General features: G+C 42.6%; 58 protein-coding genes and 1 riboswitch (1 of these 59 running past the window's edge). Of the genes, 21 read left to right on the top strand and 37 right to left on the bottom strand.

Annotated elements, in window-relative coordinates; genetic code table 11:
• Both AKG37_RS16725 and AKG37_RS16720 read left to right on the top strand, forming a co-directional pair.
• Positions 1-753, top strand: the 3' portion of a protein-coding gene (locus AKG37_RS16725) for a glutaminase (RefSeq protein ID WP_060699848.1). Its footprint begins 228 nt before the window's first position; only the last 753 of its 981 coding nucleotides appear in the window; its start codon lies off the left edge, out of view; the stop codon is at positions 751-753.
• Positions 754-786: 33 nt separating this feature from the next.
• Positions 787-2,214 (top strand): alanine/glycine:cation symporter family protein, encoded by a 1,428-nt coding sequence (locus AKG37_RS16720; protein WP_060699847.1) that lies wholly within the window; start codon positions 787-789, stop codon positions 2,212-2,214.
• A 40-nt stretch (positions 2,215-2,254) separates the two neighbouring features.
• Here AKG37_RS16720 and AKG37_RS16715 read toward each other — a convergent pair whose 3' ends face one another.
• From AKG37_RS16715 to AKG37_RS16700, 4 genes are all read right to left on the bottom strand, one after another.
• Positions 2,255-3,115: an alpha/beta fold hydrolase gene (locus AKG37_RS16715; protein WP_060699846.1), complete on the bottom strand. Its 861-nt coding sequence runs from the start codon at positions 3,113-3,115 to the stop codon at positions 2,255-2,257.
• Between the two features lie 173 nt (positions 3,116-3,288).
• Complete coding sequence (locus AKG37_RS16710; protein ID WP_060699845.1) at positions 3,289-3,654, bottom strand: VOC family protein; 366 nt, start codon at positions 3,652-3,654, stop codon at positions 3,289-3,291.
• Between the two features lie 100 nt (positions 3,655-3,754).
• Complete coding sequence (locus AKG37_RS16705; RefSeq protein WP_060699844.1) at positions 3,755-5,137, bottom strand: amino acid permease; 1,383 nt, start codon at positions 5,135-5,137, stop codon at positions 3,755-3,757.
• 67 nt (positions 5,138-5,204) lie between these two features.
• The gene (locus AKG37_RS16700) at positions 5,205-6,713 is read right to left on the bottom strand and encodes a class I adenylate-forming enzyme family protein (protein WP_060699843.1); all 1,509 of its coding nucleotides are present in this window, start codon (positions 6,711-6,713) and stop codon (positions 5,205-5,207) included.
• Between the two features lie 261 nt (positions 6,714-6,974).
• On the opposite strand from AKG37_RS16700, the gene AKG37_RS16695 reads away from it, so the two are divergent.
• The gene (locus AKG37_RS16695) at positions 6,975-7,412 is read left to right on the top strand and encodes a MarR family winged helix-turn-helix transcriptional regulator (RefSeq protein ID WP_060699842.1); all 438 of its coding nucleotides are present in this window, start codon (positions 6,975-6,977) and stop codon (positions 7,410-7,412) included.
• 21 nt (positions 7,413-7,433) lie between these two features.
• On the opposite strand, the gene AKG37_RS16690 is transcribed toward AKG37_RS16695, so the two are convergent.
• The 4 genes from AKG37_RS16690 to AKG37_RS16675 all read right to left on the bottom strand — a co-directional run bounded on the left by AKG37_RS16690 (position 7,434) and on the right by AKG37_RS16675 (position 11,919).
• Complete coding sequence (locus tag AKG37_RS16690) at positions 7,434-8,567, bottom strand: zinc-dependent alcohol dehydrogenase (protein WP_060699841.1); 1,134 nt, start codon at positions 8,565-8,567, stop codon at positions 7,434-7,436.
• Between the two features lie 157 nt (positions 8,568-8,724).
• Positions 8,725-9,747 (bottom strand): quercetin 2,3-dioxygenase, encoded by a 1,023-nt coding sequence (locus AKG37_RS16685; protein ID WP_060699840.1) that lies wholly within the window; start codon positions 9,745-9,747, stop codon positions 8,725-8,727.
• Positions 9,748-9,827: 80 nt separating this feature from the next.
• A complete protein-coding gene (locus tag AKG37_RS16680) occupies positions 9,828-10,391 on the bottom strand; it encodes a TetR/AcrR family transcriptional regulator (protein ID WP_060699924.1) in 564 nt (187 codons plus the stop codon).
• A 46-nt stretch (positions 10,392-10,437) separates the two neighbouring features.
• Positions 10,438-11,919, bottom strand: a complete 1,482-nt coding sequence (locus AKG37_RS16675; RefSeq protein WP_060699923.1) for an amidase — start codon at positions 11,917-11,919, stop codon at positions 10,438-10,440.
• A 186-nt stretch (positions 11,920-12,105) separates the two neighbouring features.
• Here AKG37_RS16675 and AKG37_RS16670 point away from each other — a divergent pair, with 186 nt between their 5' ends.
• Positions 12,106-13,719, top strand: coding sequence for a S8 family peptidase (locus tag AKG37_RS16670; RefSeq protein ID WP_149865103.1), 1,614 nt, complete (start codon positions 12,106-12,108; stop codon positions 13,717-13,719).
• Between the two features lie 38 nt (positions 13,720-13,757).
• On the opposite strand, the gene AKG37_RS16665 is transcribed toward AKG37_RS16670, so the two are convergent.
• Positions 13,758-14,294: a ribonuclease FAU-1 family protein gene (locus AKG37_RS16665; RefSeq protein ID WP_060699922.1), complete on the bottom strand. Its 537-nt coding sequence runs from the start codon at positions 14,292-14,294 to the stop codon at positions 13,758-13,760.
• 115 nt (positions 14,295-14,409) lie between these two features.
• Here AKG37_RS16665 and AKG37_RS16660 point away from each other — a divergent pair, with 115 nt between their 5' ends.
• Positions 14,410-14,613 carry a hypothetical protein gene (locus AKG37_RS16660; RefSeq protein WP_060699838.1) on the top strand — a complete coding sequence of 68 codons (204 nt, stop codon included), beginning with the start codon at positions 14,410-14,412 and terminating at the stop codon, positions 14,611-14,613.
• A 47-nt stretch (positions 14,614-14,660) separates the two neighbouring features.
• Here the strand turns inward: AKG37_RS16660 and AKG37_RS16655 are convergent, their stop codons facing one another.
• On the bottom strand, positions 14,661-15,209 hold the full coding sequence (locus tag AKG37_RS16655; protein ID WP_060699837.1) for a GNAT family N-acetyltransferase: 549 nt from the start codon (positions 15,207-15,209) through the stop codon (positions 14,661-14,663).
• Positions 15,210-15,420: 211 nt separating this feature from the next.
• Between AKG37_RS16655 and AKG37_RS16650 the strand changes: the two genes are divergently transcribed.
• Entirely contained in the window at positions 15,421-16,638 is a 1,218-nt protein-coding gene (locus tag AKG37_RS16650; RefSeq protein WP_060699836.1) for a multidrug effflux MFS transporter, read from the top strand.
• Between the two features lie 212 nt (positions 16,639-16,850).
• On the opposite strand, the gene AKG37_RS18960 is transcribed toward AKG37_RS16650, so the two are convergent.
• The 4 genes from AKG37_RS18960 to AKG37_RS16635 form a co-directional block, all read right to left on the bottom strand.
• Complete coding sequence (locus tag AKG37_RS18960) at positions 16,851-17,015, bottom strand: hypothetical protein (protein WP_162490558.1); 165 nt, start codon at positions 17,013-17,015, stop codon at positions 16,851-16,853.
• 2 nt (positions 17,016-17,017) lie between these two features.
• Positions 17,018-17,605, bottom strand: coding sequence for a DUF1700 domain-containing protein (locus AKG37_RS16645; RefSeq protein WP_060699835.1), 588 nt, complete (start codon positions 17,603-17,605; stop codon positions 17,018-17,020).
• Positions 17,598-17,915, bottom strand: a complete 318-nt coding sequence (locus AKG37_RS16640) for a PadR family transcriptional regulator (protein ID WP_060699834.1) — start codon at positions 17,913-17,915, stop codon at positions 17,598-17,600. Before AKG37_RS16640 ends, AKG37_RS16645 begins: the two co-directional genes overlap by 8 nt.
• A gap of 97 nt (positions 17,916-18,012) precedes the next feature.
• Entirely contained in the window at positions 18,013-18,843 is an 831-nt protein-coding gene (locus AKG37_RS16635) for a YitT family protein (protein ID WP_060699921.1), read from the bottom strand.
• 335 nt (positions 18,844-19,178) lie between these two features.
• Here AKG37_RS16635 and mmuM point away from each other — a divergent pair, with 335 nt between their 5' ends.
• From mmuM to AKG37_RS16620, 3 genes are all read left to right on the top strand, one after another.
• Entirely contained in the window at positions 19,179-20,117 is a 939-nt protein-coding gene (gene mmuM / locus AKG37_RS16630; RefSeq protein ID WP_060699833.1) for a homocysteine S-methyltransferase, read from the top strand.
• Between the two features lie 47 nt (positions 20,118-20,164).
• Positions 20,165-21,568 (top strand): S-methylmethionine permease, encoded by a 1,404-nt coding sequence (mmuP, locus tag AKG37_RS16625; RefSeq protein ID WP_060699832.1) that lies wholly within the window; start codon positions 20,165-20,167, stop codon positions 21,566-21,568.
• A gap of 123 nt (positions 21,569-21,691) precedes the next feature.
• On the top strand, positions 21,692-22,312 hold the full coding sequence (locus AKG37_RS16620; protein ID WP_060699831.1) for a hypothetical protein: 621 nt from the start codon (positions 21,692-21,694) through the stop codon (positions 22,310-22,312).
• Positions 22,313-22,651: 339 nt separating this feature from the next.
• Here the strand turns inward: AKG37_RS16620 and AKG37_RS16615 are convergent, their stop codons facing one another.
• The gene (locus tag AKG37_RS16615) at positions 22,652-23,134 is read right to left on the bottom strand and encodes an Ig-like domain-containing protein (protein WP_060699830.1); all 483 of its coding nucleotides are present in this window, start codon (positions 23,132-23,134) and stop codon (positions 22,652-22,654) included.
• A gap of 108 nt (positions 23,135-23,242) precedes the next feature.
• Positions 23,243-25,909: a S8 family peptidase gene (locus AKG37_RS16610; protein ID WP_060699829.1), complete on the bottom strand. Its 2,667-nt coding sequence runs from the start codon at positions 25,907-25,909 to the stop codon at positions 23,243-23,245.
• Positions 25,910-26,151: 242 nt separating this feature from the next.
• Between AKG37_RS16610 and AKG37_RS16605 the strand changes: the two genes are divergently transcribed.
• The 6 genes from AKG37_RS16605 to AKG37_RS16580 are packed head-to-tail and all read left to right on the top strand — an operon-like array spanning position 26,152 to position 33,641.
• On the top strand, positions 26,152-26,610 hold the full coding sequence (locus AKG37_RS16605) for a PTS sugar transporter subunit IIA (RefSeq protein ID WP_060699828.1): 459 nt from the start codon (positions 26,152-26,154) through the stop codon (positions 26,608-26,610).
• Complete coding sequence (locus tag AKG37_RS16600; protein WP_060699827.1) at positions 26,607-26,933, top strand: PTS fructose transporter subunit IIB; 327 nt, start codon at positions 26,607-26,609, stop codon at positions 26,931-26,933. The genes AKG37_RS16605 and AKG37_RS16600 overlap by 4 nt, the downstream gene beginning before the upstream one ends.
• A gap of 39 nt (positions 26,934-26,972) precedes the next feature.
• On the top strand, positions 26,973-28,091 hold the full coding sequence (locus AKG37_RS16595) for a PTS fructose transporter subunit IIC (RefSeq protein ID WP_060699826.1): 1,119 nt from the start codon (positions 26,973-26,975) through the stop codon (positions 28,089-28,091).
• A gap of 28 nt (positions 28,092-28,119) precedes the next feature.
• A complete protein-coding gene (gene mngB, locus AKG37_RS16590) occupies positions 28,120-30,783 on the top strand; it encodes a mannosylglycerate hydrolase (protein WP_060699825.1) in 2,664 nt (887 codons plus the stop codon).
• A 57-nt stretch (positions 30,784-30,840) separates the two neighbouring features.
• Entirely contained in the window at positions 30,841-31,725 is an 885-nt protein-coding gene (locus AKG37_RS16585) for an ROK family protein (RefSeq protein ID WP_060699824.1), read from the top strand.
• On the top strand, positions 31,722-33,641 hold the full coding sequence (locus tag AKG37_RS16580; protein WP_060699823.1) for a BglG family transcription antiterminator: 1,920 nt from the start codon (positions 31,722-31,724) through the stop codon (positions 33,639-33,641). Before AKG37_RS16585 ends, AKG37_RS16580 begins: the two co-directional genes overlap by 4 nt.
• A gap of 59 nt (positions 33,642-33,700) precedes the next feature.
• Here AKG37_RS16580 and arr read toward each other — a convergent pair whose 3' ends face one another.
• Positions 33,701-34,117, bottom strand: a complete 417-nt coding sequence (gene arr / locus AKG37_RS16575; protein WP_060699822.1) for an NAD(+)--rifampin ADP-ribosyltransferase — start codon at positions 34,115-34,117, stop codon at positions 33,701-33,703.
• Positions 34,118-34,421: 304 nt separating this feature from the next.
• On the opposite strand from arr, the gene AKG37_RS16570 reads away from it, so the two are divergent.
• The gene (locus AKG37_RS16570) at positions 34,422-34,757 is read left to right on the top strand and encodes a hypothetical protein (RefSeq protein WP_041088841.1); all 336 of its coding nucleotides are present in this window, start codon (positions 34,422-34,424) and stop codon (positions 34,755-34,757) included.
• Between the two features lie 15 nt (positions 34,758-34,772).
• Here the strand turns inward: AKG37_RS16570 and AKG37_RS16565 are convergent, their stop codons facing one another.
• The 4 genes from AKG37_RS16565 to licT all read right to left on the bottom strand — a co-directional run bounded on the left by AKG37_RS16565 (position 34,773) and on the right by licT (position 40,578).
• Positions 34,773-35,510 carry a hypothetical protein gene (locus AKG37_RS16565; RefSeq protein WP_060699821.1) on the bottom strand — a complete coding sequence of 246 codons (738 nt, stop codon included), beginning with the start codon at positions 35,508-35,510 and terminating at the stop codon, positions 34,773-34,775.
• 695 nt (positions 35,511-36,205) lie between these two features.
• Positions 36,206-37,627: a glycoside hydrolase family 1 protein gene (locus tag AKG37_RS16560; protein ID WP_060699820.1), complete on the bottom strand. Its 1,422-nt coding sequence runs from the start codon at positions 37,625-37,627 to the stop codon at positions 36,206-36,208.
• A gap of 19 nt (positions 37,628-37,646) precedes the next feature.
• A complete protein-coding gene (locus tag AKG37_RS16555) occupies positions 37,647-39,506 on the bottom strand; it encodes a beta-glucoside-specific PTS transporter subunit IIABC (protein WP_060699819.1) in 1,860 nt (619 codons plus the stop codon).
• Positions 39,507-39,741: 235 nt separating this feature from the next.
• On the bottom strand, positions 39,742-40,578 hold the full coding sequence (gene licT / locus AKG37_RS16550) for a BglG family transcription antiterminator LicT (RefSeq protein ID WP_060699818.1): 837 nt from the start codon (positions 40,576-40,578) through the stop codon (positions 39,742-39,744).
• A gap of 186 nt (positions 40,579-40,764) precedes the next feature.
• On the opposite strand from licT, the gene AKG37_RS16545 reads away from it, so the two are divergent.
• On the top strand, positions 40,765-40,965 hold the full coding sequence (locus tag AKG37_RS16545) for a hypothetical protein (protein WP_060699817.1): 201 nt from the start codon (positions 40,765-40,767) through the stop codon (positions 40,963-40,965).
• A 35-nt stretch (positions 40,966-41,000) separates the two neighbouring features.
• On the opposite strand, the gene AKG37_RS16540 is transcribed toward AKG37_RS16545, so the two are convergent.
• Positions 41,001-42,620 (bottom strand): APC family permease, encoded by a 1,620-nt coding sequence (locus AKG37_RS16540; RefSeq protein ID WP_060699816.1) that lies wholly within the window; start codon positions 42,618-42,620, stop codon positions 41,001-41,003.
• Between the two features lie 342 nt (positions 42,621-42,962).
• Complete coding sequence (gene trhO / locus AKG37_RS16535; RefSeq protein ID WP_039176148.1) at positions 42,963-43,931, bottom strand: oxygen-dependent tRNA uridine(34) hydroxylase TrhO; 969 nt, start codon at positions 43,929-43,931, stop codon at positions 42,963-42,965.
• A 197-nt stretch (positions 43,932-44,128) separates the two neighbouring features.
• Between trhO and AKG37_RS16530 the strand changes: the two genes are divergently transcribed.
• Positions 44,129-45,196, top strand: coding sequence for an iron-containing alcohol dehydrogenase family protein (locus AKG37_RS16530; RefSeq protein ID WP_078061037.1), 1,068 nt, complete (start codon positions 44,129-44,131; stop codon positions 45,194-45,196).
• A 46-nt stretch (positions 45,197-45,242) separates the two neighbouring features.
• On the opposite strand, the gene AKG37_RS16525 is transcribed toward AKG37_RS16530, so the two are convergent.
• The 5 genes from AKG37_RS16525 to AKG37_RS16505 all read right to left on the bottom strand — a co-directional run bounded on the left by AKG37_RS16525 (position 45,243) and on the right by AKG37_RS16505 (position 47,871).
• Positions 45,243-46,070: an aldo/keto reductase gene (locus AKG37_RS16525; RefSeq protein ID WP_060699815.1), complete on the bottom strand. Its 828-nt coding sequence runs from the start codon at positions 46,068-46,070 to the stop codon at positions 45,243-45,245.
• A gap of 82 nt (positions 46,071-46,152) precedes the next feature.
• Positions 46,153-46,572 carry a DUF5301 domain-containing protein gene (locus AKG37_RS16520; RefSeq protein ID WP_060699814.1) on the bottom strand — a complete coding sequence of 140 codons (420 nt, stop codon included), beginning with the start codon at positions 46,570-46,572 and terminating at the stop codon, positions 46,153-46,155.
• Between the two features lie 31 nt (positions 46,573-46,603).
• Positions 46,604-47,062, bottom strand: a complete 459-nt coding sequence (locus AKG37_RS16515) for a 2-thiouracil desulfurase family protein (protein WP_060699813.1) — start codon at positions 47,060-47,062, stop codon at positions 46,604-46,606.
• On the bottom strand, positions 47,059-47,304 hold the full coding sequence (locus AKG37_RS16510; RefSeq protein WP_060699812.1) for a hypothetical protein: 246 nt from the start codon (positions 47,302-47,304) through the stop codon (positions 47,059-47,061). The genes AKG37_RS16515 and AKG37_RS16510 overlap by 4 nt, the downstream gene beginning before the upstream one ends.
• 108 nt (positions 47,305-47,412) lie before the next feature.
• Positions 47,413-47,871, bottom strand: coding sequence for a MarR family transcriptional regulator (locus tag AKG37_RS16505; RefSeq protein ID WP_060699811.1), 459 nt, complete (start codon positions 47,869-47,871; stop codon positions 47,413-47,415).
• A 197-nt stretch (positions 47,872-48,068) separates the two neighbouring features.
• On the opposite strand from AKG37_RS16505, the gene AKG37_RS16500 reads away from it, so the two are divergent.
• Positions 48,069-48,836 carry a GNAT family N-acetyltransferase gene (locus tag AKG37_RS16500; RefSeq protein WP_060699810.1) on the top strand — a complete coding sequence of 256 codons (768 nt, stop codon included), beginning with the start codon at positions 48,069-48,071 and terminating at the stop codon, positions 48,834-48,836.
• A 120-nt stretch (positions 48,837-48,956) separates the two neighbouring features.
• Here AKG37_RS16500 and AKG37_RS16495 read toward each other — a convergent pair whose 3' ends face one another.
• Positions 48,957-50,129, bottom strand: coding sequence for an MFS transporter (locus AKG37_RS16495; RefSeq protein ID WP_060699809.1), 1,173 nt, complete (start codon positions 50,127-50,129; stop codon positions 48,957-48,959).
• 77 nt (positions 50,130-50,206) lie between these two features.
• Positions 50,207-50,306: riboswitch (purine riboswitch) on the bottom strand.
• Positions 50,307-50,693: 387 nt separating this feature from the next.
• Between AKG37_RS16495 and proS the strand changes: the two genes are divergently transcribed.
• Both proS and AKG37_RS19060 read left to right on the top strand, forming a co-directional pair.
• Entirely contained in the window at positions 50,694-52,127 is a 1,434-nt protein-coding gene (gene proS / locus AKG37_RS16490) for a proline--tRNA ligase (RefSeq protein WP_060699808.1), read from the top strand.
• A 143-nt stretch (positions 52,128-52,270) separates the two neighbouring features.
• Positions 52,271-52,447, top strand: coding sequence for a hypothetical protein (locus AKG37_RS19060; protein ID WP_162838489.1), 177 nt, complete (start codon positions 52,271-52,273; stop codon positions 52,445-52,447).
• Positions 52,448-52,481: 34 nt separating this feature from the next.
• On the opposite strand, the gene AKG37_RS16485 is transcribed toward AKG37_RS19060, so the two are convergent.
• From AKG37_RS16485 to AKG37_RS16450, 8 genes are all read right to left on the bottom strand, one after another.
• Entirely contained in the window at positions 52,482-53,258 is a 777-nt protein-coding gene (locus AKG37_RS16485) for a sulfite exporter TauE/SafE family protein (protein ID WP_060699807.1), read from the bottom strand.
• 58 nt (positions 53,259-53,316) lie between these two features.
• A complete protein-coding gene (locus AKG37_RS16480; RefSeq protein WP_047204144.1) occupies positions 53,317-53,547 on the bottom strand; it encodes a sulfurtransferase TusA family protein in 231 nt (76 codons plus the stop codon).
• 33 nt (positions 53,548-53,580) lie between these two features.
• Entirely contained in the window at positions 53,581-54,708 is a 1,128-nt protein-coding gene (locus tag AKG37_RS16475) for an MBL fold metallo-hydrolase (RefSeq protein WP_060699806.1), read from the bottom strand.
• 14 nt (positions 54,709-54,722) lie between these two features.
• Positions 54,723-55,283 carry a sulfurtransferase TusA family protein gene (locus AKG37_RS16470; protein WP_060699805.1) on the bottom strand — a complete coding sequence of 187 codons (561 nt, stop codon included), beginning with the start codon at positions 55,281-55,283 and terminating at the stop codon, positions 54,723-54,725.
• 46 nt (positions 55,284-55,329) lie between these two features.
• Positions 55,330-55,683, bottom strand: coding sequence for a rhodanese-like domain-containing protein (locus AKG37_RS16465; protein WP_060699804.1), 354 nt, complete (start codon positions 55,681-55,683; stop codon positions 55,330-55,332).
• A 12-nt stretch (positions 55,684-55,695) separates the two neighbouring features.
• Positions 55,696-56,178 (bottom strand): DsrE/DsrF/DrsH-like family protein, encoded by a 483-nt coding sequence (locus AKG37_RS16460; protein ID WP_060699803.1) that lies wholly within the window; start codon positions 56,176-56,178, stop codon positions 55,696-55,698.
• Positions 56,179-56,300: 122 nt separating this feature from the next.
• A complete protein-coding gene (locus AKG37_RS16455; RefSeq protein ID WP_060699802.1) occupies positions 56,301-56,561 on the bottom strand; it encodes a metal-sensitive transcriptional regulator in 261 nt (86 codons plus the stop codon).
• Positions 56,562-56,764: 203 nt separating this feature from the next.
• Positions 56,765-57,598 (bottom strand): hypothetical protein, encoded by an 834-nt coding sequence (locus tag AKG37_RS16450; protein WP_060699801.1) that lies wholly within the window; start codon positions 57,596-57,598, stop codon positions 56,765-56,767.
• Between the last annotated feature and the right edge of the window lie 73 nt (positions 57,599-57,671).

Genomic DNA, 57,671 nt, shown 5'->3' with positions numbered 1-57,671 from the left:
GTGATCAGCTTTATAGCTGCCTGTTTAGGAAGAGGCGTACCTTACGTCTTGGACCGGGTAGATGTAGAGCCAACTGGTGATGCATTTAATTCCATCTACCGCCTTGAGATGCATAAACCAGGGAAGCCCTTTAATCCAATGATTAATGCTGGAGCTATTACCGTATCCTCCATCCTTCCCGGAAAGACTTCTACAGAAAAGCTAGCATATATTTTCGATTTAATCGAAAACTTAATAGGTAAGCGTCCTTCTGTTAATGAAGAGGTTTATCAATCGGAATGGGCAACTGCGCATCGGAATCGGGCACTTGCTTATTACTTAAAAGAAACCAATTACTTAGAATCAGATGTCGAGGACACGTTAGAAGTGTATTTAAAGCAATGTTCCATCGAGGTCACAACAGAGGACATCGCCTTGATTGGACTGATTATATCAAGTGATGGCTACCATCCTTTTAAGCAAGTCCAAGTCATCCCAAAGGATATCGCCAGACTAACAAAAGCATTGATGCTGACATGCGGCATGTATAATGCGTCTGGTAATTTTGCTGCTTTCGTAGGTGTTCCAGCCAAAAGTGGTGTGTCTGGAGGAATTATGGCTTGCGTTCCGCCAAGCGCAAGAAGAGAGTTCCCGTTTCAGACAGGCTGTGGAATTGGCATTTACGGTCCCGCCATTGACGATTGCGGAAATAGTATTACCGGTGTCATGATGCTGAAAAAGCTCGCCAAAGAGTGGGATCTCAGTATTTTTTAAAAAGAACAGTGATGAATTCGAAGAGGTGATGTTATGAACGAAAAAGCTTTGCTATCTTATTTAACACATACGAATGATTTTATTTGGACTTATATTGTGATTGCTCTGTTACTTGGAGTTGGACTCTACTTCACATATAGAACACGCTTCCTGCAAGTGAGAATGATTAAAGAAATGCTGCGTGTTCTGAAAGAAGGAAGAAAAGAAAAAGAGGGGATATCTCCGTTCCAAGCATTTGCCATCAGTATGGCGGCACGTGTAGGAACAGGGAATATCACAGGGATTGCCATCGCCATTGCCATTGGCGGTCCTGGTGCCATCTTTTGGATGTGGATCGTAGCGATTATCGGGTCTGCTTCAAGTTTTGTTGAAAGTACACTCGCTCAAGTGTATAAAGTAAAAGATAAAACAGGCTTCCGCGGAGGCCCTGCTTATTACATGGAAAAAGGGTTAAATAAGCGCTGGATGGGGATTTTATTTGCGATCCTGATTACGATTTCTTTTGGAATCGTCTTTAATGCGGTTCAATCAAATACGATCACCGTCGCTTTTAAAAGCTCTTTTGGTTTAGATCGTTTAACAGTCGGTATTGTGATGGCTGTCATTTTTGCAGCGATTATCTTCAAAGGAATCCAAGCAATTGCAAAGGCTTCTGAATACATTGTCGTTGTGCTTGCGGTAGCTTACATCGGAATTGCGTTCTTTGTCATTGTCACAAATATCACTGAACTTCCTGGTGTCCTCAGTACGATTGTGAAACACGCCTTCGGGTTTGAACAGTTCGCTGGCGGTACACTAGGCGGCGCATTATTACAAGGGATTAAACGCGGTCTTTTCTCGAATGAAGCTGGTATGGGTAGTGCACCTAACGCAGCAGCAACAGCTGTGACAAGCCACCCTGTGAAACAAGGGTTAATCCAAGCATTCGGCGTGTTAACAGATACGTTAATTATTTGTACGAGCACTGCCTTTCTTGTGCTATTCTCTGATGCATATAAAACAACAAATCTGCAAGGAATTGAATTAACGCAGGCTTCTCTCAGTCAGCACATTGGACCATGGGCCTCTGGGTTCCTTGCCGTCATGATTTTCCTATTCGCGTTTAGTACATTGATCGGTAACTATTACTATGGTGAAACGAACATTGAATTCCTTGGAGCGAATAAAATTTGGCTTAACATCTATCGAATTGCCGTTATTGGAATGGTTCTATTCGGTGCGGTTGCGACTGTTCCTCTCGTTTGGGGTCTAGCCGATCTCTTCATGGGACTCATGGTAATCGTCAACCTCATTGCCATTACCATGCTGTCTAAGGTTGCCTTTGCAGCACTGAAGGATTACATGAGACAGAAAAAAGAAGGCAAAGATCCTGTTTTCTATAAAAATGCCGTTCCAAACAATGAGAAAATTGAATGCTGGGACGACGAACCTGCTTCATTGAAAAAGAATCAAATCGGGTAAATCCAAAAAAGCTCTGATCAAAGGATCAGAGCTTTTTTTCTTATGTCAAAAATTCGAGTATGAGTTTGTTGACGACTTCTGGTTTTTCATGATTGATCCAATGAGAGGCATCGTCGACAAAGATCAGCTGGCCATTTGGACAGATCTTAATTGTTTCCTTCGCCAGCTTTCTGCTTAGAAACTTGTCCTCCATTCCCCAAATCATACGAACAGGAACGAGAATCCGTTTGGAAATTGGCTTTTCAAAGCCGCCTTTTTTAACGGCTCGGTACCAATTTAGCATTGAGGTCAAGGCGCCAGGCTGCGTCCAAGCGAGCTTGTAGCTTGAGACATCTTCCTCCGTGAACAAATGTGGTCTTGCAGTTAGCCCGATGGCTTCATCTAGTCTTTGAAAGTGATTTTCTTGAAGTGCTGCCTCTGGAGCATTCGGAAGCTGAAAGAAAGCGATATAGGAGCTTTTCTTCCACTGTGGCGGATAAAACGGAAGAACCTTCATCATCACCCGCGGATGCGGCATATTGACAATGATTAATTTTTCAACATATTGAGAACGGGTTGAAGCCAAATGCCAAGCAACTGCTCCGCCCCAGTCGTGTCCACCGACAATTGCCTTTTGATTCGGGCTCAGCGTCTTAATCAATCCTACGATATCATCTCTCAGTTGATCTAATACGTAGGATTTGACTCCTTCTGGCTTGTCACTTAGATGGTAGCCTCTTTGATCAGGAACGACAACACGATAGCCTGCCTCAGCCAAGGGGATGATTTGATTTTTCCAGCCGTACCAAAACTCAGGAAACCCATGGAGCAAGACAAGCAGCGGGCCATCCTCGGGGCCAGCCATTGCTGTATGAAGCCTAATGCCGTTTGTTTGGATATATTGAAACTCAATTTGTTCCATTCCTTTGCCACCCTTCTCCTTGTCCTTTTATTCTTCTAACATAGCATATTTTCCATTTTTCAGAAAATAAAAGCACTCCTAAAAAAACCTTCACTATGGTGAAGGTTTTTTGTCGTCTTTTCAGCGTGATAGAAAACCTTTGCAGTCTAAGGACAACGAATGCGAGGGTTTGTCTATTTCATATAATTCAGAACCCAGATGAGGCCATTTTTCCGGTCCTGTACTTGTCCGTGAAGTGCGCCAAAGAAGGTGTCCTGTAATTCGACTATAACATCTCCATCAGCTTCTAGCGCTTCATATACAGCCTTTAGTTCTTCTTCATTGTCAAATTGCATAATCAATCTGAGATTCTCTGGCTTTGGTGTGCGTCCAAACGTATCTGAAAAGTGAAGCAGTGATTCCCCAAGATGCAATTCAGCATGCAATACACGGTCTTGATGTTCATTTAAGATATGAATATCTCCACCGAAAATTCCTTGATAATATTGAAGAGATTCCTTCACGTCTTCTACAACAATATAAGGACTAACGCTAATCATATCCCTCATCCTCCTCTTGTTCCGTTCATCATCTCATTTATAGCTTATCCCAAATCGTATGAAAAAAGGCACAAATCGTCAACGGATTTGCACCTTTTTCTCATGAAGATTTCGCTAATTCACTGTGCTTGTTTGAATACGCTGCGTACATGACGACACCGATTAACAGCCAAACCCCAAAATAAAGCCATGTTCGGCCTGGTAAGTTGAGCATCAGAAACAAGCAGCACCCCATAGAAATAATCGGCAAGACCGGCACAAAGGGAACCTTGAATCCCCTCTCAAGCTGCTGATGTGTCTTTCTCAAAATAAGCACAGATAAACTGACCATGGCAAACGTTAATAACGCACCGATATTCGCTAAGTTGGACAAATCCTTTAAATCAATAAAACCTGAAATAACAGCTGTCATTCCACCAATCATCCATACGCTTGCAACAGGTGTATCGCTCTTGTTTGTTTTTGAAAACACTTTAGGCAAAAGTCCGTCTCGGCCCATCGCATAGGCAATTCGAGTTGCTGCATAATTATTGGCGAAAATCACAGCCATCAATCCAATGACCGCACCAACAGAAATAATACCAGCCACGCTATTTTGATGTACACTTTGCAGGACATAGGACATTGCCTCTGTGACATTCAGCTTTGTATAATGCACCATGCCTGTCATGACCAAACAAACGACAATGTAAATGATCGTACAAATGAGTAATGAACCTATAATCCCAATTGGCAGGTTTCGCTGCGGATTTTTCACCTCTTCTGCAGAAGCAGAAATCGCATCAAATCCTAAAAAGGCAAAAAATACTGCAGCAGCACCGGCAATGACGCCTTCTGCGCCAAACGGCATAAATGGCTGCCAATTGGCTGGCTGTACATAAAAGCCGCCTACTACAATGAAAAGAACAATAATACCAAGTTTCACAAACACCATGATATTATTAAATTTTTTACTTTCCTCCGTTCCTCTAGATAAGATCCACGCAATCAGTAAAGCAATGATAATTGCTGGCAGATTCATATATCCGCCTTGCTCTGGCCCCGCTAAGAATTGATGCGGAATCGAAATTCCAAATCCCTCAAGCAGGCTGTTGAAATAACTCGACCAGCCACTGGCGACAGCTGAAGCAGTCAGCATATAAACGGACAATAAGGTCCATCCCATTAAATGGCCTACAAGCTCGCCCATGGTTGTATATGAATAAATGTATGCACTGCCGAATACAGGCAGCGCTGAAGCCATTTCTGCATAACAAAGTGCTGCCAAACTGCACACAATCGCTGCAATCGCAAAAGAGAAAATGACAGCCGGTCCTGCATCCTTAGCCGCTGTAATTCCGGTTAGCACCATAACCCCTGTGCCAATCACTGCCCCTATACCAAGAAGCGTGAGGTCGAGCCCGCCCAGCGTCTTCTTTACCTTTTGCTGCTTGCTCTGTTCCAACAAATCGTGAACGTGTTTCTTACGAAGAATATGTCGCAAACCCTTTCCCTCCAAAACGTTAGAAAAACAAAAAAATCATTCAAATTTCATTATAGCAGAATAGGTACTAAGCATTCACAACCAATTCACGTAAATCTCTCTTCATGATTTTTCCAAGCTTATTCTTTGGCAGCTCCCGTGTGAAATGAATGGATGGCACTTTGTAATCTGCCAAACGTTTCTGGCAATAGTTCAACACATCTTCTTCGCAAAAATCGACGGATTCATCTTTTACGATATACGCACTTGGCACTTCACCATATAATTCGTCCGGCACCCCAATGACAGCTGATTCAATCACACCTGGAATCTGTTCAATGACTTCTTCTACTTGGTCAGGATAGATATTATCCCCGCCATATAAAATCACATCTTTATATCTGCCTGTGATATATAGAAAGCCATCTTCATCTAGATAGCCTGCATCTCCCATATGGAACCAGCCATCTTTGAGCACCTTCGCAGTAGCGTCGGGTTGATGATAATAACCTAAGAAATAAAATGGACTTCTCATGACAACTTCGCCAATTTCTCCAGCTGGCAGAGTTTCTTCTGTCTCAGGATGAACGATTTTCACTTCTACATCTCCATCCACTTTACCAGCAGAGCCCATTTTCTCATCACCCATCGCAGGATGCCACGCACTGACAACCCATGCTTCCGTACTACCGTAGCCGTGCATCATCTGAATGCCTGCTTCTTTATAGTCCTTAATCAAACGGACAGGCACCTTCGTACCGCCAGAAATCGCAATTTCAAAAGACGAGAGATCATACGAGCGGCGTTTCATTTCTTCTAGCATGTACGTATATGCTGATGGGAAAGCCATCATGAACGTAATTCTTTCTTTTTCAATTGTTTCTAAAATGCGCTTCGGTGTCGCATCATGCAAGAAGACAAGCGTATACCCTTCAATGGCGGCCGCGATCAGATGATTAATTGAACTCATATGATACAGCGGGTGACTTGCCAAATATCGTTTTCCTTTTAGATCAAATCCTCGATTCCCACGTCTTGTTAAAAATTCATAGATTCGCCCATGTCCAACCATACAGCCTTTTGGATTGCCTGTTGTCCCAGAGGTGAATAAAATCATCGCTAGATCCTCTTCTGAAACCTCCTCCGCAAGATCACGGCCATCATTTGAAGCTAACAGGTCTTCAAACAACTGCGTTGTTTTCGCATTTACACCAGACTCCACCATGAGGCAATTGTCTAAAGGCACATTCACCGCAGCAATGATGTCACGGAATTCCCGGTCAAAGAATAACGCCTTTGGCTCTGCTTTTTTTAAAATACCTTCCAGCTCAAAAGAAGTAAGCTGCCAGCTAAGCGGAACTGCTACTGCACCTGCTTTGATGGCTGCCAGCATAATCGTTGAAAAGTGATGATGGTTTTGACAAATAAAACAAACGCGGTCACCTTTTCGAATCCCTTTTTGATATAAATAATGGGCGAGCTGGTCAATGCGTTTTGCATATTCTTCAAATGTATAAGACACACCCCCGCCAGTTACCGCTTCAATTTGTGATGAGCGCTCCATTCTGTCGTTTAGTAATGCCTGTAAAGTATTCAATATCTTCATCTCCAAACGTTTGATTTCCAATAACCCATTTCCAGAGAATTGGGTTGGTAGATTTTATCTCATTCACATTCTAAAATAAAAACAGATGAAAGTAAAATCATTTCATTTTGGAATATTTCTTTATATTAATTGATAATATAGGTAATTTTATATCCGTCTTCCATTTTGGTTTAAATCATGATGATTATTATGATAAGATAGACCTAGTAATTGATCGGAAATGCGAATGCAATAGGAAAAGAGGTATGGAGAATGCAACATTTCGAGCTAGAGGCAAGTTTATTAGACCATGCACTGACAAAGTATTTAAAGGCGACGAAACAAATAGATGAAGAGAATATTCCGAAAAACGTCACGAATATCAAAGGGTTTATTTTACGTATCATCTACCGTCATCAATCATGTACTGTGAAAAATATTCTGCAGGAAGTTTCATTATCTCCCTCTGCAACAACAACCGCTCTCAATCACTTAGAAGACGAAGGGATGATTATCCGCTCTCGAAATAATAATGACCGCCGCACTGTGTGGATTGAACTCTCTGAATCGGGTGAACAAATTGCAAAACAAATGATCGATAATCGGCAATTGCTTGTGAATCAATTGTTCAACCACCTTTCAGAGGAGGATAAAAAGACATTCTTTGATTTAATCGAAAAAATGATGGACGAGCACACACTAAAGGCTTAGGAATACTCCTAAGCCTTCTTTTTATGGCTTTAAGACGACCTTTATACAGTCATCCTTTTTGTCGTTGAATATGTGGTACGCATGAGCAGCCTCATCTAATGGCAATTGATGTGTGATAATTGCTCTAGGGTCAATTTCACCGCTTGTCACTTTTTGATAGAGCTTTGGCATGTATCCTCTCGCCGGGGCCTGTCCCATTTTCAGCGTAACGTTTCTTGCGAAAAAGGCGCCTAATGGGAACATGTTGTACAGACCGCCGTATACCCCCGTCATCTGCACTGTTCCGCATTTCCGAACGGCCTTTGTAGCAATCTGTATCGGTCCGATCGTACCGCCTTGCAGCTTGAGCTTTTGCTCAATTTTTTCAAGCGGTGACTTCTTCCCGTCCATTCCCACACAATCAATCACAACATCGGCTCCGCCCTTAGTGAGCTCTTTTAACGTTTCTCCCATGTCGGGATCTTCTGTAAAATCAAAGACTTCCACACCGCTCATCCGTTTTGCATGACGCAGACGGTAATCAATGTGGTCAATGGCAATCACACGTTCCGCCCCTTTTTGCCAAGCAAATTGCTGTGCCATTAATCCAACAGGCCCGCAGCCTAACACGATGACTGTATCGCCTTTTTTCACACCTGCGTGCTCCACACTCCAATAGGCAGTTGGCAGGACATCTGATAAGAACAGCAATTGTTCATCCTCCAGCTCACAATCATCTGGGATCTTAAACGGGGTGTAGTTTCCAAAGGGTACGCGTAAATACTCTGCCTGCCCTCCGGGATAATTCCCATATTTCTCACTATAACCAAAAAGGCCGCCCGAATCGTAGTGCGGGTTTGAGTTGTCGCATTGGCTTTCTAAGTGATGATTACAGTATTGGCATTGACCACATGCAACTGTAAACGGAATGACGACACGATCTCCCTTTTTTACCGAGGTGACATCTGGTCCAACTTCCTCCACAATCCCCATCGGTTCATGACCAATCACATAACCGATTGGAAGCGGGAAATTCCCCTGATACAAATGTAAATCTGATCCACAAATTGAAGTTGATGTAATCCGTATAATCACATCTTCCCGATCTTGAATAGACGGTGCTTCTACTTTCTTCACTGCAATACTATTTTTCCCTTGATAAGTAACAGCTCTCACATGTATTTCCTCCTTTAACTCAAGTCATCTTTACCTAGCTTCACCTTGAACGAATGGTTCATTCATCAAATGAGCAATTTATTCGGAGGTGTCAAAAAACAAAAAAGCCCATCGATTGTTTCGACAGGCTCATGTTGTTGTGTAACGCGTTACACAGTTATTCTTTTTCGACAAAAAACAAATCATATTGCGATGAAGACTCTCGATCAATCGCCGAGTTCCCTTTTTGAATCAAATAAGGACATATACTCGGGCTTTGTGATTCTTCAAACTGCTCATATAACTGCTCAATCTTTCCAGGAAGCAGCAAAAGTAAAAATTTATTTGAATGGGACACCAATTCATAGGAATGAATCGTATCAGGCGGTATATAGGCAAAGTCACCCGGCATCAAGGAAATATCCTCTCCGTTCAAATGAAGGTTCATTTTCCCTTCAACACAATAAAGTGCTTCTGTATGAACTTTATGATAATGCGGCGGGAAATATTGCCCCTTCGTTGCTTCAACCACAAAATGACTGAACCCGCCTCCTGTTGTTTCTGCTGTTGCAATCAGCTCATGAAGCTGACCATCAATGATGTATTGTTTCCCTTCACCAGCCTCTAATACATAGGGCTTCACCTCGCAGGGGAGCTCACTATGAAATAAAACGGGGGGCTTAGTTGTATTGGATAATTCTCTGATTCCATGCATCAGGATGATATCGCTTTCTTTTTCCGCCTGCTGAAAGCTGGCAGCATCGAAAGCATGATGAGCCATTGACCATTCATTGTGCAAAAGTAACTTCCCAATTTGCTGATAGACATTTGTCATTTGTCCGCCCAATGTATATGAAATAAACCTTGTTTTATGACTATGCATTCTGTAGCCATGAATCGTTTTGGGCGGAATATGAACATAATCAAAGGCTGTTACCATATATTTTTTACCGTCCAGCATCACTTCAAGCTTTCCTTCCAGCACAAATATGGTTTCAAATAAGTGCTCATGGCAATGCAACGGGAAATAAGCTCCTTTCCCACCTGTGATTAAAGCAAGCTCAAACAGCTGATTCGTTTGATTTGCTTCTGCCAGCATATGAACAAGCTGATTCTCCAGTCCATACAGTTTTCCTGAACCAGATACGGTATAAAAAGAGGTACCTTCGGATTGCTTCATCGATTCCGGTTGCTCCGACATCCCATCACTCCTCATGACTAATTGACTATCTTTATTATATAGACCAATTGATATAATAGATAGACAATATGCGAGAGATTTTACTCTTCTCGCATAAATAAGTGTCTAAGGTAACATTTGACGTGTTCTAAAGGGGTCGTTTGCTTGAGTGCAGTGGTCATCGATAGTCCCCCTATCACCAATGAATGAAGGAGAGAAGCCAGTTCATCCGCTTTGTTTTCTTCGTATCCGCTTTCCATCAGTTTTTCTTTTACAAGCTCCTGCCATCGGATCATTTCTTGTTTGCATGCAGCATGAAGCTGTGTATGCTCAGGCTTGGATTCTGCCGCCAGCAAAACAATTGGAATCCCTCTTTCACTTTCTTGCTCCATAAATTCCCGAATGATGTTTGTCATAAAACGATCGATGGCGATATATGGGTCATTCGAATAGGCAAAGCTTTCTTCAATTCGATTGATGACCTTTTGACTAATGTATGAAACGGCCGCGATGGCGAGCTCTTCCTTTCCCTTTGGAAAATAATAATAAAGAGATCCTTTAGGCGTGCCGCTCTCTCTGATGATTTGATTCAATCCTGTTGCATAGTATCCCTGTTTACGTAAAAGAAGTGCAGTCGTTTGAATGATTTTATCCTTCGTACTCACGTGTAACACTCCTTTCCCTCCATAGACCAAAGTCACTTTTCACCTGTTATTGATTTAATTGACTAGTTCCTTTCCATATCGAAGATGACTCCATTTCTGCCGCAAGCCTGAGCAGCCAGTCCTCTTTTCCTTTAGGCGCTGTCACCTGTACCCCTAAAGGCATGCCTGCGCCAGTGAGATGAACAGGAACACTCATAGATGGCTGACCTGTTAAGTTGGCAAGCTGTGTAAATGGGGTATAGGTCAGACTCTTGAGGAACATGTCATAAACGAGATCCTGCTGTGCTTGCATTGGAAGGGATGACACACGTAAAAGTGCGGCTGTTTCCTGATCCGAATGCATAAGCTCTCCAACCTTTGGAGCTGAATAGGCAGTAGCTGGTGTTACATAGAGATCATAGTTTCGATGAAAGGAAGCCATTTGTGCAGCAGCCATATCCCACGTATCAAGACTTTCTGTATAAGCAGCAGCGGTCACATTCTTGCCAGCCTCCGCCAGCACCCATGCCACGATATCCGTTTCCTCCGGCTTGACTGAACGACCTAAAGAACGAGACAACGATGTGAATAATGCAGACATTTCTCCACTGTTCATCACGTAATATTGCTGCATGAGATGGACCCCGTCAATTTCTGGTTTTGCTTCTTCTACTTGATGGCCTTGCTCACTCAGCCATTTCACTGTTTGCTGAACCGCCTGCTTCGCTTCCTCACTGACCTTCGTGCCAACTGGAGATTCAACACTGTAAGCAATCCGCATAGAAGATGTGCGTTTCACAAGATCCGCTTGGTAGCTGCCATCATATAACGGGGTTTGGAAAGCCGCCTCAGGCTGAATGACTTGAAGAAGGTCAAGAAGGGCTGCACTGTCTCGCACTGTTTTTGTCAGGGTAAAGTCAATGGAAGCGCCTTGCCACTGCCTTCCTGCACCTGGGCCTACTGGCGTTCTACCCCGTGTTGGCTTAAGACCGAACAAACCAGTAAAGGATGCAGGAATCCGAATGGAACCACCGCCGTCACTCGCTCCGCCAGCAGGGACAATGCCGCTTGCAACAGCTGCCGCTGTCCCGCCGCTTGAACCGCCCGGGGAATAGTCCGTATTCCAAGGATTCCTCGTTGGACCATGTAAAGCTGGTTCTGTCACATTTCTCAAACCAAATTCTGGTGTATTTGTATGCCCAATCATGAGGAAACCAGCCTGCTTCAACCGATCAACAAAGTGGGAATCCGAATTCGCCTTTACATCCTTTAACAGCATAGATCCTGCTGTCAGCGGTTCATTTTTTATTGCTTGCGATATATTTTTCAGCACAAACGGAACACCCGCAAATGGCTGATACGCTTGTAACGGCTTGATGTCTTTTAATACTTGATCTTGTCTCGTCTGAATCACAGCATTTAGTTCTGGATTGACCTCATTCAATCTATTAAATGCAGCCTGCATAAGCTCCTCAGGCGTTACCTGCTTATTCCGCACCAGTGCTGCCAAGCCAGTCGCATCATACGTCATATACTCTTTTACGTTCATCAGCATGTCCTTCTTTCTCTTATTATGATGTCTCTATTGTCTACTACAATTCTATGAATTTCAATTTCAGGCTACCTGTAAAAAAAACTTTCTGAACAAGAACATTATTCTATTAACCATCCCTCTGATTTCTCCGATATAATAGAGAAAAAAAGACCGAGGTCATCGGATGAGAGGAGTCACGTCTTGAAAAGGAAAATAATCGTCATCATCGCTTTTCTTCTTGCGTTGACAACTGCTCTGCCCTTCCATTCGCAGGCAGCTGCACCATCAAAAGAAACTGATGTCATCATCGTCTATAAAAACCAAAAAGGGAAACAAACAGCTATTGAGGAAAGCGAGAAAGTGAACGCACAATACATACATCTCCCCGCTGTCGCTGTGACAGCAGATGAACAAGCGGTCACCTCACTTAAAAAAGACCCAAACATCGCTTACGTCTCTAAAAACGTAAAGGTTAAACTCGCCGCTTCTTCTGTGAAAAAAACCGCTGCTGTTACTGGTCAGGATGCATTGGTACAAAAATCTTACAATCTGCAAAAGCTAAATATCAAGCAGGCGATTAAAGAAGGCGTCACTGGTAAAAATGTAAAAGTAGCTATTTTAGATACTGGTATTTTCCCACACGAGGATTTAAAGGTATCTGGCGGTAAATCATTCGTGAGCTACACATCCTCTTATAAGGATGATGAAGGACATGGCACACATGTCGCCGGCACGATTGGTGCGCTTAATAATGATTACGGAACAGTCGGCGTCGCTTCTGGTGTGAAGCTGTATGCTGTGAAAGTGTTAGATAAAAAGGGAGAAGGCGACCTATATAGTCTGCTTCGAGGCATCGATTGGGCGATTACCAACAAGATGGACATTATTAATTTAAGTCTAGGCTTTGAAGACAATATCCCTATCTTGCGTTCAGCAGTGGATGAAGCATATAAAAAAGGACTGCTCGTGGTTGCCGCAAGCGGAAATGACGGGAAGAAGAATTATATTAGCTATCCTGCTGCCTATAACAGCGTCATTGCTGTATCTGCAACGACTGACAAAGACAAACTCGCATCTATCTCAAATACAGGGAAACAGATCGAATTTTCTGCCCCTGGCGAGAATGTCATCAGCACCTATTTAAAAAATGAATATTGGTACGCAACGGGTACATCACAAGCTGCACCGCATGTCACAGGGATGCTGGCACTGTTAAAGCAGCTTCACCCGAAGAAAACAAATGCACAGCTTCGCACCTTATTGCGCAGCTATACAGTGGATCTTGGCGCGAAAGGAAAGGATTCACAATTCGGCTATGGCCGCGTGCAATATGTGCCGCAAGCCACCTTTTTAAAGGCTGCAACCAGCGCTGTCAAAAAAGCCGAAACATCTAAAAAGCAGGCAGACGTCAACCAAGCCAAAACAAGAATTGACCGACTTACTGCAAACAAACAAAAAACAGCACTCACAGAACGAGTGAAGAAAGTACAAACAGCCATTAATATCCGCTTAGCACGTGCAAAGGTCAAAACAGCTGAAAAAAACAAAACACAGAGCACCATTAAAAGCGCTCAAACGGCCATCAAGAAGCTAAGCAAAGGCAAAGAAAAAACAAGCCTTCAAAACCGGCTCGACAAAGTCAAAAAACAGGTCGCTTATCAAAAGAAAGTGACAGACGCGAAACAAAAGGTCAAAAAAGCGGAAGCCAAACGAACAAAGAAAACAAAAGCTACGGCTCAGAGCGCTGTCAAACAGCTAAAAGCCTCCAAAACGAAAACCAATTTACAAAAACGCTTAAACCGTATTAAGGTCTGACAGAAAAAACGATTCCTCGTTTAAAGGAATCGTTTTTTCTATTTCAACAGTGGCTCAAACAAACTGTGATCATATCTTCCGCTGGCATCTGTTCTCACTTGATCAAGTATGCTTTCTAACGATGCCATCACACCCTCTAATGCTCGATGCACGGAACCATGTTCAAAAGCCGCTAAACTTTCCGGCAATTCATCTTCATCCAACACAAAGACATCACCATTTGGAAGAACGAGCAGATCAATGATGAAATCTTCAAACATGACCACCTGCCCGTTGAACCGTGTTTTCCCGACAATATTAAAATAAAAGCCTAATTCCTTCCCTTGATCATCCCGCCAGAAATAGATATTGTAAGGCCGGTTCTCCCAATAATAAGCGGTCGTATAGCTCCCTTTAGGAATCGTAACAACACCATCCCCTGCCAGCATCGTAAACGGGTCTTGAATCTTGTGAAACAGCACAACCTGCTGCCCCTTTGCGTCTAACAGCAGGCATTGATGATCCACAACCTTCCCATCATATCTCACTTTTCTCTCAATCACTTCATGAGAGCATTCTGTATGTAGCGGAAACATCATGTCACAACTCCCTTCTGCGTCTAGTCTCTTTCCAGTATACACCCATTTTTTTAAAAGAAATAAAAGGATACTGTGTTTTCTTATGGAAGACTTATTAATGAGGTGAAAACAAATGAACGGAATCACGATTCTTGAAAACTTTACAAAGCTTGGACAAATCATCCTCATTTTTTGCGGCTATGCCCTTTATTGGCGGCTGGTGAAAACGAAGAGAGAACGAAAGCTGTCTCCTTATGAGCGCATGTTAAAATTCTTTGTCATGTTCGGTTTAATCTCGTGGGGGGTATCATATTGGGCGCTGATACTGTGGGCGTAAATTGAAAAAAGGAAGAGCTGTGCCTATAGGACTTGCTCTTCCTTTTTTTATGCGTGATGTGATGAACCTGCCGGCTGTTCTTTCTTGATCACATATTGATAGCCCTTGACATGCGTCCCACTCTGGCTCACAAAATCTTTATCAAGCGCACGCTCAAAGCCCATTCGTTCATATAGGCGAATGGCGGCCTGCATTTTATCAGATGTATGAAGATACAGGACGTTCTCGTCCCATGATTGCGTCAGTTCAATACTTTTACGCAGTAATGACTCTGCGATTCCTTTACCCCTCACATCGGGATCTACTCCTAAAAACCGGACAATGGCTGATGTAATGCCCATTTCAGGATTGTCATATGCTTGCTCTGATGACCGGAACATTTGCAGTGTCCCCACGACCTTGCCTTCAAGCTCCGCCACAAGCATCAGCTCCATGTTCGGATTATCTACAGCTGCTGCAAGCGCGGCTGAATAATCTTGCCAGCCTTCCTCTGTAAATTGAGGCGCATACTGTGCATAGGATTTGATCAGCACGTTCCTGATGGCCTCATGATCTTCTTTAACTGCTTGACGAATCATCATCTCTTGCTGCTTCATGTCAGCACCTCCTGCTCTCTATTAGTGGATATACGTATCATGCAAACACTGCATGTGTTGATCTTGTTCTTTTCTCTACTCATTTAATGTAAAGAGTCTCATCTGAAAGATCAATCATTTTGCACGAAATCTTATTTAAAATTTTTCATTGAAAAGGAACGCTTGATTCATTATGCTGTGTTGAGAAAGATACAAGGAGTGTTGCTATCATATGAGTTCTTTATCTTATCCCCAAGAATCGAAAAAAAATCGATTCCTCCTTGCCGCATTGCTCGGATCTTTAACAGCCCTTGCACCGCTGGCAATGGATATGTATTTACCTGCTTTGCCTCATATTGCACGTGATTTTGAGGCGAGCACCGCTTTGTCTCAATTAAGTCTCATGGCTTGTCTCATTGGACTGGCGCTTGGCCAGCTGCTTGCAGGCCCGATCAGCGATACGATCGGCAGAAGAAAGCCGCTGATGATTGGCTTAATCATCTTTATCGCCGCATCGCTTCTATGTACAGTGGTCACATCGATTTGGACATTCATTCTTTTAAGATTGATCCAAGGACTGGCTGGTTCAGCAGGCATTGTCATTGCACGTGCCATCGTGCGAGATCATTATGAGGGATCAGACATGACAAAGTTCTTTGCACTGCTGATGTTAGTCAACGGGGTTGCTCCGGCAGCTGCACCTATTGCGGGCGGACAGATTTTACGCTTCACGACATGGCAGGGTGTATTTGTACTACTAGGGATTCTCGGGGCATTGATGCTACTGAGATCGTTTTTTTCACTTCAAGAAAGTTTACCCGTAGAGCGCAGACAAACCGGGGGCTTTCAACAGATTATAGGTGCTATGAAAATTTTAGCCAATGATCGTCTCTTCGTCGGGTATGCCCTTTCGCAAGGTCTAGTATTCGCAGCAATGTTTGCCTATATATCTGGTTCACCGTTTGTACTCCAAGATATTTTCAACCTTTCTCCACAAGGGTTTAGCGCTGCATTTGCGGTGAATAGTCTTGGGATCATCACGGCTGGACAAGTATTTGCCCGAGTTGCTGCGAAAATCGGTGAAGAGAAAGTCCTTCGCATTGGATTGCTGACAGCTGCATTAGGGGGCGTCACCTTATTTTTCATGATCTCGATTGATGCAGGATTGTACGGTATTCTTATTCCGTTGTTTTTTGTTGTCTCAAGTGTTGGGATTGTCGGCACCTCTGCCCCGTCTCTTGCGATGCAGCATCACGGAGCGCATGCAGGAAGTGCAGCTGCACTGATCGGTGTTGCGCAAATGCTGCTAGGCGCTTGCATGACACCTCTTGTCGGCCTAGCCGGAAGTCAAACAGCCTTTCCAATGGGTCTGATCATTATGCTTTGTGATCTAGGCGCACTTTGCTGTTATTTCTTCTTTGTGGCCCGAGCAAAAAAAAGACCCGCATAAGCGGGTTTCAGATTGTTGACAAAGGGCCAAAATGATCTTTATTTTAGCCCTTTGTCTTCTTTTCAGCGTGATAGAAAACCTTTGCAGTCTAGGAAGTTCGAGCACTGGCGCGGAGCGAATCTGACATTCGTGAGCACCAGCGCGCAGAGCTGACAACGAATGTGAGGGTTTGTCTACACGCTTAGACCCGCATAAGCGGGTTTTTTCATTTATTATGGCGTACTCCAATTGATCGTGCGGAACACATTGCTCTGGTCATTGTTGTGATATGCATCTAGATCAAAGCCTGATATTCCAAAACCAATTGCCATGACAATTCCTCCGGCAACGGTGAAGATCATCCCCCATTTGAAGCATTGCTTTTTTAATTCATTCATGTTCATATTCTCACGACCCTCTTTCTAAACATCCCTATGAATGCCATAGTAGTTTGGACAGTTATATGCGTAAATAGCTTTGTCAAATACACTGTTGCCAGACCGCTCAATAACCCGACACCTAATAGCAGAATTCCCACTCCAACCTGCGTGACCACCACATGCAAACCGTCCTGAAAAATAAATGGGGAACCAATGATGCTCCAAAAACCTCCGAGCAAACCAACCAGCGTTATTGTACCTGTCACGAGTGGAATACACCAAATCACCATATACACAGATAGAATCAGCAGAATGACTGTCGCTAGAATACAGCCCCATAATGGTGAGCCTAAAATGAGAATGGAGAGCCTTGTGGCTTTTTCTCCGATTGTCGGCACCTCAATGGTTTTGATTCCTTGTTCCCTCATAATTCCTTCAGCAATGATGGCAGGCTGCCCGACTTGATGAACCGCTTCCTGTTCACTGTAGCCATCTTCCTGATAATCCTCGATCATCTCATCGTAGTATTCGATAAACCGTTCACTGTCCTTTTCACCTAGACGATGCAGATGCTTCTTTAAGCTGCTCAAAAACTCTTTTTTATTCATTGCCCTGTCCTCCAGAAATAAAGTCGTAAATCGCCATCACCTGATCCCATTCCTCTAAAAACTGCGCCATATGCTCCTGGCCGCTTTTTGTCATCCGGTAGTATTTTCTTAATCGACTGTTATGTTCCTGGGAGTAGGTCTCCACATAATTGTTTTGCTCTAAACGCTTTAAAATTGGATATAATGTCGATTCTGAAATCTCAATACATTGGGACATATCTTTAATGATTTGATAACCATAGGAATCGCCTTTCTTTAATACCGCCAGTACACAAAATTCCAATAACCCTTTTTTTAATTGCGCATTCATGTTTACAACTCCTAACCATTTATACTATACAATACATAGTATAATATGACAAGAGGTATAGGGAGAAAAAAAAGACCTTTTTAAGGTCTTTTCATTTTTATATATTCACAAATCCTTCTCCAAACACATCGCGCACGTCATGGACAACAACGAATGCGTCTCGATCAATTTTCTTGATAATCTTCTTAAGGCGCATGAGTTCCTGCTTTTGAATGACCGCGTAGAGAATTTCCTTTGATTCCTTTGAATAGTGACCGCGTCCGTTTAAAATCGTTACGCCTCGATCCAGCGTATGATTGATTTCTTCGGCAATATCATCTTTACATGAAGAAATAATCGTCACTGCCTTTTTCGTGTTAAGTCCCTCTATCACAAAGTCCATTACCTTTGTGCCCACGTACAGCATCACAATAGTAAACATTAATTTTTCCGCACCAATAATAAAGTAGGAAGCAAATACAACGATCAGATCAAAGAACAAGATGGCGTAGCTCACGTTCCAGTCTAAATACTTGTTGGCAATTCTCCCGAGAATGGCAGATCCTGCCGTTGTTCCGCCTGCTCTTAATACAAGACCAATCCCAATCCCAATGATGATTCCTGCAAAAATGGCCCCAATGATTAATTCATGTACATTCACGACCCATGTTGTGGTCAAGTGTAAAAATAGGGAATTACTTGCGACAGCAACCACAGTATAAATCGTGGTCTTCTTGTCCAAGTATTTATACCCCACCAGTAATAAGATCGCATTCAACACAAGGTTTGTCAGCCACGGTGCAATTTCAAACAAATAATAGAAAATGATGGACAGCCCCGTTACACCACCTTCACCAAATTCAAGCGGAATGACAAACATATTCACTGCTGCGGCAAATAAAAAAGAACCAATCACAATCATCGCTAGATCTTTTACACATTTTTTCAATTTTTTCTTTCCCCCTTTTTTAAGCATATAAAAAACCCTCTTTCTGCACGAAAGAAGACAGTCATAGGCAAAATAAAAATCAAAAGACGGCGTCTTTTGATGAAGCTTTCTGAATTGAACCTTTTCATAATATATATCTCTTTTTAGAGGCTGTCAATGACTTGGTTTTCTATTATTTTGACTGCATTTTTATGCACGAAAACCCGCATGTTTTCTGGGTTTTCCCGCTATATGATGTTTATTCGTCTCCTTGACAAAAACACTTTAGTCATTTAAACTACTGCCTCATATCATATCCATCATTTCCGATCTAAAAAGGAGGTTGTTCGAATCCGATGAATCCTATTCAAAGCCGTTTACAAGCTCACGCACCTTTAATTTTAGACGGTGCACTTGCAACGGAGCTTGAACGAAAAGGCTGTAACTTAAATGACAGTTTATGGTCAGCCAAAATACTCATTGAACAGCCAGAATTGATTCAGCAAGTACACTTGGATTACTTCCAAGCTGGTGCAGACTGTGCGACAACAGCAAGCTACCAAACAACGATTGAAGGCTTCGCTGAAAAAGGCTATACAAAAGAAGAAGCTCTTGAACTGATGAAACGATCTGTCACTTTAGCGAAAGAGGCACGCGATCTTTTTTGGCAGGATGAAACGCGTCGTGAAGGGCGGACAAAACCATTTGTTGCTGGATCTGTAGGGCCATTCGGCGCTTATTTGTCTGATGGTTCAGAATATAAGGGAAATTACGGACTCTCAGAGCAAGCACTCATCGATTTTCATAGACCAAGAATTCAGGCATTAGTAGAAGCTGGTGCAGACATTCTTGCGTGTGAAACGATTCCTTGCCTGGTTGAAGCAACAGCCATCGCAAAGCTGCTGCAGGATGAATTCAGCGGGGTATCTGCTTGGATCACATTCAGCGCAAAGGATGACCTGCATATTAGTGAAGGTGATTTACTCAGAGAATGTGTACAAGCACTTGAGCCTTACAAACAGATCGCTGCTGTCGGTGTAAACTGTACGCCGCCTCAATTTATCTCTTCTCTCATTCAAGAGATGAAAAAGGGGACGAACAAACCGATTGTCGTATATCCAAACTCGGGTGAATTATATGATCCTGAAGAAAAGGTATGGAGCGGAGATACGTCTCACCTTACATTTGGTGAATGTGCACATCAATGGTACAAAGACGGTGCACAGATCATTGGCGGCTGCTGCCGGACGACCCCAGAAGATATCAATGACATCTTAAAACGAACTACATTTTAGCATCAAGAATCATCTCACATACTTCTAAGCAAAAGGGCGGGAAAGACATGGAACAAGCAAAAGATCAGTCACAACAATATCAACGTAAAATGACGAGCCGGCATCTGTTCATGCTTTCTCTAGGCGGCGTCATTGGCACAGGACTCTTTTTAAGCTCTGGGTATACCATCAATCAGGCTGGGCCTGCTGGAACAATTCTTGCCTATCTTGTCGGGGCATTAATTGTGTACCTCGTGATGCTCTGTTTAGGTGAGCTGTCTGTCGCAATGCCGGTCACAGGGGCTTTCCATACGTATGCAACAAAATACATAGGACCCGGTACAGGCTATACGGTCGCTTGGCTATACTGGCTGACATGGACAGTGGCACTCGGTTCGGAATTTACAGCAGCAGGGCTTTTAATGCAGCGGTGGTTCCCAGACACATCTGTTTGGATGTGGAGTGGTGTTTTTGCTCTTCTCATCTTTTTACTCAATGCATTTACAGTGAAATTTTTTGCAGAATCAGAGTTTTGGTTTTCCAGTATTAAAGTGATGGCTATTATTCTCTTTATTATCCTTGGCGGAGCTGCGATGTTTGGCTTGATTCCTTTAAAGGGCGGTGAGGCCGCTCCGTTCTTTTCTAACTTTACCGGCGAAGGCGGACTCTTTCCAAACGGCTTTTTACCGATTTTAATGACGATGCTTGCCGTCAATTTTGCTTTTTCTGGTACGGAGTTAATTGGAATTGCTGCGGGTGAAAGCATCAATCCTGACGAGACCATTCCAAGAGCAATTCGCACAACCGTACTGCGTCTTGTCCTATTTTTCGTTGGAACGATCGTGGTTTTAGCTGGTTTGATCCCAGTAGAAGAAGCCGGGGTGATCAAAAGTCCATTTGTTGTGGTATTTGATCGAATCGGAATACCTTATGCCGCAGATTTCATGAATTTTGTCATCCTAACGGCGATCTTATCTGCCGCAAACTCAGGACTATACGCGTCATCTCGTATGCTCTGGTCACTTTCTGAGGAGCGGACACTGCCTAAAAAACTGGCGAAGCTGACGTCAAAAGGGATTCCTTTGAATGCACTCATTTTAAGTATGGTCGGCGGTATTCTTTCATTGCTATCGAGCGTGATCGCACCAGAAACGGTATACCTTGTCCTTGTTTCGATCTCCGGACTGGCTGTTGTGGTTGTGTGGATGGGAATTGCTGCCTCACAGTTGATGTTTAGGAAAAGATTTTTACAGGAAGGTGGACAGCTCCATGATTTATCCTTTCGAACCCCGCTCTATCCAGTGGTTCCGATTGCTGCCTTCCTCCTGTGTCTGGCATCTGTAATTGGCATTGCCTTTGATCCAAACCAGCGGATCGCCCTCATCTGCGGCATTCCTTTCATTGCGTTCTGCTATGCTGCCTATTATGTGACAGCTTGGATTCAGAAAAAACGAGAAGAACCTGGTGTATAACATCAGGTTTTTTCTTTGTTTTAAACGCCTTGACAAAAAAGGATATCACTAGCAAAACAAAGACATTTTGGTATATGATAGGAATCTATGATTTTCAGGACGAACCAAGGGAGATGTCGCGATATGGAAATGACCATTACAAGAGCATTAAGTGAACTGAAAATGTTAGATAAGAGAATCAATCGAACCGTTGATGACGCCGTACTTGGTGGATTGATGATCGGGAAACATATACAGAACGGATTTCAAAAACAAGAAGAAGTCGAAAAAAAGGCGAAGGCTGATGACCAATCGATTCAAGCTTTAATCAAACGCCGAAATGCCATCAAATCAGCCATCGTTGTATCGAATGCGACCACAACGATTGATGTGGCGGGTGTCCGTATGACAGTGGCAGAGGCGATTGAGCGTAAGACGTCGATAGAATACGATATTCGTTATTTACGGAAAATGAAACAGGTGTACAAAGAGCTAGTCGATAAAGCAGAACAAACCAATGAAGATGTCAAAAAGAGACTTGATCAGCATTTAGAAACCTTGTTTGGAAAAGACGGAAAAACACAAGCGGCTGCCAACCAAGAGATTGTGAAGTCTTTCCTAGCTGAAAATGAGGCGATGATGATCGATCCACTTCGCCTTCGCGTGAAAATTGAACAGCTTTCGAAAGAAATTGAAGATTTTCAAATGGAAGTTGATTTTTCATTGTCTGAAAGCAATACTCTGACAAAAATACAGATCAATTAATGGATTTTGTTAGTGAGCCGAAAATCGATAGAACTAAACACCTCCGAGGGAAAGGTCATTCCCTCCTCATCTGATCATCTCTGGATGATCCTTGATAAAAGCTCAAAGCTGAACGTTCAAGGATCAAAGTTCAAGTGTAAAAGTTCTTATCCATCAAAGCTCAGGATTAAAAGTTAAACGTTCGATTGAATCTGGGAATAACGGCTGATGAGTGTTTGTTTATCGACTCTTTCGGTTGCCGCCCAGCAGGTTTGCTAACAAAAAAAAGGATGTCACCAAGTGACATCCTTTTTTCTATGAAAACGACAGGGCTTTCACCAAGTCGTCTCTTCAAGCAGATTAGTTACGTAATGTATATGCCAAATGGTACACACTTGTGACATTTGAAGATAGCTTGATGTCGTTTGAAGTGAAAGTTACTGGAACGATATCGTAATAATGTGTAGACCAGCCAGCGTTATTATATGTACGGTAACCTGCACCTGAAGGAACTTGAATCGTTAGTGAAAATTGTCCATTCTCGTCTGTTGTGCCTGTCGCTGTTTGAGCAAAAGATTTGATGGCTGCTTCAAAATAAAGCTGGATCGGCTGATTCGCCATGAGGTTGCCACTTGCATCTTTTAGTGTTCCTTTAAAAGTAGCTGGATAATACGAACCTACGCGATATTTACTGCCAGACCCGTAATTGACCATACCTCCGTCTGCTGCTGTAACACCTGTTACTTGTACAGATGCTGGTACTGCTCCTGTTTCCTCTGCATGTGCAAAGGTTGGGAATACGAGAAGCAATGATAGAATGAAAGCGAACATCATTTTTTTCATCAATAAATCCTCCTTTTTTTTCCTACTATATTACTATCGACAGTAATTGGTATTTTTCCAGTAAAAAACAAAAAAACTTCCCCTTTTTTAGAAAGGGAAGTTCTTCTTTTATTTTTTCACAACCACTTTTACCGCCTTACTTTCTCTTTTTCTCACATCTGTTGCGGTCACATACAAGACCGTTTTGGCTTTTTGCGGTTTTATTTGGGCAGTAAATGCGCCCTTGTTATTGGTTTTGACTGTTTTAATGACTTTCTTTGATTTGTTTTTCACTTTAATGGTCAGGCCTGCACCCGCAGTCCCTTTGATCGCTTTACTTTTGACCGTTACTTTACTCACTTTCGGCTTAGCTGGTACTTTGCCTTTTTTCACCACGGTTTTGAGAGTTGTAGCGGCCTTTCCTTTTGAAATCTTAATGCGAAGGACTTTGTTCTTGTTTTGATGCTTAATCTTCACACTAAAGGTTCCCTTTTTGCCTGCTGTGCCTTTCCCTAGAAGGGTTTTGCCTCTATACACAGAAATAGCAGCGCCGGCTTTTGCTTTACCTGTCACCTTTTGATGCTGATCTTCCACTTTGCTCACAGATGCATTCAGTTCGACAGCACTTAATGCAGCAAATGCATTCAATCTGCCGTGTCCTGTCATCCAATCGACACCTGGAATTTTCGGGTCGACAATCGGTTCATCGTTTTCATCATAGTAAACGTCGTTTTTTCCATCAACAGATGTAAAGGAAATATCATCTGCTGTACTTTGCAAGATATTTCTCACTTGATTTGGCTTCAAGGATGGATTTTTAGAAAGCAGTAATCCTGCTGCTGCTGCCACATACGGTGTCGCCATTGATGTCCCGCTAAGGTATGAGACATTTCCATCTGGCATCAAGCTCGGAATATCCGACCCTGGTGCTGACATGCTCAGTCCTTTGCCATAGCTTGAGAACTCAGCGGCAATATCCATGCGGTTGCTTGCGCCAATCGCCATTGCGTATTTCGATGTCGCAGGGTAGCCCATCTCTGGTACGCCATCATTTCCACTCGCCACGACCACTAATACATTTCTTTGAGCAGCGTAATTCATTGCATATTCAATCACTCTGCTGTAGTAGCCGCCAAGGCTCATGTTGATGACCTTTGCGCCTTTGTCCACAGCATGTTTGATTCCAAGTGCAATATGCTCTGTATCACCAAAGCCATAGGCATCCAGCACCTTAACCGGAATGATGCCTGTGTGTTGGTTGAGACCTGCCATTGAGTAATGATTATCAGATTTTGCAGCAATGATACCTGCCACATGCGTGCCGTGTCCATTGTCATCGATCGCATTTTTGTTTCGCTCAATGAGATTCGCACCTAAGTCTGTACGAACAGCCCCGCTTAAATCCGTCAAACGGCTGTCTACCCCTGTATCGACAACAGCAATTAATGTTTGCTTCATTTTGCTTGTGCCAATTAGTGTATTCATTTGTTCAAACTTGACGTCAGCGCCTTTTTTCCCGCTGTTTTGTGCACTGTTTTTCAGCGGCCACTGGTAACCATACTGCGCGTCGCTACTAAGTGCGCGATAGGTTTGAACAGGCTCTGCAAACTCAACATTCGGCATGCTGGACAGCTTTCTTGCCGTGCTCTTGATGGCAGCTTTCCCTGCTTTTAGCGTCTTTCCAGCTGATTCTTGCCCCGCTGGCACATCATAGACATACATTCCTTTGAATAAAGGATTTACTGACTGCGATGTCACACGATTTTCTTGAATGCCGTAGCTTTTCATCTTCTTTTTCGCAGATTGAAGTGTTTGGCCATCCTTTAATTTAAAGATGATCTTATTCGTCTTGATCTTCTCTTCTTTTACTAGCTTTTGTTTCTCTAATACATAACCAACCGATTTCCCTTCAAGCTGATCGATTCCAACTTTTTGACTGACTGCTTCTAATTCCTTTTTTAAATAAGCTGGACTTGCTTCCTTGAGCATATCAAAAAGGGAGCGGATCGCCTTTTGTTCTTTTTCTGTCACGATATGACCGCTAAATGCACCATTTTTCTCTACGTCACTTAGCATTGTTTTTAATGTGAGCAGATGGTTGTATACCTTTTGCTGCTCTTTGTGATGTTTAATGAGCTTTGATTTGAGAAACGGCTTTGTTTTTTGGAGCAGACGCACAAGCTTCTGACCATCTGCTGTTTCATTGAATCGTTTATCTTCGATTGTACGCATTGATTGAAGAATTTCACGCCCGTGCTTTTTCTCAATAATAATGATTTCAGGCTCATCATCTTCAGGAAAAATGGGTTCAGAAGGCGGAAGGTTTGCTCCTTTATATCCGATTGAATATGCCGCATCCTCTTCCTCATCACGGCTGTCTTCCTCCGAACCTAAATAGAGCACTTTGACATAGTAAGGACCTGACCATGCATGCGGGAAGTTGATCTCTGTTTCCCCGCTAGATGTGTCCGTGCGATATCTTGAATATGTATCATCCTTCATCGCTCTATCCTTACTTGGATAGACCGATACGGACAACACTTGTTTGCTTTTCACAGAAATTTGCATATGCGTATGTTTTGCCACCTCTTGTGCAGATGGCGAGATTTGGTACCATGACTCTTCCTTTTCATTCTGTAATGTACCTGAGATCACTTCACCATTTTTTAACCCTATGGCTTCAGTGACATTCGTTCCTTTACTGGCAGCTGCAGCCTCGTATCCAGGTAATGCTGCCATACATAAAATGATGGCCATGAGTACGATGACACAGGATTTGACCTGTTTTTTGAACATGAAAAGACCCCCTTATCTTTTATGATACCTTGGAAGAATATCACAGAAAGAGATGTAGTAGAATCTGTTTTTTACATAATTAAACTCGTTTTAAGCTAGGATTTGAGATATTCAGACAGCAAGTCAAATAGCTTCATAAACTTTTTGCCATTTCAAACGGAAAATGATTCTATTTAACCATGACAAAAAGTACATTACAATCAACTTGTAAGCGCTTAATAAACAAGAGAGAAGGGATCAGCTTGTTCCAAAAAGATCATGTTTTCACAAAAGTAAACGGTCGATCAAAGAATGAGATTTTACAATATATTTCTGAGAAAGCTGAAGACCTTCAGATTACACACGATCAAGCAGGGCTATTAACGGATTTATTAAAACGGGAAGACGAGGTCTCCACAGGACTTCAGCAAGGCTTCGCCATCCCTCATACAAAAAGCTCTGCTGTACAAAAGGCTTCACTTCTTTTTTTAGAGCTTGAGCAGCCTATTGATTGGGGAAGCTTCGATGATTTGCCCACAAGCTATTTATTTACACTGCTCGTTCCACTAGAAGAGGCCAATATCACACACCTGAAGTTACTGTCAGGTATTGCGACCAGCCTAATGGAACCTGATTTCATCGAAAAGATTCAACCCGGTCAAACAGCCGATTACTACTACGAAGTCATTGAACAACAATTGAAAGAGGGGATTACACAATGAAAATTGTCGGTGTCACTTCATGTCCAGCAGGATTAGCTCATACACCAATGGCAGCAAAGGCATTAGAAAATGCGGGTAAACAGCTTGGACACGAGATCAAAATCGAACAGCAAGGCATTATGGGACAGGTAAACGGCATTACAGCAGAAGAAGCACAGCAGGCAGACCTCTGCATCATTGCCTCAAATCAGCATATCAACGATGCGGAACGCTTCTCAGGCATTCCTACAGTACGTGTCGAAATCGGACGCGCCTTAAAAAATGCCGAACAAATCATCACCAAAGCCGTAGCGCTTGTTGAAAAGAAGAAATCTGAATCTTAATAAACATGAGCAATGCCATATAGAAAGGAGCAAAGCAAAATGAAAGCAAAATTAAAAGTGATTGAAGGCCACCTCATGACCGGAATTTCTTATATCCTTCCTGTGATCATCGGTGCCTCACTTATCGTTGGTTTAGCGAAACTGGTCGGATTAGGATTTGGTGTTTCAGATTTAAATGCCTATAAGGATGCTGGCGGCATACTCCACGGCGCCTATTTAATGGAGCAAGTTGGCTGGACAGGTATTGGCTTAATGAACGTTCTGCTCGCTGGATTTATCGCCTATTCCATTGCGGATAAATCAGGTCTTGCAGCGGGCTTTATCGGCGGTGCCCTTGCCAGCGCAACGAATGCAGGATTTATTGGTGCCGTCATTGCCGGCTTCTTCGCAGGATATGTCGCTCTATTTGTGAAAAGAAAAATTCAAATTCAAGGCTCTGCAGCAGGGCTCGTGCCTCTGCTCATCTTGCCGCTCATTACCGTTGGCTTAACCGGACTTCTTATGTCTGTTCTACTGGGCGGACCATTAGGTGCTTTGAACACAGCATTAATTGAATGGATCAAAGGCATGGTCGCAGATGGAACAAGTACACTCGCGCTCGCTCTCATTTTAGGTGCGATGATTGGCTTCGATCTTGGCGGACCGGTAAATAAATCAGCCTGGATGGCTGGTAACGCGCTCTTCCTATCAGGCGTCTATCTCCCTGCCATTCTCGTCAATATTGCCATTGTCATTCCACCGCTTGGATATGGGATTGCGACTTTAATTCGAAAACGCAACTTCTCTCCAACCTTTAGAGAAGCAGGACGAGGCGGGCTCGTCATGGGCATTATCGGTATTACAGAAGGGGCGATTCCTTTTACCCTCGTCAATCCTTTGAAATTGATTCCGCTCAATGTCATCGCGTGTGCTGCTGGAAGCGGGGTCGCTGCATTATTAGGTGTTCATGACATCATGCCACCAATTGGCGGGCTATACGGCTTCTTCTCAGTCGGAAACTGGTGGGCTTATTTAATCGGAGCCCTTACTGGCGCACTCATTATCGGTATTGGCGCCAACCTACTTGTGAATTTCTCTGAGAAAAAAGAGCCAAAAACGCCAGAGCATGATCAGAAGCAGAAAGAAGAAGACGATTTTGACCTTGTGCTAGAAGGATAATTTGAACAAAGAAAGGTGTCGTTGATCAATGACTGTCAATGTACATGTGATTCCACATACTCACTGGGACCGGGAATGGTATTTCACCACCTCCCGCTCCCGTATCTACTTAATGAAAAGCGTAATGGACATTTTAGACACCCTTGAAACAGATGAAAGATTCCATTACTTCATGCTCGATGCCCAGGCATCCTTATTAGATGATTACCTGAAATGGCGTCCAGAGGATGAGAATCGAATCAAAAAGCTCGTCACAGCCAAACGTCTCATCATCGGTCCGTGGTATACCCAAACTGACCAGCTCGTCATCTCAGGTGAATCGATTGTGCGGAACCTGCAATATGGAATTGAACGCTGTCAGCAGTTCGGTCATGTGATGAAAGTCGGCTATGTCCCTGATTCCTTCGGCCAATCCGCACAAATGCCTCAGATTTATCGCGGATTCGGCATTGTGGATACGGCATTTTGGCGCGGCGTTTCTGACCATATGACGAATCATACTGAATTCAATTGGCGCGGCGCTGACGGCAGTGAAGTCTTTGCTGTGAACCTGCCATTTGGTTACTACTACGGCGGTAATATTCCTGAGAAGGATGAAGACTTACAAGCCTTTTTATCTGAAAAAATTGGTGCGCTGCAAGCGAAGGCCACCACAAAGAATGTCTATTTCCCAAATGGCTTTGACCAGGCACCGATCCGTAAAAAACTGCCTGACTTATTAGAAAAAGCCAATGAACTTGACGAGAATCACTATCAAATCAGTAGTTTAGAAGACTATATTGCAGCAGTGAAAAAAGAGCGGACGTCTTTTGAGACGTTACAAGGAGAGCTTATTCACGCGAAGCATATGCGGATTCACAAATCGATCTTTTCAACACGAGCTGATTTAAAAATCTTAAACAATCAAATTGAAAACTATCTCGTCAATGTGATGGAGCCAATCTTAACGATCAGCTATTCACTAGGACATGACTATCCTCATAACACGGTTCGTGATATTTGGTACCTCATGTTTGAAAATGCAGCGCATGACAGCATTGGCGGCTGTAATAGTGATACGACGAATCAAGACGTCTTCTTCCGCTACAAGCAGGCAAAGGAGATCGCCGAGAATTTGGTGGACTTACACATGCGTCTCATCGCAATTCGACTGCAAACAGAGCAGGAAATCACGTTCACTTTATTCAATACACTGCCTTCAACGCGCTCTGAAGTCATTGAAGTCGAAACGTTTATCACAGAACGTCCATTTACGCTGAAGGATGCAAATGGAAGAACGCTTCACTACACAGTGAAAAACAAAACTGATGTCACAGATTATGTGCTGGCACAGCAAATTTCTCTTAACCCAAGTAAGGATGTGTACATGCCACAACAAGTATGGAAAGCCGTTCTGCTAATTGAAGCCAGCGACTTACCGTCAGTAGGTTATACACAAGTGAGCATGGTTTTCGATGAATCAAGCGAATCTGCGTGGGAACAAACAGAAGGACGCGTTATTGAAAATGAGTATTACCGCATTGCGGCAAACGACAACGGATCGCTGGACATCACAGATAAACAAACAGGCAAGACCTTCTCTGAGCAAATGATCTTTGAAGACAACGGAGACGATGGGGATTCCTACAACTATTCACCACCACGTGAGGATCTGTATGTGTCATCCAAAGATCTTTCATCAGCAAACATCACAGTGTCTAAAAGCGGTCTGCAAGAGGAGCTGACCATCCAGCTTCAGCTCACTGTCCCATATGACTTAGAGGAACGCTCTCAGCAATCGACCACGACTTCACTCCCAATCACAGCGAAGGTGGCATTAAATAAAGATGAGGCTGTTATCCGTTTTCATGTGGATGTCGACAACCATGCGTTAGACCATCGTCTGCGTGTTCTCTTTGATACAGGCATCGCGTCAAACGTTTCACTGAGCGATCAACAGTTTGGTACAATCGAACGCCCAACAGAACTGACGCAAGAGCTTGAATGGTGGAACAATGAACATTGGGAAGAAAAACCGATCACCATTGAACCGATGCAATCCTTTGTTGCACTTCGTGACGATGCATATGGTGTCGCTCTGTTGACCGACTGCGTGAGAGAATACCAGATCACAGGAGAAGGCTACACAACGATTGCGTATACCCTCTTCCGCTGTTTCGGAAAAATGGGGAAAGAAAATCTTCTTTACCGTCCAGGCCGCGCATCTGGAGAAAAAATTGTTGAGACACCTGATGCTCAGCTTCAAGGCGCATTATCATTCTCATTCGGTATGCATTATAGCCAAGATGCCGTCAGCGAGGGACACTTAGCACAGCTTGCCAAGCGGTATACAACTCCTGTTCAATGCTACGAACGGGCAGACTTTTTAAACGGTCGTTTAATTTTCTCTTTCCGAGATGAGAAAGAAGACTTACAATCTACTTATAGCCTGCTTGACATTGAAACAGACGGAGCCATTCTAAGCGCTCTAAAGAAAGAAGAGCATGGAACAGGCATTGTCATCCGTCTCTTCAATCCATATTTAGCTCGTCAAACAGCCGCTTCAATCAATAGTTCATCTCTACAACACGGAGAAACAGCGAATTTAGGCGAAACACCTGAAGGACATATACTCAAAGCACAGCATGGATCATTACACATTGAACCGCTCACACCTTGTCAGGTACAAACCTACATTGTAAAGAAAAAATGAACATGTAGGGGCGGGATCCATTTGGATTCCGCCCCTCTTTAATGGAGGGCATTGATCATGAGAATTGGAGGCATTGAAGCAGGCGGAACGAAATTTGTCTGCGGCTACGGAACAACAGACGGAACGATTGAAAACATGACTTCCTTTGCAACAGGAAATCCAGATGAAACATGCCGGCAAGTGATCGATTATTTTACAGAGCATCCTGTCGATGCACTTGGAATTGGGGCATTCGGGCCTGTCGATGTGAAAGAGAAAAGCCCAAGCTATGGGACGATTTTAGACACACCCAAAACAGCCTGGCGCCAATTCCCTTTCCTCTCTACCTTACAACAAGCTCTTGGGGTCCCGATGAAGCTTGATACCGATGTAAACTGTGCAGCACTCGGAGAAGCCCGTTTTTCGACTGAAGCAGAAAAACCTGCCTCTTTGGTCTATATCACAGTTGGGACTGGAATAGGCGGCGGTGCCTATATTGAACATCGCCTCATTCACGGATTGCTGCATCCAGAAATGGGTCATATCACGGTTCAGCGTCATCCTCATGACACCTACGGAGGCTGCTGCCCAATACATCATGACTGTCTAGAGGGACTGGCATCTGGACCTGCCATAGAAGGACGCTATCATACACTGGCACCGATGCTGCCAGAGGATCATCCTGCCTGGTCACTTCATGCCTACTATCTCGGGCAAATGACCGCTAACTTACTTCTCACCCTTTCACCTGAGCGCATCATTCTAGGTGGAGGTGTGATGAAACAGCCGGCTATGCTGCCGCTCATTCTTGATGAAACTGACAAGCGGCTTCACGGATATTTGCAGCTGCCAAAGCCCTTAAATGAAATCATCACCAAACCATCCTTTGATGGATTATCTGGTTTAATGGGCGCAATCGCTCTTGGAACTGATGCCTTACAGGCAAAAGGAGCCGCGCAATGATGATGACGGCAGATACTCGAACCTATCAGCTGATTCAGCGGCTATTTGAAACGAAAAGGTTCGTGAAGCTGGAGGAGCTCACTGCCTCTTTTCGCTTATCTGACCGCTCCATCCGTAATTTGATAAAGGAAGCAAATGAGCAGCTAAAAGAAGCTGGAGCCATGATTAAAACGATCCGTGGAAAGGGATATACTCTTTTAACGAGTGATCAAGACGCTTTCCTTCTGTGGCTTCATCAACAAAAGCTCCCTGCCCGCTCTCTCGTCCCCGTCATGCCAGAAGAGCGTGTACGCTTTATGATGAGAAAGCTATTGCTTCAACCAAATTACTTAAAAATTGACCAGCTGGCTGAAGAGCTGTTTATCAGCCGTATGACGGTCAGCAGTGATTTAAAAAAAGGACGAGAGCTGTTAGCCCGTTACGGCATGACCCTTGTGTCAAAGCCCGGATTCGGCTTAAAGATAGAAGGAGACGAACTGCAAAAAAGAACGTGCTATGCAGACTTACTTCTTGAGGAAGAGCCTGCACTCTCTCATATCACTGAGCGGGAGCAGCTCCATTTTCCTGATATTTCTCTTGAAACCATTCGATCGATTGTACTGACGAATCTGCATCAAGAGTCATTACTAATTAAAGACATTGCCTTAAAAAATTTAGTCATTCACTTAGCGATTGCGATCCAGCAAACACGAAAAAACCAGCGGATATCTGCCAGTACCACCCGCACACAACGGTCGCCAGTTTTGATGAGTATCGCCCAAAAAATCATCCAGCAAGTGAGTGACACCTTTCACGTGACCCTATCAGAGGATGAAACAGATTACTTAGTCATGCATCTATTGGCAAATCAAACGTGGAAAGAAGCCGCCCAGCATCAGACAACAGTGGAAGTTCAACAGGCGGTTACGGTCTTTTTACAGCACATTGAGAAAACAAGCGGTCATTGTTTTGCGGATGATAACATCCTGCGGCAAGACTTGATGCTTCATATGAAGCCATTATTAAATCGAATCCAATATGGCGTATCCTTACAAAATCCGCTTTTGCAGGAGATCAAAACGTCCTATCCTTACCCGTTTGATTTGGCTGTCAGTGGACTGAATGCCCTACAACTGGTAAGGACGCCAAATGAAGACGAAGCCGCCTATGTTGCCTTGCATATCGCTGCTTCATTTGAAAGAAGTCAGCTCGACACCTCACAAAAAAAGAAAGCCATTATCGTGTGCGGGTCTGGGCTAGGGACGGCAAGACTGCTTGAGATTAAATTGAAGGCGGCCTTTCAGCATGAACTTGAAATTGTTGAGCTCTATTCCTATCAGGATTATCTAATGAGCACCTCTTTGCCATGTGACGTCATCATTACAACCGTTCCACTTACATCAAAGGGAAAACCAATCATTCAGGTCAACGCCTTTTTTGAACATCACGATATACAGCGCGTGAATGAAGTCATTCATTTATTAAATGGACACGGGGCACCCTCAAAAGAACTAATGGCGTTTTTTCAAGAGCGATTGACTTTATTGAATGCTGACCTAACCAACAAGGATGAGGTATTAGACATACTATGCAGCCGTTTAGAGGCGCATCAGCTAGTATCGCCTTCTTTTCGGCCCTCAGTGCTTGAGCGGGAGAAAATGTCGTCTACCTATCTTGGCAGTGGCATTGCAATGCCGCACCCGCTCATCACAAATGAAGGCACCTCCTCTGTAGCTATCGCTCGCTTAAAGCAGCCGATTGACTGGCAGGGAAACCAAGTATCACTTGTCTTTTTATTAGCCATTCATAAAGATGACGCGGCCTGTATGAACCAATTCTTTGAACAGGCCGTCGATTTATTGGACAATCCAGACCGTATTCGCTCCCTCAAGCAAGCCAAAACATTTGATGAGCTGATGAATGCGTTGTTTCAATAAATAGAACAAAAGGCCGCCCAGTCTTAAGGCGGCCTTCGTGTTATTTAAAATATAGATCATCAATCGTATATGACATTTTTTCCTTCTTCACTTAATTTTTTTAAAGAGCTCAGCATATGATTGATTTCTTCATCAGAATGTCTTTCCCAAGTACCTAATTCCGCGACTATTTTCAACGGAGATTTCGATCGATAAGAACGTGTTGGATTGCCGGGAAATTTTTTGTCAGTTACATTCGGATCATTTTCAAACTCGCCTAATGGTTCTACAATATAAATTCTCTCTTTCGCATCAGATCTTGCTAATTCAGCTCCCCATTTGGCCGCGTTTAATGTGCCGGTGAAATAGATATGGTTTGATTTTTTATCCTGATAATTGGATAAATACAGCGGTTCAAGCAGATCTCCAACCTTCAATTCTGCCTTTGTCCCATGAAAAAATGGGCCCGGATCTAACACCTGCTCATTGTCATTCATACAGCCACACCCCTTATCGTTTTTGACTTGCGTATAACAGTATACGGCCTGATCTGGGCGGAAAACAGTCTATAAGTTAGTTTGAATTCGGGGTATAATGGTAGTAGAGAGTAAGATGTGATTTGTAAACTCCCGCAAGTTGAAAAAAATAAGAATACATAAAAAGCTGTTAGAGGCCATAAAGAATATCTGATCAGGATTAAAGAGATGAGGATAAAGTAGCCAATGAGACGTTTGAGGTCTTGGCATGTTGGCATCAATAATTATATAATTAACTAAATTTTACTTTGGAGGTGCTTTTTATATGTCTATTCAAGTGGATGATGATGATATTTTAGAGATGTGTAATATATATGCTCAAGAAACTCATCATAGAGAAGCATTGATTTTAGGAAACAGGAAGGGTCTATTGGAATTAAAAAATGCGATAGATCAGGCTTTAAAAACTGGTAGTGCTGTTGCACATTTATACCCATCTGATTTTGAAGGATATGAAACTTGTATTGCTTTAGTAGATGATGAAAATCAGTTTGAGAAGTTGATGACTCCTTATGTAGAGCAATATGTACAAGATGATGATGCAATTGATCCAATTGAAATTATTAAAGATTACGATGCTAAAAAAGAAAAGCCCTTATAAAAGGGCTTTTCTTTTTTAGTGGAGTATTGTTCTACCTTTTACAGCTTTGTGTTTACTTGGTACTGATGCTCTAAGAGCATGGTGTATTTGAATTTTTGGAGCTACATGAAAATGCCAGTACCAATTTGATGATCCTGGTTTTAGTGGTATGACTCCGTTATCAACTGCAAATACTCGTATTTTCTTTTTTCCTTTTTTATGGAACACTTTTACGAGACTCTCGACTTTTCCTTTTCTATTTTTTACATACCAATCGATATGATAGTTCTTCCCAAAACCTTTAATTCTGTTCTTCAAATACTTCAGTGCAACTTTTGCGCCTTTTGATCTTATGGCCCACAAAGCAACTCTTCCTACGGTCATTGCGATTGGTACGAAGAATATTGGTAGTGCTTGTGTTGTGATTTCACTCTGACTACCTTTGGAGTCAAGTTGTTTCATTCGGTTTTCTAAAGCTAAAAATGCTTCATTGTTGAAATATTGATCTATCACTTTATTTTGTTCTGACTCTGACATGCTTTCAAATTCTTTTTCTGTAAATGGAAGGTTTTCTATGTATTCTCCCATTTTCATTTCAAGCTCGTCTAATTCTTTGGTAGCTTGTTCATTTTGTAGAACTGTTGGAGTTACTAACGCTTCTAATTCTTGTGAATTGATAAAGTATGTTTCTGCTGATGCTTCTGATGAAAATGGAGTCCATATTGATAAGACAAGAGCTAGGGTAATTAGGGTTAAAAGTGTTTTTTTGTACACTCTGTTTGAAATCCTCCTTTTGTATTATATTCCAAATAAAGGTTATCATTTTAAAATGAGTGTATCAATGGATTTAAGATAGATTTAAGAATATTCCTTTTTTGGTTGCGGTGTCCGCAATCATTTTTTTATTTTTTAGAACTTCGTTTTGGTGAAAATTTCTGCGGTAGAATTCGTTCGTGATGGATTTAGGGGCAATTATTATTTGTGGTTTGATGCTCTTTGCAGTGTGGTTTGAAGAAGAAGTTGGCGATTAAAGCCTGTTATTCAAACAAACTACTGGACACTTCCTATTTCCTTTGGCAATAACAATGATAGCTTCAGTTTTCTATCCTAATTCTATGTTAGCAAAATCAAATACATATCTCCCCAATCAGACAATTGACATAAGCCGAAATGCATAGTTCTTAAACAATGGTACAAGATATAACCCGCTACAATCTAAAGAAGCCCAAACTAAAAATATCGTCACTACAATAGCAAAAAAACTTGCTGTTCAGACTCTTCGCAAGTCAGGCACATATTTAGAAAAACCCTTATCAAAAGTAATAGGCAAGAAATATGCAAAGAAAGCAGTTTATAAGGCTCTTAAAATTAGACTATCATTTTAGAACAACTCGAATAGTATGATCTTGCTAATAAAGTGAACGAAAAAAAGCCAACCACCCAATGAAGGTGATTGGCTTTTTCATCATTTACTTCCCGATGTTCTCTCCATTTTGCTGAATCAATGTTTCGTACCAATAAGAGCTCTTTTTACGAATTCGCTTGAGGTCTTTTAGGTCAAATTCGTCGCGGTTGACGTAGATGAACCCGTAGCGCTTGGAGCATCCTTGGTGTGTGCTGATTAAGTCAATGGCTGACCACGGGCAATATCCGAATACCTCGACGCCGTCTGTGATTGCCCATTTGATTTGTTCAATATGCTTCTCTAAATAATCAATTCGATAATCATCTTGAATCGATCCATCTTCTTCTAGCTTGTCGAACGCACCCAATCCGTTTTCTGTGATAATAAGCGGCAGCTGATAACGGTCGTAAATCTCACGCATCGTTGAACGGAAGCCGACAGGGTCAATCTCCCAGCCAAAGGCATTTTTACTTAAGAACGGGTTGTTGCCGCCTTTGTAGACGCCATCTTCCCCTGATTTCAAATGCTGATCTCCGCCGCGTGCAAATTCGTCGTTGCCATCTCCTTTACTCGCTTCAACCGTTTGAGATGTGTAGTAGTTAAAAGCAATGAAATCTGGCTTCGCACTTTTCAAAATATCCATATCTCCCTCTTCGATAACAGGAAGAATGTCTTTTTCTTTCATATACGCCCAAGCAAGGTTGTTATAACGGCCGAAGACCGCCATATCAAGATAAAGCCAGTTGCGGATCGCATTGTAATTCGCCGCAGCAAGCACATCCTCAGGTTTTGGAGATGCTGGATAAATGAGCGCAATGTTTGGCGCTGGTCCAATTTTCGCTTCAGGCAGCATTTGATGACAGAGCGTCATCGCTTTTGCCTGTGCAACGAGCATATGGTGATTCTGCTGATACAGTTCTTTTTTTGGATTTTCTAAATTTGGATCAAGTGTACCAAGCGCTGATCCATGTAAGATCATCATGTTTTGTTCATTAATGGTCAGCCAATATTTCACCTTCTGACCATACTCCTTGAATAGCACCTCGGCATAGCGTTCAAATGCATCCACTGTCGCACGATTTGACCATCCACCCTTTACTTGAAGCGCATGAGGCAGATCAAAATGATACATTGTCACGATTGGCTCAATGTCATAGCTGCGCAATTCATCGATGAGAGAATGATAAAATTCAATCCCCTTTTGATTGATCTCCCCATCTCCATCTGGAATGATCCGTGTCCACGCAATGGAAAAGCGGTAAGCCTTCAAACCCATTTCTGCAAACATCTTCACGTCCTCTTTATATCGGTGATAGTGATCGCTTGCGACTTTAAAATCCGTTGTGCCTTCAGGATAACTGGCTCTCATGTCAATGACAGAAGGCCCTTTGCCATCCTCATTCCACGCACCTTCTACTTGATAGGCGGAAGTCGATCCGCCCCAGAAAAAGTCCTTTGGAAATGGTGCTAGTGTTGAATATCTCATAAATTCTTCCTCCTCATAATTAAACTAGATGTAAAAATGACTGTCCCGGAGCAATTTGTTTCTCCTCTGTTTCAATAATATCGCTAAACTCACCGGAATTGGTAATAATCACTGGTGTTGTGACTAACAAACCGGCTGCTTGGATAGCTTCAATATCAAACTCAGCAAGCAATTCACCTTCTGTTACGGTTTGCCCCTGAGTAACCTTCGGGGTAAAATGCTGACCGCCTAATTGTACGGTATCCAGCCCAATGTGAATGAGTACTTCTGCTCCGCTTTCAGAGGTAAGACCGTACGCATGTCCAGTTGGGAACACCGTTGTCACGACTCCTGACACTGGTGCAAACAGCTTGCCTTCTGATGGAATGATGGCTGCGCCCTTTCCTAGTGCGCCAGATGAGAATGCTTTATCCTGTACTTCCTCAAGCTTGATGACCTCGCCCTTTAAAGGACTTTTCACATGAGCTGCTTTGACTCCATGTTCATTTTCAATAACTGGCGCAGCACTTGCTACCGGTGTTTCATCTTCATCTACTGGATCTTTAAATCCAATCAAATAAGTTAAGATGATTGATAGGACGAACGAAACCGAGATTCCGATGATAAACCCTGTAAATCCTTGACCGTAGAAAATCGGAAGTGTCAGTAAACTTGGAAGCCCTGACGCAATCGCAATACTTTGTGAATAACCGATAATCGCACCGCCGACCCCAGCAGAGATAACCGCTGCAATAAATGGTTTTTTCAAACGAAGTGTGACCCCGTATACAGCTGGCTCTGTGATACCAAACACGGCAGAAACTGCTGTCGATCCAGCCAATGATTTCAGTTTTTTATTCTTTGTTTTCAGCATAACACCAATTGAAGCACCTGCTTGTGAGAATACAGCTGGCGCAGTGGCCGGTTTAATATGATCTTTTCCATGGACTGCAATATTATTTAAAATGACTGGCACAAGTCCCCAATGGATACCGAATATTACAAGAATCTGCCATGCCATCGCAATTAAAGCACCTGCAAGTGTAGGACTAAAGGAGAATACTTTCAGTAAAACAGCTGCGATGCCGTTCCCTGCATACACACCAAATGGTCCGAATACAATGAGTGTCAGCGGAACAACTGTCACAAGTAAAATGAGTGGTGTAATAAAGTTTTTGACACTTTCATGAATGACTTTGTTAAAGAAACGTTCGATATACCCCATAACAAACACTGCCAAAATGATTGGGATAACCGTCGATGTATAAGACATTAAGACGACCGGAATGCCGAAGAAGGTCACATCTCCGCCGCCTTTTGACAATTCTTGAATGGTTGGATAAATAAGTGCTCCAGCAATCGTCACAGCGACAAATGGATTCGCTTTAAACTTCCTAGCAGAAGTGAATGCGAGTAGTAATGGCAGGAAGTAGAACAAGCTATCAGACGCAGCAAATAGAATTTGATACGACGTATCTTCAGGAGATAACCATTTCGCGTTGATACAGATGCCTAAGAGACCTTTTAAAATACCAGCGCCCGCCATAACACCGAGAAGTGGTGTGAAAATCCCTGATACAATATCGACAAATTTACCGAAAAGGCTTGTGCTCTCATCACCTGATTTTGCAGATGAAGCAGAGGAATCCTCTAATAGATTCGTAAACTCCCCGATTTCTCGATAAACCTCTGGTACGGTGTTGCCGATGACCACTTGAAATTGGCCGCCGCTTTCCATGACTGTCACAACACCATTTAATTTTTCAATGGCTGCTTTATCTGCTTTTGATCTGTCATTTAAAGTGAAGCGAAGTCTTGTGGCGCAATGCACCAATGAATGAACGTTTTTCTCTGTGCCAATGTTTTTGATAATGTCTTCTGCTAATTGACGATGACTCATACAAAAACCCCCTTTTTTTGAAAAAAATACGTTTTTGGGCAAAATAAAAACCTAAACGGGCACCAAAAATAGTCGCAACTTTCCATTGCGCTTTTTCAGTGAACGTTTAGGTTTTGCCTGCCGAACAGTCACAATCCTCTAAGACGATCATTGTGAAACCGTATTCTTTTATGTTTATGAGCAAATAGTACCACTCACCTTTTCACATGTCAACGCTTTCTTTTAAAATCTATCTTTATTTTTCTCGTTTGATCAGTCGATTCAAATGAATAGACAGATACAGCATCTCCTCTGATGTGAGATCTCGGTGATAGGTTTCATAGACATATTCTGCGATTTTCTTTGCACATTCATATGCCTTCGGATATTTTACTTTGATCAGCTGATATAAATCCTGATCTTCGCTGACAAGCAGTGTTTCATTGATCAGACGCTGGACGAAAAAACGCAAATGCGTAAGAAAACGATAAAAGTTGAGTGAGTCCTCATCAAATTCCATGTTGAGATGATATTTCACAATGGTGAGAATGGCATTGACTTCCTTTGTGATATTGACCGTCGTATTCATATCCTCATTAAGCTCTGCGTTGATGATATGCATAGCAATAAAACCTGCTTCATCCTCAGGCAGTTCAATATGAAGACGCTCTTCAATCATCTCAAGACAGTCCTTTGCCACGAGAAATTCATCTTTGTATAAGCGTTTGATCTCCCAAATGAGCGAGTTCTCAATCAGATGATTTTTCTTCAACCGTTCGATGGCGTAATGAATATGGTCTGCCAGCGATACATGCAGACTTTCGTTTAATCTACGGTTCAGCTTTGTATGTGCATATTGGATCATTTCCTCGGTCACCTTGACCACATCATACGGAACCTCTTGGAGCAGCATTTTCATCCGCTCGTGAACGGAGTGATCCTCTAGGCGGAAGACTTTATCGATTAACGCTTCGTCCACGGGGTCTCCGGGACGTCGCTGGAAAGCGATGCCTCTGCCCATGACGACGATTTCTTTCCCTTGTTCATCTATTACACTAATGACATTATTGTTTAGAACCTTTTGAATCTGCATTTCCAAACACCTCCGTCTATCACCAACAACTTTACTCAAAATATGCTCTCATCTTAACACAACTGTCAAATCACTTGGTGTTTTTATCTGACTTTTGCAATAGAATTCATAAATTATTCTACCTCTTCATTGCTGGTCTCATCATTCAACAGCCTGCATACAATAATCCTGAGGAGGTGACCTTTTATGAAGGCTTTTTTCTGTTCTGCATCGTTTTTATTCTTGCTCATGTTGACCCTCATCATTCTAGGCATCGTGTTCTGGCTGAGTGGACAAGGCTTAGATCAGCTTTGGAGATATATCATCATCTCCCTTGTCACAGCAGCTGTTTTGCGCGGCATCACCACTTGGCTGAAGCGGCATGTGATGCATCATTCACCCAAATAAAAACGGCTGCCCGCAATGTTCAGGCAGCCGTTTCTTTATTCTTTGGATGATGCGGCTTCTTTCTGAGAAGCACGCAGCTCATCATTGATTTTCTTCGCATCCTCTAAAAACTCTGTTTCAAATCCACTTTTGAGTGCCCACATATAAAACAACAGAGAAACCACTGTAATCAGTGCCATGTCCCAGCCATAGTGAATGACGTTATAGCCGCCGAATTTGTCACTGCCTAGGCAGGAAATTGTCATCATCACAAGCAAGTACACAACCATCCAAGCACCCGCCTTAAAGTTGCGGCCGAAGCCTTTCCACTTCGCTTTCGCTTGATAGTAAAAGTAGATAGGCAGACCAATAAGAATAATGAACAGTACCTGACCTGTTAACGGCCATCTCGCCCAATACAATGTCAATGAGGCAAAGACAAAGCCGAGAGGAGCAATGATGCTGAGTCCTTTTACTCGAAGAGGACGATATAAATCTGTCCCTGTCTTTCTCAGCGTCATGACAGTCACTGGTCCTGTCAAATAAGAAATGAGTGTTGCGACAGAGATGATTTCAGCAAGTACACCCCATCCCCTAAATAAAAACAGAAAGATAAATGATACGGCTAAGTTAAAAAACATTGCTGGACGAGGCACGCCATAAATAGGATGCAGACGTCCAAGCACACTTGGCATGTATTTGTTTTTTTCCATTCCATAAATCATACGAGACGTCGTTGCGGTATACGTAATTCCTGTACCAGAAGGTGATACAAACGCATCCGCATATAAAATCAGAACAAGCCAGTTAATCCCAAGCGCAATGGCAAGGTCAGCAAAAGGTGAGTTGAAATTCAAATGACCCCATCCATTCACAATCATGGATGGATCGACAGCACCGATAAAGGCAATTTGTAAAAGCACATAAATCACAGTTGCAATGAAAATCGATCCGACAATGGCAATTGGAATCGATCGGCCTGGATTCTTTGCCTCACCGGCCATATTAATCGGGCTTTGGAAGCCATTGAAGGCAAATACAATCCCTGATGTCGCAACAGCTGTCAGCACACTCGCCCAGCCGTTAGGGGCAATACTTGTTCCAGAAGTAAAATTCTCACTATGAAAACCTATGAATAAGAGCGCACCAATTGTTAATCCTGGAATGATAATTTTAAACACGGTAATGAATGTATTGGCTTTTGAAAATAACCCAACTGTCCAATAATTAAGCAGAAAATAAATCACAAGAAGCACACTGGCGACCATAAGCCCTTCTGTCGTCAACACACCTTTTGTGACCAAGTGGGTTGTCCACTTTGCCCATTCCCAAGGCCATGAGCTCATGTACTGGACGGACGCAACTGCCTCAACAGGAATGACGGAGACAATGGCAATCCAGTTCGCCCAAGCCGCAATGAACCCGATAAACGAGCCGTGTGAATATTGCGTATATTTGACCATCCCGCCTGCCTCTGGAAACATCGCTCCGAGTTCACTATAAGACAAGGCGATAAATAAAATGACGACCATCCCAATCAACCAGGACAAAATAGCTGCAGGGCCGGCGATTTGCGCGGCACGCCAAGCACCGAAGAGCCATCCTGAACCAATGATTGAGCCAAGACCTACCATCATTAAAGCGAAAGTTCCCATCCTACGATGCAAATGATTCATGTTCATAACACCTTTCGATTAAAATACAAAGCATGTGTCGAGTAAGCATCTTTCTTTTACAGCAGCTCACTTTTATTCTAACTGGCAAATATTTCTTCAAATGAACCTTTATCCTTGTTCATTTTTTGCCTGTTATATTATCTCTTAATTCTTGATTTTCTGAAATAGTCGAACATGCTTATTTCAAAAGAAAGCGCTTTTCCACCTATTCAATCTATTAGACTGAATAACTACCTTTACCCTTATTTTGAAAAAAACAAAACAAAAAAGATAGAGGAAATGACTTCCTCTCCCTGCTGATCCCTTGCTATGTATAGAAAAAAAGGATAAAGGGGGATCCCTCTATCCTTGTGAAATCGCTTGTTCTTTTTCAATGACAGCTAGTCTTTCTTGAACTTCTTCTTCAGATAAATTGTGCTGTTTTACATACAGGTTACGTTCGCTTGTGCGGCATTCATGACTGCAGCTGCGCATATATTTATGCTCACTTTCTTCAGTCGCAATCATCTTACGGTTACATGCAGGGTTCGCACAGTTCACATAACGCTCGCAAGGCTCACCAGTGAAGAAATCTTTTCCGACAACCACATGCTCTGTTTGATTCACTGGTACTGTTAAGCGATTATCAAACACATAGCATTGACCGTCCCATAGCTTTCCTTGCACTTCCGGGTCTTTTCCGTACGTGACAATTCCACCGTCAAGCTGAGAGACATCTTCAAAGCCTTCACGCTTTAACCAGCCGGAGAATTTCTCACAACGTACACCGCCTGTGCAATACGTCAGAATTTTTTTCCCTTCAAGAATCTCTTTATTGTCACGAATCCACTCCGGCAATTCACGGAATGTCTCAATATCAGGACGTACAGCCCCTCTAAAATGACCGACATCAAATTCGTAATCATTACGGGCATCAATCACAACAGTATCAGGTGATTGCATTTGCTCGTAAAATTCGACCGGGCTAAGATGTTTCCCTGTTAATTCTAGCGGATTCACATCATCTTCAAGGCTAAGGTTCACTAGTTCATTCCGATGACGGACGTGCATTTTTTTAAACGCATGACCATCTGCTTCGTCAATTTTAATCGGCATTGACGCAAAGCGCGGATCTTCTTTTAACGCTTGCATATACTTGTCCGTTTGCTCAATGGTTCCAGAAACAGTTCCGTTCAAGCCTTCTGCTGACACTAAGATACGGCCTAACAAACCAAGCTCCTTACAGAATGCTAAATGCTCTGCTGTAAACGTTTCTGGGTCCTCAATGGGGACATACTGATAGTAAAGCAATACACGATATTGTTTTTCCATATATATAAACACCTCTTAAATTTAATGAAAACATACCATTCTTTATCATACAGGAAATACATACCTAAAGGCAATGTCGGCGGCTCAATTCCATAAAACGGAAGGGTCTTTCTCCTCATATTAATTAACATTGACAGAACTTTCTGTAAAGTGAGATGATTTATGGACTATACTGTGTTGTAAAGGAGTAGAACTCTATGATCCAGCCAGAGGATATCGTCAGAAGTGGTCCAAACCAATTTATTTCTCAAAAAGGGATTTATCATAAACTCGATTCACTTGTTTCGCCATCCTTCCAGTCGCCCGCTGTCGTGACTGGACATCATTCCTATCATGCTTTTTCAACGTACACAAAGCTGCCGTCTCACTGGCCTGTTGTCCAGCACAAAGGCTACAGTTCACCCAATGCGATGACACGAATCGCAGAAGAACTTAAAGGGGCAGATGTGATCATTGGAATTGGGGGCGGCACCATTTTAGATACCGCCAAATCAGTTGCAGATGCTCTTCAAATTGAAGTGATCATGGTTCCAACCATCCCGGGTACATGTGCGGCATCTACACCGCTCAGCGTTATTTATGATGACAAAGGGAACTTCATGAGAGTCGATTATCATAAACGATCCAGTTATCTCACCCTCATTGATCATACTTTTTTGCTTTCCTCTCCTCTTTCCTACCTTCAAAGCGGTATTGGAGATACGCTGGCGAAATGGTATGAAGCGGAGGCCATTATTCGAAACACAGAGGAGTCCTTACCGCTCATGGTGCATGCTGCATTAAAGCAGGCGGTCTCCGTTCGAGACATTCTTCTTTCCCATAGTGAGGAAGCTGTTCACAGCTTGAAAACAGGGCAGCATTCGCAAGCATTTGCGGATGTAACTGATACAATTATTACATTAGCCGGAACGGTCGGAGGCTATGGGGGACGCTACGGAAGAATGGCAGGCGCCCATGCCGTCCATAATGGATTAACGTTTATTGAGGAAACGCACCATGTATTACATGGACAGAAAGTGGCCTATGGTATCCTCGTCCAGCTTGCGGCAGAAAAACGAATGGCCGAGGTAGAGGAACTACTTCAGCTTTATCAAACACTCGGATTGCCTAAGAATATGCGCGAGCTTGGCATTAAAACTCAACTGGAAGAAGCAGCATATACAGTGGCAAGCCATGCTGCACGTGCAGACGAAACCTTTTGTTTGATTGGAAACTATTCCAAAGAACAAATTGTCGACGCCATTCAAGTTGTTGAAACGTATTAGTCCAAAATAAAAAAGCACAGGCATCGCACCTGTGCTTTTCTTTCGTTTAAAAATCAAAGTTATCTGGATCTGGACCTGTGCGCTCATCTTCATTCAGCTGATCAATAATAGCCAACTCATGTGCGGACAGCTCGAAATCGAAGACTTGTGTGTTTTCAATGATTCGGCTCTTCGTCACAGATTTTGGAATGGTGATAATGCCATGCTGCAAGTCCCAGCGAAGAATTACTTGCGCTACTGATTTGTCATGTTTTTTCGCGATATCTTGGAGAACAGGATGGTTCAGGAGCTTCCCGCTGCCTAATGGCGACCACGCTTCTACATGAATTCCTTTCGCCTTGCAATAGTCACGTAAAGGCTCCTGCGTCAGCTTCGGATGCAGCTCGATTTGATTCACCATTGGCACAACCTCTGCCTCTTGTAATAAATCCTCTAAATGATGCTGATGGAAGTTACACACACCAATTGCCCGAACGCGTCCATCCTTATACAGCTTCTCTAGCGCTTTCCACGTTTCTTTATATTTGCCTTCAACTGGCCAATGAATTAAATAAAGGTCTAATACATCCAGTCCCAGCTTATTCATACTTGTTTCAAAGGCTTCAAGTGTTGATTCATAGCCTTGATCACGATTCCAGACCTTTGTCGTAATAAACAGATCATCGCGAGAAATACCTGATTGCTGAATGGCTTTGCCTACCCCTTCTTCATTTTGATAGGCTGCCGCTGTATCAATGCTGCGGTAGCCCGCTTCGAGAGCGTCTGTGACTGCATTTACAGCCTCATCTCCATCTTTTACCTGCCATACACCGAAGCCTAGCTTCGGCATTTTTACTCCGTTTGCTAATGTGACTGTATCTGTTAATCCACTCATCAAACAAACCTCCGCTTCATTTTTACTTACCAAGCACTATACCCACATTTTCTATTGAACATGCATGAAATTACGGCTAGTGTTATTTGATATATTCTCCTATATCGACTTGATTGGCATCAACGATTTGGTATTCGCTAGTTTGATCTTTCGTTTTAGAAAAATCATATGTTTCTAAAAATGTTTGATCGTAAAAAGTCAAACCATATGTTTCCTTCTCATTCTCATACACTCTGATCCAATAAGATTCTTTTGAAGCTTTTTTGGTTTCACCATTCATTTTCTTTAATTTCATCCCCGAAAATTCCTTCAGCAGCTTTTGAATGTCCTCTTTCTTATCTAGCACAACTTGCTTATTGTCATGCTCAATTTGAATCGAAGTCACCTTGCTTTGATCTATTTTGGCCACATCATCAAAAGAGTATGTTTTTGCATTAATCATAAAATAAAGACCAATTCCTAATAAAATTATGACAACTAAACCAATTATCCACTTTTTCAACCTAACTCCTCCTTCTATTCACACACACCTATCAAAACAGCGAAACCAAGTCATCCTCCTCAGAGAACACCTGAATGCCGTGCTGTTTCAGCAAGGCTGACGTCACACCATCTCCAGCTTTTGTTTTGCCGTTAAACGTTCCGCGATAAATCATCCGGCTGCCGCAGGAGGGGCTGTACTCTTTTAACACAACCGCTGCCGCTTTCAGAGACTGAACCTGTTCCAGCGCGGCTTTCGCACCTTTTACATACATCTCTGTTACATCAGTTCCATGCACATCTATAACAGAGGCGAGTCCCTTTAATACATCATATCCGTCTCCGCCAACGATTTCTGCGGGAGGTCTTGGCGTGGAGAAGCCGCCAAGCAGTTCAGGGCAAACTGTAACCGCCTTGCCCTCCTGAACAAGCTCCTCGATTCGCTGATCTAATCGATGGCTGCCATTATAACGGACCTTCAATCCAGCTAGACAAGCACTGACGACAATCACACCTGCTCCTCATTTCTCTGGATTGAACGTTTACTGCTGACTTTAAAATAAATGCATACAGGCAGATACAATATCGTGTACCCTAAAAAGGGCAGGGAACAATACAAAGCAGCCCCCCAAATCGGTTCTTCAACTCCTGTGATGCCAAAAAAGTAAACAAATAATAGCAAGCTAACAAACAATCCAACGAACGGCATGAGGGTGGCATATTTTTTGAAATTTTCCATCATTTCTTTCTCCATTAAGGCTCCCTCCCTTTCATTAAGCATGAACAACGTCAATATATGTTAATTTTACCATATAAAAAACCGAAAGCATCTTATTTTCTACGATGGTTTCGGTTTTTTTATCTATATCTTTTCTTTCCAAGCCTTCAAAAAACGCTCAATTACTTGTAATTCATCTTCGTTGAATTGCTGAAGAAAATCTAAATAGGACGTGACAGCTTTATCATGCAGTTCATCGTGCAGTGCTGCCAATTGTTTGCCTTCCTCTGTCAATGAATAATAGACAGACTTCTTATCCCCTTGCCGGTGGCAATAGTCCACCATGCCTTTTTCAATTAGTTTTTTCACAGCCTTTGTAATGGCTGGCTTTGATAGTTTCAGTTGATGAGAAAGAAATGTATTATTTGATTCATTTGGATTGGCTTGAATCATCGATAAAATGTGAAGCTGCGTGAGTGTCCAATCTTGTTTGAGTGTATCAGTCGTGGTAATCAGTGGATCTGTTGGATCATTCCGTCTCTTTTCCCTATGCATAATTAAATCTTGAATCGCTTTTAATACAATCTGCTCTTTAGTTTCCATCTGAACCTCCACTCTTAACTGGTTAATAAAATGGTACTAATAATTAAGAAAGGAGTCAAAAGAAATGTGAATACGAGAAAAATAATGGGTTATTAGACCTAATAATGATGTATATACTTTTCTACTAGATTCACTCGCCATGCCACATGCTATAATCATGGGGATGTCATCCAATTTATAATGAAAAAGGTGAGCTCATGAATCCCGTGCAACAAATGGCCATTCGCCAATTAGAAGAAAAGATACACCTGTTTTCTTCTGCTGTGAACGGAACCTTCCTCGCATCGGACGATTTCGTTCTATCAAATACTCATATATCAACTGACACGTTCAATTTGCTATTACCGACATCAGCGCAAATTCAAGAGCTGAAAAAAGTGAAAGCAGCCATAGAACACTTGCAATCACAGAAACAAGCATTCAGCACATGGGTGGATCATCGCTTGCTCTCTCCTGAATGGACTGATGTATTGAAGGAATATCAGCTTCAAGAGGTTGAACGCAATACCATCATGATGCTTGAGCAGACAGGTGACATTGATCCAGTCACATCCTCATCGCTTACCATCAAAGAAGTACTTGATGATCAGACACTGCTTGATTACAAAAATATCTTTATTGAACTATTCAACGGATCGACTGAGGCCGCCGCCTTAGAAGACTATTTCCAGCGTTTTTCGCTTGAAGCATTACACTCAAAAGCTCGTATGTTCGTAGGATATGAACACCGCCAGCCTGTCTCAACAGGCTTGCTATTTGAGACAAACGACAGCTATGGTATTTATGATGTCATCACAAGGGCAGAACACCGCGGAAAAGGACTTGGCAGTGACATGTTTCATTACCTTCTAACCAAGACAGAAAATAAACAAAAGTGTGTCATGTTACAGGCTTCAACGGACGGCAAAAATATCTATCAACGTGCCGGTTTTCAACCAATCGGCGAAATGGTCGTCTTTGAATAGAACGATCCTTGACGTGTGAATTTGAAATAAAATAGAAACATAAAAAAAGCTGCCTATTATGAGGCAGCTTCAGTTTGCTGACAAAGGGCTAAAATGATGTGTATTTTAGCCTTTTGTCTTTTATTCAGCATGATGCTGACGATCCATATAAAGTGGCGGTCTCTTCAACGAAATCACCGCACAGCTAAAAGCAATCAGCACAAACACAGCACCGAATTTAGCCAGATCAACAGATGAACCGGTCATCGTAAACATGACACCGCCAACCGCTGATCCAATCGAGATGCCGATTTGCAAGGCAGATGTATTTAAACTTTGCTGAATATCAGACGTGACAGGGTCTGTTTGAATCAAATAGCTCTGCAAAGCAGGCGTCAATGCCCAGCTGAGCGCTCCCCATAGGACAACCATCACCATAAATAACACAAACACACCTGCTGTATATGGAATGGTAAACATGACAGCCGCAAACGCGATTGTCACAATCAAAATGGCTTTCCCTGACCCCAGTTTGTCACTCAGCCAGCCGCCAAACCCATTCCCGCCAATAGACGCAAGTCCGAAGACCAAATAGCAAATACTAATCCAGAACGGGGTCATATGCAGCACTTCCATTAAAAATGGAGTGAAATAAGAATAAAGCATATAATGGCCTGCAAGCATAAATAAACTGATCAGGTGTGCACTAAAAATTTTCGGATGCCCTAAAGAACGAATCTGCTCTCTAAGAGGTGTGACTTTTTCAACAGGCATTTTTTCCAATAGAAAATAGATCAGCACCATCGATATGGCTGACAGAATACTGATTCCTAAAAACATCACTCTCCAGCCAAAGCTCTCTGTAATAAAAATACCGATCGGCACACCGAGAACAAGTGAGGAACTAATGCCAATAAAAATCAAACCTAATGCTTTTGCACGATGCGCTGGCTCCACTAATTTGGCGGTAATCGTCAAGGATAACACGACCACAAGCGCTGTACTCATCGCAATCAATACCCTTGATATCATGACAAGAGCAAAGGTTGAACTAAAATAAGTGAACACATTCCCTAATGTAAATACCAATAACGCGATTAAATAAAGACGCTTTCGTTCGATTTTGGCTGTGGCGGTCAGCAGCACGGGTGCTGATATGGCATACACAATCGCAAATACCGTAATGAGCTGCCCCGCTGTTGCAAGAGACACATTCAAATCCTCTGCAAGGCTTGGCAGAATACCACCAACCACAAGCTCAACTAATCCAACCGCAAATGTAGAAACGGCTAATAAATATACTCTCCAGTTCATGTCTAACATCCCTTCTATATATCATCGCTTTCACTTTTGATACAGGGTGCAGACAAACAAAAAAACCCTGATTACAAAAAAGGAAAGCGCGCTTTTGTAATCAGGATTTATCGGATCCTGGTAGAAACCCTCAAACCATATTATTGAGGTTATACAAGTCTATTTTTTCTTCAAATATATTAGCATAGCCTCACATAACTGGCAAGCTGTAAGAATAGAAAAATACTGCCATTTCAATACAGAAGAAAAAGACGCCGAAAAGGGAATCAGATCAACTTGCTTTCTCCCCCATTTACGGGTAAACTGATGAAAAATCAACGAACAAGGATCAACGTAGATCTGGAATAGTAGCTTGAATCGATCTTTAACAGAGAGGGAACGGTGCTGAGAAGTTCCTACTGACATCTTCAAGTGAACCTGCCGATTTAGTTCTGTTTCATACAGCGGTTCATACCGTTATCATGATCGAGTGTAAAGCTGTGCTTTAAATTAGGGTGGTACCACCAGGAATGGTCCCTAACTTAAAGTACAGCTTTTTTGTTTTTTAAAAAGGAGGAACCTGCAATGTCAAAGAAACAATTTGTTGAGAAAATTACAAGCATGGAAGACGACTTTGCCCAGTGGTATACAGATGTTGTCACAAAGGCACGGCTCGTCGATTATTCAAGTGTTAGAGGCAGTATGATCATTCAGCCATACGGCTTTAAAATTTGGGAAAACATTCGCGACGAACTTGACCGTCAGATTAAAGAAACGGGTCATGAAAATGTCTATATGCCGCTCTTTATCCCAGAGAGTCTGCTGCAGCAAGAAAAAGATCATATTGAGGGCTTTGCTCCAGAAGTGGCGTGGGTCACACACGGCGGTGAATCCGAATTACAAGAAAGACTCTGTGTCAGACCAACCTCTGAGGTGCTGTTCGCTGAGCATTACAAAAACATTATTCATTCCTATCGCGATTTACCGAAGCTTTATAACCAATGGGCCAATGTCGTCCGCTGGGAAAAGACAACACGTCCCTTCCTCAGAACCCTTGAATTCCTATGGCAGGAAGGGCACACATGCCATGAGACTGAGCAAGAAGCCATTGAAGAAACAGAAAGAATGCTACACATTTACGCTTCTCTTTGCGAAGAGCTCCTTGCCATTCCAGTCATTAAAGGGAGAAAAACAGAGAAGGAAAAATTCGCCGGCGCTCGTTTTACCTATACGGTCGAAAGCTTGATGCATGATGGAAAAGCATTGCAAACGGCCACTTCTCACTTCTTCGGGAACGGATTTGCAAAGGCGTTTGGCATTGAATTTCTAAACCGCGAAGGGAAACTGGAACACGTTCAGCAGACTTCATGGGGCTTCACAACAAGAATCATCGGCGCCATGATCATGGTACATGGCGATGACAGAGGGCTCGTCCTCCCGCCAAATATTGCGCCAACTCAAGTGCGAATCGTACCAATCGCTTCTCACAAAGAAGGTGTGCTTGATCATGCCTACGAATTGAAAGATCGACTCGCCCGCATCGCACGTGCTGATATCGATGCAAGCGATAAACAGCCTGGCTGGAAATTCAACGAGTGTGAAATGCAAGGCATTCCTCTCCGTGTAGAAGTGGGACCAAAAGAAATCGAAAAAGGACAGGTCATGCTTGCAAGACGAGACACTGGTGAAAAGCAAGCTGTCACATTAGAAGCACTTGAACAAACCATCACATCCACGCTTGAAGACATTCAGCAGACGATGTACGAAAAGGCAAAAGAACGATTACATGAAAAAACATCTCACGCCCACACGATCGAAGACATCGAGCAAATTCTTGCGGAAGAAAACAGATTGATCAAAGCCATGTGGTGCGGTGACGAAGCCTGTGAAAACGACATAAAAGAAAGAACGGGGGCGACCTCACGCTGTATCCCATTCGAACAGGAAACCATTTCTGACACATGTGTCTGCTGCGGCAAACCTGCATCTGATATGGTGTTCTGGGCGAAAGCCTACTAATTATATGAACGATAGAGAAGCATCCTTCACGATGCTTCTTTTTTGTTAAAAAGACCCAAACACCCATTGACCTGACCTGCACGATCCCCTATAATTCATATTAATATAATCGGTTTTTAAGACTTTAACTGGAGTGGTGATACATGAAACGCTTGCCCTCATTCTTTGCCGAACGCTGCCCTAAATGTAAATCAGCATTAGAAGTCTCAAAGTCCAATGCCCTGCAAGGCAAAGTCGTCAAAACATGCCCCAACCTTCATTATCAAAAAGAGTACCACCCCGCGCTTGAAACATATATCGAGCACGATGACGTCAAATAAAAAAGACCAACACGTTTGCTCTGTTGATCTTTTTTCATAAAATATCCAGCCAAATTTTGACCGCTGTTGCTGTAATCATCACAGCAAGTGCCCATTGTAAGTAGACGGCATTGATTTTCTGACCGACCTTAGCACCAATCGGAGCTGCTACTAAACTTGCCGCCATTAACACAACAGCAGGAAGAAGCATGACCTGACCCGTCAATATTTTACCAGTGGATGCACCTATCGCAGAAAGAAACGTAATCGCAAGGGATGATGCAATCGTCATCCGTACAGGAATTTTCAAAATAGACAGCATCACCGGTACTAAAATGAAGGCTCCGCCAGCACCTAACACCCCGGAGACACTGCCAATCACAAAGGCAATTCCTGATGCCAGTCCTTTATGAAAAGTGACTTCTCCCTCTGCATCTGCACGCTGCCCTTTTTTCGGAATCAGCATGAGGATAACCGCCACAATAGCAAGTAATCCATAAACGAGATTCATCCCATTCTCCGGCATAAAATGTGATACATAACTGCCTAATAAGCTGCCCGCCAATATACTGATCCCCATATATAAAATCAACGAGCGATGTAAAAATCCGCTTTTTCGATAAGCCAGTACACCACCCAGCGTCGAAAAAAGCACTTGAATGGCGCCAATCCCTGATACCTCATGTGCTGATAGCGCCATCACACCAATAAGAGGCGGGATATAAAGCAGCATCGGATAGTTGATCACAGATCCGCCGATCCCCACCATTCCTGATAAGAAGGAACCAATACATCCGATGATAAAAAGTGTAATCAAAAACGCAAAATCCACGCCGGTCTCCTCCTTTGCAAAAGGAAAAGGGGATCTTCAGCAGATACCCCTACATCCTTCAGGACCCTTTTCTCATCCAGAACTTCAGCACGTGACCTTCTTCTGTCTGCGTGATCAATTCATGTCCGCTTGACTTCGCCCATGCAGCTAGGTCAGCTTTAGCCCCTTTATCTGTTGCATGTATTTCCAAAACTTGACCTTCCGCCAAGTCGTTCATTTTTTTCTTTGTTCGAATAATTGGCATTGGGCATGCAAGCCCCGTTACGTCTAAAATTTCATCTGATGTCATTCGATGGACCCTCTCTTCTTATTTTATTGGACATTACCGAATCGCACAACGGTTTGGACCAATTTCCATTTCACGCTGCGCTTCATCGTCTGGAGTCAATTTCCCCATATTGGTATACCGAATATCTTGATAAGCGTTTGGCTGCGCTGGCAAATTCTTCGTGACCATTTGTCTAAATTCGTCTTCATCTTCAATCTTCAGCCCATGATTTTCTTCAATTAAAACGCCGAGCTTCTTCCAAACGCTTCCGTCTTCATTCACTTCTTCTATGATCATGAAATGCGCTGGCAAAACAATGTACTCTCTCGAAAGCGCCATATACCGTTTATAGAGCGTCTCTCTCAAATCACCTACCCAGTCCTCCGCCAGACCAGCAAGATCAGGTCTTCCAACCGAATCAACGAACAGAATATCACCTGAAAGAAGATATTGATTGTCTACGATAAAAGATGTTGAACCGATCGTATGTCCCGGGGAATAAATGGGGTGGATGTCAATGGAAGCTGATCCAATCGTTATCCGCTGTCCTTCTTCAAGACGTTCATATTCAAAGTTCACTTCTTCGGCATCTTTTGGCGGCAGCCAGTAGGTGGCACCAGTTTGTTCAGCCAGTGTTTTCCCACCAGAAATATGATCCGCATGAAGGTGAGTATCCAACACATGCGTCACAGAAACATCATGCTTTTTCGCAAAATTGATATAGACTTCCGTCATTCGAGCTGCATCTACAACCGCGGCTTCTCCATTCGACATCATCATATAAGACAGGCACCCTTTGCCCATCCGTACAAATTGATACAGCTCTCCACCGCCGGTTAAATCCCCAATCTTCACTGGCTCTAGATGCTCACTCCATGCCTTCATTCCGCCCTGCAAATAACGAACAGACACACCAGCCTCTGACAGCATCTCCGCTACCAGAATAGAGGAGCCTTCCTTGGCACAAACCACCAGTACTTCACGGTCATGAGGAATGTGCTGTAAAAGGTCCTCTACTCCGTCAAGCAGATTAAAATAAGGCACATTCAAATCAATTATGGCTTCACCTTCAATCCTCCAGTCTTGCACATCCGCTTGATTTCGCACATCCAGCAAAAAGAAAGGCTCTTTGCCCACGATCTTTTTTGTTAACTGCTCTGCTGTCATTGCTTTTACCGTCATGTGTCATTCAGCTCCTATTTTTCAATGGCTCCTGTCCAGCTATTCATGCCTGGTACCACATTGATTAATTGTTGAAATCCTTTTTCTTTTAGCTTTTGCGCAGCTAAGTCGCTTCTTCTTCCTGAATGACAGATGAGGTAAATGACCGTATCCCGGCTCAATTCTTCAGCACGTTCTTCCACCTCACCAAGCGGGATATGAACGGCCCCTGGGATATGCCCCGCCTCGTATTCATCCTGTTCCCGTACATCCAAAATAAACACAGATCGTTCTTCTTTTACCTTCTGTTGAAAAGTGTTCAAAGACATTTCTGAAATCATAGACTTCCCCTCTTCCACTTGTGCTCCGCCCTTACGAATCAAATGATGAAGCACCTGTCCTTCTACTTTTGTTCCTAAAAACTCATGGCCCGCACTTTTTGACCAAGCGGCTAGATCCGCTGCTGACCCTTTATCGGTTGCTTGCACTTCAAGCACATCTCCTGGCAATAGCTCATTCATTTGTTTTTTCGTTTTCACAATCGGCATCGGGCATGCCAACCCTTTTGCATCTAAAATGACCGTTGGTTTCTGCATATGATATCCTCCTTATATAGGGGCGGGGGTATATTTTTATACGCACTTAATGCCAAGCATTCATACCACCCTTGATATTTGTAATATGAGTAAAACCCTGCTTCTTCAACATTTTCGCCGCCTGCATACTTCTCATTCCGCTTTGACATATCACATAGATCTCTTTATTTTTCTCTAGCTCAGACGCCCGTTTCTTTAACTGTGACAACGGGATATTTTGAAATCCTTTGATATGGTTAGTTTGAAATTCAATAGGAGAGCGCACATCAATGAGCTGCTGACCTTTGCTTTTCAGCTTTTTCTTCATATCCGCTGCATCTATTTGCTTCACACCTCTTACCGGCAGGAAACGACTCACGAGTAAGCCAATCACCATGATGAACAAAATCGTTTGAATCATTTCATCACCTCACTAAATAAATAAATTCACACGTCCGATTTCAGCCTCTGCTAAATAAGCAGCGACACCAGCATATTGAATGTCATCTAATAATTCCTTCTCCTGCAATCCTAAAAGATCCATCGTCATTGTGCATGCCACGAGATTGATCTCCTGTTCCTTCGCCATATCAATGAGCTTCGGCAAAGTCATCGCATTGTGCTTTTTGATGACGTGCTTAATCATCTTCGGACCCATTCCTGCAAAATTCATCTTCGACAAACCCATTCGATCAGCGCCGCGCGGCATCATTTTGCCAAACATTTTCTCTAAAAAACCTTTCTTCATTGACACCATTTCATCCTTGCGCAAAGCATTCAGTCCCCAAAACGTATGGAAAATTGTCACCTCATGATCGTAGGCTGCTGCACCATTTGCAATAATGTAAGCTGCCATCGCTTTATCATAATCTCCACTAAATAAAATAATCGTCGTCCGTTTCTTCTGTTCTTCCATCCTGCTCCTCCTTTTAATTACCCACGGGGGTATATAAAATCTAAAAAATATATACACATACCGGTAAGGGTATACTATAACAAGTAAAAAAATCCGTCAACCTCCAACGGCTGAGGAATTTCTTACCGGCTCTTGACCAATAGCTCAACTGCTTCCTTCACGAGACCCTCCGTATCTTTGCCTTTTTCAAGACTTTCACGAACACATTGTTCAAGGTTTGTACTCACAATGACCCCCATTGCCCGATCAATGGCATTACGTGAGGCAGACAGCTGCGTCACCACCTCGCGGCAATCCTTTCCCTGCTCCATCATCGCAAGAACCCCTTTAATCTGCCCTTCAATCCGGCGAAGACGGTTCTTCATCTGCTGATTATATTCCATGCACAAGCACTCCTTTCTATTGGATTCCTACGAACGATAGTATACCCTTATAGGTATTTAGTCAATCATGATGATTCACTAAAAAAGAAAAACTGCTGAGATGAAATGTCACAGCAGCTTCTCATTTTTAAACTTGTTTCCTTTCTTAGAGCGGATAAATGTGTAGATTTCAAACCTACAGGATAATATACACATTTACAAAATCATTCCGTTTCCATATTACTTATTAAATCATACTTAGATAGATATATTCCTCCAACTATCAAGATAATAGTACAAAGAATAGGTACTGTTATTAGTGTAATACTAATAGAGACAACTGGAGATAAACCAAACATAGGATGCCTAATCAGCATAAATGCATTTCCAAGCAGCATTGGGTTGTCTGAGAAAATGGAAAGAAATAATATACAGATACAAACTACGAAACTATAAATTGTTTTAAAAATTAATGATAATAAAGCAAAGATAAAAGTGAAAAGAAATGTCCCCGCTATATTTAAGAGAATTGAATAAACAATAATTTGACTATAAGAGAATTGAAAAGAGGAATATCTTAAAATACTTTCGCCGTAATCTGTCAAGTTATTTACTGTACCTCCACTCAATTTCCATACAACCCAGGTTAGGGAAAATATTAATATGTAAAAGAACAATACTGCAGTACAACAAAATAATAGTTTGCTTACCCACAATTTAAATATTGACTTTGTTCTAACTCTAATAAAGGCACTATGGGCAAATAGATCTTCTTTTATAAAAGTATTGACCAATATTGCACCACTTAATTGAAATATAATCCATCCAAAAGGAAATTCAATTGTTTGTTGTTCGACAAGTTCAAAGGGAACTCCCGCAAAGGTTTTACCAATAACATCCCAAAACGCAACATTACTTTTGGATAAACTAATATGCAGAAAATAAAGGTAGTATAGAAAATTAAACAACCCTAGAATAAATATAATGATAAAGATCTTTGCAGTTCTATGAAACCCAAGAATCATATCTCTTTTAAAAAGTAATAATAAACCAATCATGTATAAAACCCTCTCTTATCAACTAACTAGAACATAGCATAACATAACGTTTAAGTTAAAAAAATGCAGAAAA

The sequence above is a fragment of the Bacillus australimaris genome (genome assembly GCF_001307105.1).
Classification (GTDB): domain Bacteria; phylum Bacillota; class Bacilli; order Bacillales; family Bacillaceae; genus Bacillus; species Bacillus australimaris.
Note: the sequence above shows the minus strand (reverse complement) of the source record. Positions and strands in the feature narration are given on the sequence as shown.

Coding starts and splice junctions, on each gene's coding strand:
- AKG37_RS16720 (WP_060699847.1), top strand. CDS start 787: ATGAACGAAAAAGCTTTGCTATCTTATTTAACACATACGAATGATTTT.
- AKG37_RS16715 (WP_060699846.1), bottom strand. CDS start 3,115: ATGGAACAAATTGAGTTTCAATATATCCAAACAAACGGCATTAGGCTT.
- AKG37_RS16710 (WP_060699845.1), bottom strand. CDS start 3,654: ATGATTAGCGTTAGTCCTTATATTGTTGTAGAAGACGTGAAGGAATCT.
- AKG37_RS16695 (WP_060699842.1), top strand. CDS start 6,975: ATGCAACATTTCGAGCTAGAGGCAAGTTTATTAGACCATGCACTGACA.
- AKG37_RS16685 (WP_060699840.1), bottom strand. CDS start 9,747: ATGTCGGAGCAACCGGAATCGATGAAGCAATCCGAAGGTACCTCTTTT.
- AKG37_RS16675 (WP_060699923.1), bottom strand. CDS start 11,919: ATGAACGTAAAAGAGTATATGACGTATGATGCGACTGGCTTGGCAGCA.
- AKG37_RS16665 (WP_060699922.1), bottom strand. CDS start 14,294: ATGTTTCCGCTACATACAGAATGCTCTCATGAAGTGATTGAGAGAAAA.
- AKG37_RS16660 (WP_060699838.1), top strand. CDS start 14,410: ATGAACGGAATCACGATTCTTGAAAACTTTACAAAGCTTGGACAAATC.
- AKG37_RS16655 (WP_060699837.1), bottom strand. CDS start 15,209: ATGAAGCAGCAAGAGATGATGATTCGTCAAGCAGTTAAAGAAGATCAT.
- AKG37_RS16650 (WP_060699836.1), top strand. CDS start 15,421: ATGAGTTCTTTATCTTATCCCCAAGAATCGAAAAAAAATCGATTCCTC.
- AKG37_RS18960 (WP_162490558.1), bottom strand. CDS start 17,015: ATGAATGAATTAAAAAAGCAATGCTTCAAATGGGGGATGATCTTCACC.
- AKG37_RS16645 (WP_060699835.1), bottom strand. CDS start 17,605: ATGAATAAAAAAGAGTTTTTGAGCAGCTTAAAGAAGCATCTGCATCGT.
- AKG37_RS16640 (WP_060699834.1), bottom strand. CDS start 17,915: ATGAATGCGCAATTAAAAAAAGGGTTATTGGAATTTTGTGTACTGGCG.
- mmuM (WP_060699833.1), top strand. CDS start 19,179: ATGAATCCTATTCAAAGCCGTTTACAAGCTCACGCACCTTTAATTTTA.
- mmuP (WP_060699832.1), top strand. CDS start 20,165: ATGGAACAAGCAAAAGATCAGTCACAACAATATCAACGTAAAATGACG.
- AKG37_RS16620 (WP_060699831.1), top strand. CDS start 21,692: ATGGAAATGACCATTACAAGAGCATTAAGTGAACTGAAAATGTTAGAT.
- AKG37_RS16615 (WP_060699830.1), bottom strand. CDS start 23,134: ATGAAAAAAATGATGTTCGCTTTCATTCTATCATTGCTTCTCGTATTC.
- AKG37_RS16610 (WP_060699829.1), bottom strand. CDS start 25,909: ATGTTCAAAAAACAGGTCAAATCCTGTGTCATCGTACTCATGGCCATC.
- AKG37_RS16600 (WP_060699827.1), top strand. CDS start 26,607: ATGAAAATTGTCGGTGTCACTTCATGTCCAGCAGGATTAGCTCATACA.
- AKG37_RS16595 (WP_060699826.1), top strand. CDS start 26,973: ATGAAAGCAAAATTAAAAGTGATTGAAGGCCACCTCATGACCGGAATT.
- mngB (WP_060699825.1), top strand. CDS start 28,120: ATGACTGTCAATGTACATGTGATTCCACATACTCACTGGGACCGGGAA.
- AKG37_RS16585 (WP_060699824.1), top strand. CDS start 30,841: ATGAGAATTGGAGGCATTGAAGCAGGCGGAACGAAATTTGTCTGCGGC.
- AKG37_RS16580 (WP_060699823.1), top strand. CDS start 31,722: ATGATGATGACGGCAGATACTCGAACCTATCAGCTGATTCAGCGGCTA.
- arr (WP_060699822.1), bottom strand. CDS start 34,117: ATGAATGACAATGAGCAGGTGTTAGATCCGGGCCCATTTTTTCATGGG.
- AKG37_RS16570 (WP_041088841.1), top strand. CDS start 34,422: ATGTCTATTCAAGTGGATGATGATGATATTTTAGAGATGTGTAATATA.
- AKG37_RS16560 (WP_060699820.1), bottom strand. CDS start 37,627: ATGAGATATTCAACACTAGCACCATTTCCAAAGGACTTTTTCTGGGGC.
- AKG37_RS16555 (WP_060699819.1), bottom strand. CDS start 39,506: ATGAGTCATCGTCAATTAGCAGAAGACATTATCAAAAACATTGGCACA.
- licT (WP_060699818.1), bottom strand. CDS start 40,578: ATGCAGATTCAAAAGGTTCTAAACAATAATGTCATTAGTGTAATAGAT.
- AKG37_RS16545 (WP_060699817.1), top strand. CDS start 40,765: ATGAAGGCTTTTTTCTGTTCTGCATCGTTTTTATTCTTGCTCATGTTG.
- AKG37_RS16540 (WP_060699816.1), bottom strand. CDS start 42,620: ATGAATCATTTGCATCGTAGGATGGGAACTTTCGCTTTAATGATGGTA.
- trhO (WP_039176148.1), bottom strand. CDS start 43,931: ATGGAAAAACAATATCGTGTATTGCTTTACTATCAGTATGTCCCCATT.
- AKG37_RS16530 (WP_078061037.1), top strand. CDS start 44,129: ATGATCCAGCCAGAGGATATCGTCAGAAGTGGTCCAAACCAATTTATT.
- AKG37_RS16525 (WP_060699815.1), bottom strand. CDS start 46,070: ATGAGTGGATTAACAGATACAGTCACATTAGCAAACGGAGTAAAAATG.
- AKG37_RS16510 (WP_060699812.1), bottom strand. CDS start 47,304: ATGGAGAAAGAAATGATGGAAAATTTCAAAAAATATGCCACCCTCATG.
- AKG37_RS16505 (WP_060699811.1), bottom strand. CDS start 47,871: ATGGAAACTAAAGAGCAGATTGTATTAAAAGCGATTCAAGATTTAATT.
- AKG37_RS16500 (WP_060699810.1), top strand. CDS start 48,069: ATGAATCCCGTGCAACAAATGGCCATTCGCCAATTAGAAGAAAAGATA.
- AKG37_RS16495 (WP_060699809.1), bottom strand. CDS start 50,129: ATGAACTGGAGAGTATATTTATTAGCCGTTTCTACATTTGCGGTTGGA.
- proS (WP_060699808.1), top strand. CDS start 50,694: ATGTCAAAGAAACAATTTGTTGAGAAAATTACAAGCATGGAAGACGAC.
- AKG37_RS19060 (WP_162838489.1), top strand. CDS start 52,271: ATGAAACGCTTGCCCTCATTCTTTGCCGAACGCTGCCCTAAATGTAAA.
- AKG37_RS16480 (WP_047204144.1), bottom strand. CDS start 53,547: ATGACATCAGATGAAATTTTAGACGTAACGGGGCTTGCATGCCCAATG.
- AKG37_RS16475 (WP_060699806.1), bottom strand. CDS start 54,708: ATGACGGTAAAAGCAATGACAGCAGAGCAGTTAACAAAAAAGATCGTG.
- AKG37_RS16470 (WP_060699805.1), bottom strand. CDS start 55,283: ATGCAGAAACCAACGGTCATTTTAGATGCAAAAGGGTTGGCATGCCCG.
- AKG37_RS16465 (WP_060699804.1), bottom strand. CDS start 55,683: ATGATTCAAACGATTTTGTTCATCATGGTGATTGGCTTACTCGTGAGT.
- AKG37_RS16460 (WP_060699803.1), bottom strand. CDS start 56,178: ATGGAAGAACAGAAGAAACGGACGACGATTATTTTATTTAGTGGAGAT.
- AKG37_RS16455 (WP_060699802.1), bottom strand. CDS start 56,561: ATGGAATATAATCAGCAGATGAAGAACCGTCTTCGCCGGATTGAAGGG.
- AKG37_RS16450 (WP_060699801.1), bottom strand. CDS start 57,598: ATGATTGGTTTATTATTACTTTTTAAAAGAGATATGATTCTTGGGTTT.